This window comes from Polymorphobacter sp. PAMC 29334 (assembly GCF_019431245.1).
GTDB classification, from domain to species: domain Bacteria; phylum Pseudomonadota; class Alphaproteobacteria; order Sphingomonadales; family Sphingomonadaceae; genus Polymorphobacter_B; species Polymorphobacter_B megasporae.
This window is the reverse complement of the sequence record NZ_CP080243.1, coordinates 2,684,517-2,741,377: the sequence shown is the minus strand read 5'-3', so window position 1 is coordinate 2,741,377 and position 56,861 is coordinate 2,684,517. Positions and strand designations below refer to the sequence as shown.

General features: G+C 66.4%; 51 protein-coding genes, 1 tRNA gene and 1 riboswitch (2 of these 53 cut by a window edge). Of the genes, 33 read left to right on the top strand and 19 right to left on the bottom strand.

The window, feature by feature from the left end:
• Together KZX46_RS16715 and KZX46_RS16710 are read left to right on the top strand one after the other, a co-directional pair.
• Positions 1-1,032 carry the 3' portion of a ribonucleotide-diphosphate reductase subunit beta gene (locus tag KZX46_RS16715; protein WP_219774916.1) on the top strand. The gene continues 24 nt to the left of window position 1, outside the view, so 1,032 of the gene's 1,056 nt are visible here — the last part of the coding sequence; its start codon lies beyond the left edge, outside the window; the stop codon is at positions 1,030-1,032.
• A gap of 152 nt (positions 1,033-1,184) precedes the next feature.
• Positions 1,185-2,468: a DNA sulfur modification protein DndB gene (locus KZX46_RS16710; RefSeq protein ID WP_219774915.1), complete on the top strand. Its 1,284-nt coding sequence runs from the start codon at positions 1,185-1,187 to the stop codon at positions 2,466-2,468.
• A gap of 64 nt (positions 2,469-2,532) precedes the next feature.
• Here KZX46_RS16710 and KZX46_RS23515 read toward each other — a convergent pair whose 3' ends face one another.
• Together KZX46_RS23515 and KZX46_RS16700 are read right to left on the bottom strand one after the other, a co-directional pair.
• Complete coding sequence (locus KZX46_RS23515; RefSeq protein WP_370647557.1) at positions 2,533-2,775, bottom strand: type II toxin-antitoxin system RelE/ParE family toxin; 243 nt, start codon at positions 2,773-2,775, stop codon at positions 2,533-2,535.
• Positions 2,776-2,815: 40 nt separating this feature from the next.
• Positions 2,816-3,058: a type II toxin-antitoxin system ParD family antitoxin gene (locus KZX46_RS16700; RefSeq protein ID WP_219774914.1), complete on the bottom strand. Its 243-nt coding sequence runs from the start codon at positions 3,056-3,058 to the stop codon at positions 2,816-2,818.
• A 460-nt stretch (positions 3,059-3,518) separates the two neighbouring features.
• Between KZX46_RS16700 and KZX46_RS16695 the strand changes: the two genes are divergently transcribed.
• Together KZX46_RS16695 and KZX46_RS16690 are read left to right on the top strand one after the other, a co-directional pair.
• Positions 3,519-4,442, top strand: coding sequence for a DUF808 family protein (locus KZX46_RS16695; protein ID WP_219774913.1), 924 nt, complete (start codon positions 3,519-3,521; stop codon positions 4,440-4,442).
• Positions 4,418-4,792 carry a ribose-phosphate pyrophosphokinase gene (locus KZX46_RS16690; protein WP_226896007.1) on the top strand — a complete coding sequence of 125 codons (375 nt, stop codon included), beginning with the start codon at positions 4,418-4,420 and terminating at the stop codon, positions 4,790-4,792. The genes KZX46_RS16695 and KZX46_RS16690 overlap by 25 nt, the downstream gene beginning before the upstream one ends.
• Here KZX46_RS16690 and KZX46_RS16685 read toward each other — a convergent pair whose 3' ends face one another.
• Positions 4,793-5,752 (bottom strand): neutral zinc metallopeptidase, encoded by a 960-nt coding sequence (locus tag KZX46_RS16685; protein WP_219774912.1) that lies wholly within the window; start codon positions 5,750-5,752, stop codon positions 4,793-4,795.
• A gap of 111 nt (positions 5,753-5,863) precedes the next feature.
• On the opposite strand from KZX46_RS16685, the gene KZX46_RS16680 reads away from it, so the two are divergent.
• The 5 genes from KZX46_RS16680 to KZX46_RS16660 all read left to right on the top strand — a co-directional run bounded on the left by KZX46_RS16680 (position 5,864) and on the right by KZX46_RS16660 (position 11,201).
• A complete protein-coding gene (locus KZX46_RS16680; RefSeq protein ID WP_219774911.1) occupies positions 5,864-6,976 on the top strand; it encodes a DUF3089 domain-containing protein in 1,113 nt (370 codons plus the stop codon).
• A complete protein-coding gene (gene ruvX / locus KZX46_RS16675; RefSeq protein WP_219774910.1) occupies positions 6,973-7,446 on the top strand; it encodes a Holliday junction resolvase RuvX in 474 nt (157 codons plus the stop codon). Before KZX46_RS16680 ends, ruvX begins: the two co-directional genes overlap by 4 nt.
• A 79-nt stretch (positions 7,447-7,525) precedes the next feature.
• The gene (locus KZX46_RS16670) at positions 7,526-8,509 is read left to right on the top strand and encodes an aspartate carbamoyltransferase catalytic subunit (RefSeq protein WP_219774909.1); all 984 of its coding nucleotides are present in this window, start codon (positions 7,526-7,528) and stop codon (positions 8,507-8,509) included.
• Positions 8,461-9,729, top strand: a complete 1,269-nt coding sequence (locus KZX46_RS16665; protein ID WP_226896006.1) for a dihydroorotase — start codon at positions 8,461-8,463, stop codon at positions 9,727-9,729. Before KZX46_RS16670 ends, KZX46_RS16665 begins: the two co-directional genes overlap by 49 nt.
• The gene (locus tag KZX46_RS16660; protein ID WP_219774908.1) at positions 9,717-11,201 is read left to right on the top strand and encodes an SPOR domain-containing protein; all 1,485 of its coding nucleotides are present in this window, start codon (positions 9,717-9,719) and stop codon (positions 11,199-11,201) included. The genes KZX46_RS16665 and KZX46_RS16660 overlap by 13 nt, the downstream gene beginning before the upstream one ends.
• Before the next feature lie 215 nt (positions 11,202-11,416).
• Here the strand turns inward: KZX46_RS16660 and KZX46_RS16655 are convergent, their stop codons facing one another.
• Both KZX46_RS16655 and KZX46_RS16650 read right to left on the bottom strand, forming a co-directional pair.
• On the bottom strand, positions 11,417-14,857 hold the full coding sequence (locus KZX46_RS16655; RefSeq protein ID WP_219774907.1) for an indolepyruvate ferredoxin oxidoreductase family protein: 3,441 nt from the start codon (positions 14,855-14,857) through the stop codon (positions 11,417-11,419).
• 59 nt (positions 14,858-14,916) lie between these two features.
• Positions 14,917-15,726, bottom strand: a complete 810-nt coding sequence (locus tag KZX46_RS16650) for a transporter (RefSeq protein ID WP_219774906.1) — start codon at positions 15,724-15,726, stop codon at positions 14,917-14,919.
• Between the two features lie 214 nt (positions 15,727-15,940).
• Between KZX46_RS16650 and KZX46_RS16645 the strand changes: the two genes are divergently transcribed.
• The 7 genes from KZX46_RS16645 (at position 15,941) to clpX (ending at position 22,530) form a co-directional block, all read left to right on the top strand.
• Entirely contained in the window at positions 15,941-17,374 is a 1,434-nt protein-coding gene (locus KZX46_RS16645) for a cytochrome ubiquinol oxidase subunit I (RefSeq protein ID WP_219774905.1), read from the top strand.
• Positions 17,375-17,378: 4 nt separating this feature from the next.
• Positions 17,379-18,383, top strand: coding sequence for a cytochrome d ubiquinol oxidase subunit II (gene cydB / locus KZX46_RS16640; RefSeq protein ID WP_219774904.1), 1,005 nt, complete (start codon positions 17,379-17,381; stop codon positions 18,381-18,383).
• Entirely contained in the window at positions 18,380-18,499 is a 120-nt protein-coding gene (locus tag KZX46_RS16635) for a DUF2474 family protein (protein ID WP_219774903.1), read from the top strand. The genes cydB and KZX46_RS16635 overlap by 4 nt, the downstream gene beginning before the upstream one ends.
• A 43-nt stretch (positions 18,500-18,542) precedes the next feature.
• Positions 18,543-18,627: transfer RNA gene (locus tag KZX46_RS16630), tRNA-Leu, on the top strand.
• A 28-nt stretch (positions 18,628-18,655) separates the two neighbouring features.
• Positions 18,656-20,341, top strand: coding sequence for a trigger factor (gene tig / locus KZX46_RS16625; protein ID WP_219774902.1), 1,686 nt, complete (start codon positions 18,656-18,658; stop codon positions 20,339-20,341).
• Between the two features lie 179 nt (positions 20,342-20,520).
• Positions 20,521-21,162, top strand: a complete 642-nt coding sequence (gene clpP / locus KZX46_RS16620) for an ATP-dependent Clp endopeptidase proteolytic subunit ClpP (protein ID WP_216707904.1) — start codon at positions 20,521-20,523, stop codon at positions 21,160-21,162.
• Positions 21,163-21,276: 114 nt separating this feature from the next.
• Complete coding sequence (gene clpX, locus KZX46_RS16615; RefSeq protein ID WP_216707903.1) at positions 21,277-22,530, top strand: ATP-dependent Clp protease ATP-binding subunit ClpX; 1,254 nt, start codon at positions 21,277-21,279, stop codon at positions 22,528-22,530.
• Positions 22,531-22,654: 124 nt separating this feature from the next.
• Here the strand turns inward: clpX and KZX46_RS16610 are convergent, their stop codons facing one another.
• Both KZX46_RS16610 and KZX46_RS16605 read right to left on the bottom strand, forming a co-directional pair.
• Positions 22,655-23,866: an autotransporter outer membrane beta-barrel domain-containing protein gene (locus KZX46_RS16610; protein ID WP_219774901.1), complete on the bottom strand. Its 1,212-nt coding sequence runs from the start codon at positions 23,864-23,866 to the stop codon at positions 22,655-22,657.
• 330 nt (positions 23,867-24,196) lie between these two features.
• On the bottom strand, positions 24,197-25,429 hold the full coding sequence (locus KZX46_RS16605; protein WP_219774900.1) for a hypothetical protein: 1,233 nt from the start codon (positions 25,427-25,429) through the stop codon (positions 24,197-24,199).
• A 160-nt stretch (positions 25,430-25,589) separates the two neighbouring features.
• Between KZX46_RS16605 and KZX46_RS16600 the strand changes: the two genes are divergently transcribed.
• The 3 genes from KZX46_RS16600 to KZX46_RS16590 are packed head-to-tail and all read left to right on the top strand — an operon-like array spanning position 25,590 to position 26,715.
• Positions 25,590-26,156 carry a type II toxin-antitoxin system ParD family antitoxin gene (locus KZX46_RS16600; RefSeq protein ID WP_219774899.1) on the top strand — a complete coding sequence of 189 codons (567 nt, stop codon included), beginning with the start codon at positions 25,590-25,592 and terminating at the stop codon, positions 26,154-26,156.
• Between the two features lie 41 nt (positions 26,157-26,197).
• A complete protein-coding gene (locus tag KZX46_RS16595) occupies positions 26,198-26,452 on the top strand; it encodes a type II toxin-antitoxin system Phd/YefM family antitoxin (RefSeq protein ID WP_219774898.1) in 255 nt (84 codons plus the stop codon).
• Complete coding sequence (locus KZX46_RS16590) at positions 26,449-26,715, top strand: Txe/YoeB family addiction module toxin (RefSeq protein WP_219774897.1); 267 nt, start codon at positions 26,449-26,451, stop codon at positions 26,713-26,715. Before KZX46_RS16595 ends, KZX46_RS16590 begins: the two co-directional genes overlap by 4 nt.
• Before the next feature lie 50 nt (positions 26,716-26,765).
• On the opposite strand, the gene KZX46_RS16585 is transcribed toward KZX46_RS16590, so the two are convergent.
• From KZX46_RS16585 to KZX46_RS16575, 3 genes are all read right to left on the bottom strand, one after another.
• The gene (locus KZX46_RS16585; protein WP_226896005.1) at positions 26,766-27,533 is read right to left on the bottom strand and encodes a DUF4145 domain-containing protein; all 768 of its coding nucleotides are present in this window, start codon (positions 27,531-27,533) and stop codon (positions 26,766-26,768) included.
• Between the two features lie 36 nt (positions 27,534-27,569).
• A complete protein-coding gene (gene thiC / locus KZX46_RS16580) occupies positions 27,570-29,432 on the bottom strand; it encodes a phosphomethylpyrimidine synthase ThiC (protein WP_219774896.1) in 1,863 nt (620 codons plus the stop codon).
• Between the two features lie 32 nt (positions 29,433-29,464).
• Positions 29,465-29,573: riboswitch (TPP riboswitch) on the bottom strand.
• Positions 29,574-29,624: 51 nt separating this feature from the next.
• Complete coding sequence (locus tag KZX46_RS16575; RefSeq protein WP_219774895.1) at positions 29,625-30,383, bottom strand: sterol desaturase family protein; 759 nt, start codon at positions 30,381-30,383, stop codon at positions 29,625-29,627.
• Positions 30,384-30,571: 188 nt separating this feature from the next.
• Between KZX46_RS16575 and KZX46_RS16570 the strand changes: the two genes are divergently transcribed.
• Positions 30,572-30,820 (top strand): hypothetical protein, encoded by a 249-nt coding sequence (locus tag KZX46_RS16570; protein WP_219774894.1) that lies wholly within the window; start codon positions 30,572-30,574, stop codon positions 30,818-30,820.
• Between the two features lie 101 nt (positions 30,821-30,921).
• Here the strand turns inward: KZX46_RS16570 and KZX46_RS16565 are convergent, their stop codons facing one another.
• Both KZX46_RS16565 and KZX46_RS16560 read right to left on the bottom strand, forming a co-directional pair.
• The gene (locus KZX46_RS16565; protein WP_219774893.1) at positions 30,922-31,461 is read right to left on the bottom strand and encodes a hypothetical protein; all 540 of its coding nucleotides are present in this window, start codon (positions 31,459-31,461) and stop codon (positions 30,922-30,924) included.
• Positions 31,458-31,820: a hypothetical protein gene (locus tag KZX46_RS16560; protein ID WP_219774892.1), complete on the bottom strand. Its 363-nt coding sequence runs from the start codon at positions 31,818-31,820 to the stop codon at positions 31,458-31,460. Before KZX46_RS16560 ends, KZX46_RS16565 begins: the two co-directional genes overlap by 4 nt.
• A 216-nt stretch (positions 31,821-32,036) precedes the next feature.
• On the opposite strand from KZX46_RS16560, the gene crtY reads away from it, so the two are divergent.
• Genes crtY through KZX46_RS16545 form a run of 3 tightly spaced genes read left to right on the top strand, consistent with a single transcriptional unit; the run spans position 32,037 to position 35,883 of the window.
• Positions 32,037-33,188 carry a lycopene beta-cyclase CrtY gene (gene crtY, locus KZX46_RS16555; RefSeq protein WP_219774891.1) on the top strand — a complete coding sequence of 384 codons (1,152 nt, stop codon included), beginning with the start codon at positions 32,037-32,039 and terminating at the stop codon, positions 33,186-33,188.
• 29 nt (positions 33,189-33,217) lie between these two features.
• Positions 33,218-34,771 (top strand): phytoene desaturase, encoded by a 1,554-nt coding sequence (locus KZX46_RS16550; RefSeq protein ID WP_219774890.1) that lies wholly within the window; start codon positions 33,218-33,220, stop codon positions 34,769-34,771.
• Positions 34,768-35,883, top strand: a complete 1,116-nt coding sequence (locus KZX46_RS16545; protein ID WP_219774889.1) for a phytoene/squalene synthase family protein — start codon at positions 34,768-34,770, stop codon at positions 35,881-35,883. Before KZX46_RS16550 ends, KZX46_RS16545 begins: the two co-directional genes overlap by 4 nt.
• Here KZX46_RS16545 and KZX46_RS16540 read toward each other — a convergent pair.
• Complete coding sequence (locus KZX46_RS16540; RefSeq protein ID WP_216707888.1) at positions 35,804-36,373, bottom strand: sterol desaturase family protein; 570 nt, start codon at positions 36,371-36,373, stop codon at positions 35,804-35,806. The two genes, KZX46_RS16545 and KZX46_RS16540, sit on opposite strands and share 80 nt — an antisense overlap.
• An 83-nt stretch (positions 36,374-36,456) precedes the next feature.
• Here KZX46_RS16540 and KZX46_RS16535 point away from each other — a divergent pair, with 83 nt between their 5' ends.
• Both KZX46_RS16535 and KZX46_RS16530 read left to right on the top strand, forming a co-directional pair.
• Positions 36,457-37,200 carry a fatty acid desaturase gene (locus KZX46_RS16535; RefSeq protein WP_226896004.1) on the top strand — a complete coding sequence of 248 codons (744 nt, stop codon included), beginning with the start codon at positions 36,457-36,459 and terminating at the stop codon, positions 37,198-37,200.
• Entirely contained in the window at positions 37,197-37,490 is a 294-nt protein-coding gene (locus tag KZX46_RS16530) for a hypothetical protein (RefSeq protein ID WP_216707887.1), read from the top strand. The genes KZX46_RS16535 and KZX46_RS16530 overlap by 4 nt, the downstream gene beginning before the upstream one ends.
• 86 nt (positions 37,491-37,576) lie before the next feature.
• Here the strand turns inward: KZX46_RS16530 and KZX46_RS16525 are convergent, their stop codons facing one another.
• The 4 genes from KZX46_RS16525 to KZX46_RS16510 all read right to left on the bottom strand — a co-directional run bounded on the left by KZX46_RS16525 (position 37,577) and on the right by KZX46_RS16510 (position 43,655).
• The gene (locus KZX46_RS16525; RefSeq protein WP_219774888.1) at positions 37,577-37,969 is read right to left on the bottom strand and encodes a DUF3592 domain-containing protein; all 393 of its coding nucleotides are present in this window, start codon (positions 37,967-37,969) and stop codon (positions 37,577-37,579) included.
• A 43-nt stretch (positions 37,970-38,012) separates the two neighbouring features.
• Entirely contained in the window at positions 38,013-39,797 is a 1,785-nt protein-coding gene (locus KZX46_RS16520) for an ABC transporter transmembrane domain-containing protein (protein ID WP_216707885.1), read from the bottom strand.
• Positions 39,798-39,800: 3 nt separating this feature from the next.
• Positions 39,801-41,996 carry a DPP IV N-terminal domain-containing protein gene (locus KZX46_RS16515; RefSeq protein ID WP_219774887.1) on the bottom strand — a complete coding sequence of 732 codons (2,196 nt, stop codon included), beginning with the start codon at positions 41,994-41,996 and terminating at the stop codon, positions 39,801-39,803.
• Positions 41,997-42,062: 66 nt separating this feature from the next.
• Positions 42,063-43,655, bottom strand: a complete 1,593-nt coding sequence (locus KZX46_RS16510; protein WP_219774886.1) for a sulfotransferase — start codon at positions 43,653-43,655, stop codon at positions 42,063-42,065.
• Between the two features lie 95 nt (positions 43,656-43,750).
• Here KZX46_RS16510 and KZX46_RS16505 point away from each other — a divergent pair, with 95 nt between their 5' ends.
• Entirely contained in the window at positions 43,751-45,058 is a 1,308-nt protein-coding gene (locus tag KZX46_RS16505) for a polyhydroxyalkanoate depolymerase (RefSeq protein ID WP_219774885.1), read from the top strand.
• 24 nt (positions 45,059-45,082) lie between these two features.
• Here the strand turns inward: KZX46_RS16505 and KZX46_RS16500 are convergent, their stop codons facing one another.
• The gene (locus KZX46_RS16500) at positions 45,083-45,814 is read right to left on the bottom strand and encodes an arginyltransferase (protein ID WP_216707881.1); all 732 of its coding nucleotides are present in this window, start codon (positions 45,812-45,814) and stop codon (positions 45,083-45,085) included.
• Positions 45,815-45,851: 37 nt separating this feature from the next.
• Complete coding sequence (locus KZX46_RS16495) at positions 45,852-47,093, bottom strand: threonine ammonia-lyase (RefSeq protein WP_219774884.1); 1,242 nt, start codon at positions 47,091-47,093, stop codon at positions 45,852-45,854.
• 156 nt (positions 47,094-47,249) lie between these two features.
• Between KZX46_RS16495 and KZX46_RS16490 the strand changes: the two genes are divergently transcribed.
• The 7 genes from KZX46_RS16490 to KZX46_RS16460 form a co-directional block, all read left to right on the top strand.
• Entirely contained in the window at positions 47,250-49,403 is a 2,154-nt protein-coding gene (locus tag KZX46_RS16490) for an alkaline phosphatase family protein (protein WP_226896002.1), read from the top strand.
• An 18-nt stretch (positions 49,404-49,421) separates the two neighbouring features.
• A complete protein-coding gene (locus KZX46_RS16485) occupies positions 49,422-50,063 on the top strand; it encodes a hypothetical protein (RefSeq protein ID WP_219774883.1) in 642 nt (213 codons plus the stop codon).
• Positions 50,064-50,110: 47 nt separating this feature from the next.
• Positions 50,111-50,971 carry an NAD(P)-dependent oxidoreductase gene (locus KZX46_RS16480; protein ID WP_219774882.1) on the top strand — a complete coding sequence of 287 codons (861 nt, stop codon included), beginning with the start codon at positions 50,111-50,113 and terminating at the stop codon, positions 50,969-50,971.
• Between the two features lie 216 nt (positions 50,972-51,187).
• The gene (locus KZX46_RS16475) at positions 51,188-51,535 is read left to right on the top strand and encodes a UrcA family protein (RefSeq protein ID WP_219774881.1); all 348 of its coding nucleotides are present in this window, start codon (positions 51,188-51,190) and stop codon (positions 51,533-51,535) included.
• Between the two features lie 105 nt (positions 51,536-51,640).
• A complete protein-coding gene (locus KZX46_RS16470; protein ID WP_219774880.1) occupies positions 51,641-54,406 on the top strand; it encodes a hypothetical protein in 2,766 nt (921 codons plus the stop codon).
• A gap of 132 nt (positions 54,407-54,538) precedes the next feature.
• Entirely contained in the window at positions 54,539-56,386 is a 1,848-nt protein-coding gene (locus tag KZX46_RS16465) for a caspase family protein (protein ID WP_219774879.1), read from the top strand.
• Between the two features lie 14 nt (positions 56,387-56,400).
• A protein-coding gene (locus tag KZX46_RS16460) for a hypothetical protein (RefSeq protein ID WP_219774878.1) crosses the window boundary here: on the top strand, positions 56,401-56,861 show its 5' end (the start). It continues 577 nt past the right edge of the window; the window shows 461 of its 1,038 coding nt (coding positions 1-461); it begins with the start codon at positions 56,401-56,403; its stop codon lies beyond the right edge, outside the window.

The window sequence follows — 56,861 nt, the reverse complement described above, 5'->3', positions numbered from 1 at the left end:
ACCTACAAGCCGTTCGAATACCCGTGGGCGTTCGACTTCTGGAAGCGCCAGCAGCAGATCCACTGGATGCCCGAGGAGGTGCCGCTGGGGGAGGATTGCCGCGACTGGGCGCAGAAGCTGACCGAGCACGAGCGCAACCTGCTCACCCAGATCTTCCGCTTCTTCACCCAAGCCGACGTCGAGGTGCAGGATTGCTACCACGAGAAATACGGCCGCGTGTTCAAGCCGACCGAGGTCAAGATGATGCTGACCGCGTTCAGCAACATGGAGACGGTCCACATCGCAGCGTACAGCCACCTGCTCGACACGATCGGCATGCCCGAAAGCGAATACAGCGCCTTCCTCAACTATAAGGAAATGCGCGACAAACACGATTACATGGGCACCTTCGGGGTCGATAACGACGGCGACATCGCGCGCACGCTGGCGATGTTCGGCGGCTTTACCGAGGGGCTCCAGCTGTTCGCCAGCTTCGCCATGCTGATGAACTTCCCGCGCTTCAACAAGATGAAGGGCATGGGCCAGATCGTGACGTGGAGCGTCCGCGACGAAAGCCTCCACTGCGAAGGCATCATCAAGCTGTTCCACGCCTTCTGCGCCGAGACCGGCGTGATGACGTCGAAGCTGCGCGACGACATCGCCGACGTCTGCATGCGGACCGTCCGGCTCGAGGACGCGTTCATCGACCTCGCCTTCGAAATGGGCCCGGTCACCGGCATGACCCCGAAGGAGATCAAGCAGTACGTCCGCTTCACCGCCGACTGGCGTTTGAAGCAGCTCGGCATGAAGCCGATCTACATGATCGACGAACACCCCCTGCCGTGGCTGTCCCCGCTGCTCAACGGCGTCGAACACGCGAACTTCTTCGAAGCCCGCGCGACGGAATATTCGAAGGCCGCGACCAAGGGCAACTGGAACGAAGTCTGGGACGCCTTCGACCGCCGCAAGGGCGCGCAAGCGGCGACCGTGGGCGCGGCGAACGAGGGGGATGACGGGGCGCAGGGCGGGTTGCTCGGCGTGGCAGCGGAGTAAATTACGGGGAAAGGCGAATTCGGCATCGCAAACCGCATTCCCCGCAGAAAATTGTGCGGGGAGGCTTGACCACCAGATTGTTTCGGGTATGAAAAGAATGCCGGCGAGGTTCAGCTCGCCGGCATTCACTGAAACTGCTCATGGAGAGCCCGATGTCTCAGACCTTCGCCTATATCAAAACCGACGCGTCGTCGGAAGGCCCATTGTTCCAAGCTGTTCGCTCACGTCAAACATATCCCGCGATGGTAGGGCTGCACGGTCCACGCCTCGCTACATATGCTACGCAGATCAATCCATTCGATATCGTACCGTTGTTGGGCCATGACCCGCGCAGCGATCGTCGGCGACTGCTTAATGATCAGAAAATAGTCGAACTGTACGAGTATATGCAGCGCAAGACGTCTGGAAATAGGCGTGACGCTATCCGCAATTACATTGAAGACAGGATGTTTCCAGAATCTATACTTGTCGGCGGGTTCCCCGCGATCTGTATTGCTGTAGAATATCCTATCGAATATGTGGATATTGCCGGTGCACCAGGTGTCGTAAATATGTCTATCGATACTGGAGTTCACAATAAACGCGTCGCGCTTGATGGATTAGGCAGAATTAGCGGTGCGCTCGCGCTAGTTGATACTATGCTGGGAGCCGATATTAGCGATGACGATAAGGCGTATCTTAAGCAAGCTTTGTCAGAAATTTCTCTTCCTTGTGTATTCTATTCGCCTCGTAAGGGGCAAGCTCCGCTCTCGCAAGTCGAGATCGGACAGCTATTTCACGACTTTAACTTTAAGGTGACGCCGGTATCGGCAAAGGATGCAATTGCGCTGGATAATAGCGATCCTTACATCCGCGCGACATATTTTCTGGCGGCGAATGTCGAAAACATTAAGAAGTTTGGAATGGACACTAAAGCGGCTTCGCTTGGATCAAAGTCGAAGGCGGTAGTGGTTCAGCCCGTGTTGCTCCGTTTTGTTCGTGCCGCGCTAGAAGGCGCTCGTTACGTGGAAGGGGCTCGAAACGTTGCGGTTGCAGATGCTCACCTGACAAGTAAAGACGCCTCTACGGTTCTGGGAGCGCTTTCCGAGTTTCTCGACGTATTCGCTGACGCGATGGGTCCGACGTGGACGCAGCGTGATAGTGTTCATCTAAGTTCAGCCGGCTGGCAAGCAATTGGCCTTATATATTACGATATTGCATTTGTTCTACAGAATATCGACCGGGCGGAGTTCGCGCGCGCCTTGGCGTCAAAAGTCGACTGGAATCGTAATGCGTCGATCTGGTCGGAGCTTGTCACGGAAAAGTCCGCTAAAGATGGGTCGGCAACGCTGGCGTTTCTTGGAGCAGGTGCATCTACGCGTCGTGCGATCGCCACTATTCTGCGTTGTGAAATGGGCATCTCAGACATGGTTCCGGCGCTGAGCGAAGCGGCATAATTGCCTAGCGACGCTTCACAGTTATGTGGAGCGTCGCGAAGCTTCAAAGTACCCGCTGGTATGCTCAAAAATGTTTCGCAGGCGCCATTCGCCTATGAAGTATGCGTGCGATCGTGACGGCGTCGCGTTCGCTTCTGAAGTACGTTATGTGACTGCCGAGCGACAGGCTCCTGACACCGTCGCCTACATCCGGGCGGAGCGTTCCGAGAAAAGGAAATTCGGCGAGGCGGGTGAATTGGTCGTCGAATATCGCGAGATAGGCGACGGCACGATCAATTCCCCAATGCGCTGCGCCATAATCGAGGATGGCATCGAGATCGCGATCAGCATCTTCGCTGATACGGACTTCAATTATTCGCGTGTCGGATACGTCCGTCGCGGATGATGTCTTTGAGCGACCGCTTGCTGATGCCGCTGGCGAGGCCCTGCGCCACCGCCGCGCGGAGGGCCGTCAGCTTCTCCGCCTCCGCGCGCTCGCGCTCGACGAGGGCGGCGACATAGGCGTCGGCGTTGGGATAGCCGTCGTCGCGGACGCGATCGTCGACCCATTGCGCGGCGGGTTCGGCGAGGGTGATGGTTCTTGTCGGCATCGTAGCCTCCTGCTCGACTAGCCTAACATGCGGCGCGATCCCGACCAACCGCGCGCCCTCCGAGATATCGCTGTCCTACACCCTCGCCGATGCGGTAATTTGGCGGGTCGAGTCGAAAGCGGGAGGATGGAATTGGTGACGGTGAATTTGGCGGCGAGCGTTTCGGGACGGGGTTGCGGGGCGGCGGGCGGTGGCTGGCCAAGCGGGGGCAGTGTTTCGATCCGGCGTGGCGTCAACTTCGTCAACTTTGACAAGCTGGCTTGACACTTTGGATGCTCCGGAAGCTTGAAAAAACCCGTCTTCTGCACGTCGTGGACTTCCGCGGGTCGCGGCGCTGCGCAGCACCGGTCGGGCGGATATCCGAGGGGTCGACTTGCCGGGGAAGGGCAAACGCAAAACACGTGCTTTTGTGTGAACTTATTTTGAACTTAGGCTCTTCCACACCGGCAAGGGCCGCCTGATGGCGACCGGGTTGATCGCGTTGCTCGACGATGTCGCGGCGCTGGCGAAGGTCGCGGCGGCGACGCTCGACGATACCGCCGGGCTCACCGCGAAGGCGGCGGTCAAGGCGGCGGGGGTGGTGATCGACGATGCGGCGGTGACGCCGACCTATGTCGTCGGCTTTGCGGCGGCGCGTGAGTTGCCGATCGTCTGGCGCATCGCAATGGGAAGCCTACGCAACAAGCTGTTGTATTTACTGCCGGCCGCACTGGCGCTGAGTGCGCTCGCGCCGTGGGCGATCACGCCGCTGCTGATGGCGGGGGGCGCGTATCTGTGCGTCGAGGGGGTCGAGAAGCTCGTCGCGGCGTTCGGCGTCGGCGGCGAGCACGGCGCGGCGGCTGAGGTGCGCGACGAGGCGACGCTGGTCGCCGGGGCGATCCGCACCGACCTCGTTTTGTCGGCCGAGATCATGGCGATCACGCTCGGCACCGTCGCCGCCGAAAGCTTCTTGAACCGCGCGATCGTCCTCGCCGTCGTCGGGGTCGGCATCACCGTGCTCGTCTATGGCGCGGTCGCGCTGATCGTGAAGGCCGACGACGCCGGGGTTGCGCTGGCACGGCTGCGCGGGGGGGCGGCGGCTCCGTTGCGCGTGTTCGGGCGCGCGCTGGTGTCGGGAATGCCGGGGTTGCTCAAGGGGTTGGCGGCGGTCGGGACGGCGGCGATGCTGTGGGTCGGCGGCGGGATCGTGCTCCACGGGCTTGCCGAATACGGCGTCGCTGGGCCGGGCGATGTCGTCCACCATCTCGCGGTCTTGGCGGGAGGACTGGCCGGGCCGGTCGCCGAATGGGTCGCCGGGGCGCTCGGTGCGGGGGTTGCCGGGGTCGTCATCGGCGGGGTGATCGTCGGCGGGCTGCACGCGTGGCAGGCGCGGCGGAGGCATTGATCGACCCCGATCACGTCGCGGCGCTGCTCCACGCGCGCGCGCGGGCGGGGGAGAGCGTGACGTATTCGGAGGTGCTTGGCGCGCTCGGCTACGCCTTCAGCCGCCCCAAGATGCGGGCGTTGTGCGTGGTGCTGATGGACGTCGACGCCGCCGAGCGCGGGGCGGGGCGGCCCGACCTCGCGGTGCTGGTGGTCCGCCAGAGCGACCGGCTGCCGGGGCAGGGATGGTGGATTGGGCGAAGCGATTACAAGGGGTTGTTCGTCGGGGCTGAGGCGGCGGCGTATGTTGCGCGGGAGCAGCGGGGGGTGTTTGCGTGGTGGCGCGAACACCCCCGGGCAGGGCCGGCCTAGCTAGACCGCCCCGTCCTTGAATGTGTTGCAGCCGGCGATCGTCCCGTCGGTCAGGCCTTGCTGGAGCCAGTGGACGCGCTGGGCGCTGCTGCCGTGGGTGAAGCTGTCGGGGACGACGGTGCCCTGCGCTGCCTGCTGGAGCCGGTCGTCGCCGATCGCGGTCGCCGCCTTGAGCGCCTCCTCGACGTCGCCGGGGCTGAGCAGGTCGGGGTTGGCGTGCGCCCAGACCCCGGCGAAGCAGTCGGCCTGGAGCTCGAGGCGGACCGAGACGGCGTTGCGCTGGCGCGCCGAGCCGCGCGACATCGCCGCCTCGGCCTGGTCGGAGATGCCGAGCAGGTTCTGCACGTGGTGGCCGATTTCATGGGCGATGACATAGGCTTGGGCGAAGTCTCCCGGGGCGCCGAAGCGGCTCGACAGCTCGTCGAAGAAGCTCGTGTCGAGGTAGACCTTGCGGTCGGCGGGGCAGTAGAACGGCCCCGATGCCGAGGATGCGCCGCCGCAGCCCGATTGGGTCCGGCCGGTGTAAAGGACGAGCTTGGGGTCGACGTAGCGCACATTGGCCTGTGCCGGCAGCAGCTTGGCCCAGGTGTCCTCGGTCGAGGCGAGGACCTTGCGGACGAAACGCTTGCTTGAGTCCTCCTGGCCGGTGGCGGCGGTCGGGCCGGGGGCGGCGACGTCGTCCTGCGGTTGGCCGATCTGCTGGGTCGGGGCATTACCGCCAACGCCAAGCCCGCCGACGAGACTGCCGAGATTGCCGAAGCCGCCGAAGATCAGCACGATGATGCCGAGGACGACAACCCCGCCGCAGCCGAAGCGGCTGAGGACGAAGCCGAACAGCATCGGCACGAGCCCGCCGCCGAAGCCGCCGCCACCGCCGCCACCGAAGCCGAACCCGCCGCCGCCGCCCTGGCCGCGGTCGTCCTCGACATTGCTGCTCTCGCGTTCGTCATCCAGCCGCATGCCCGCGCTCCTTCGTTGCCGCGGCATAACGTGCCGCAGCCGTATCTGTTGCCGGACCCATATCTCGGATCGATATCGTCATGCTATGGCCCGGCACGGAGAGTTAAAGCCATGCTCGCACGCCGCTTCCTGTGGATCATCGCCGCCGTCATCGTGCTCGTCGTGGGGGCTGCGCTGGCGTACCGCCTGTTCGGCGCGCGGTTGATCGCGGCGGCACTAGTGCCGTCGGTGCGCTTCGCCGACAGCCGGGTTGCGCCGCCGCCCGACTATGCGCTGCCAACGGCGTGGGCCGCGAACCCGGTGCTGGCGACCGACCCGGCGCGCTGGGCTCCGCCGGGATACGCCGCCGCGCCGCACCCGCGGGTCGCTGTGTTCTTCATCACCCCGACCGCCGATCTCGGTCGCGACCACTGGAACATGGCGGTCGGCGATACGGCGGTAGAGCCTCGGATTGCCGGGTCGTTGCGGTCGGACGCGAGCGTGTTCAACGGCATCGGCGCGGTCTGGGCCCCGAAGTACCGGCAGGCGGTATTCGGGGCTTCGCTGGTCGCGTCGCCCGATGCAACCAAGGCGCTCGACCTCGCCTATGGCGACGTGCAGCGGGCGTTCGATGCCTTCGTCGCCGCCGCGCCGAAGGAGGCGCCGATCGTGCTGGCCGGGCACGGGCAGGGGGCGCTTCACCTGCTGCGGCTGCTACACGACCGCGTCGCCGGGCAGCCGATCGCGCAGCGGATCGTCGCGGTCTATGCGGTCGGCACACCGGTCTCGGTCGCCGACCTGCCCGCGCTGGGCGTCGAGCCGTGTACGACCCCCGAGGCGACGCACTGCCTGCTGACGTGGCAGAGCTTTGCCGAGCCCGCCGACATCGCTGCAAGCCGCGCGGTGTTCGACGCGACCCCGGGACTAACCGCGCGGAGCCGCAAGGGAACGCGCGTCGTCTGCGTCAATCCGCTGCTTGGCGTGGCGACGGCGAAGATGGCGGCTCCGGCGGCGAACATCGGCTCGCTGGTCCCCGGCGCGACGCCCGAGGCCGCGACGATCGTCGCGGGTGGGATCGGCGCGCGATGCCTGCCGTCGGGCATCGTCTCGATCGGCGATCCGCCGGGGGCGTTGGACAAGTATGTCCTGCCGGGCAACGACTATCAGGTATATGATTACAACCTGTTCTGGGCGAACATTCGTGCCGATTTCGAGCGTCGCGTCGACGCGTTCATTCCCGGATGATCGTCGACCCGGGCGGGTTCAAGGCCGAGCTGCCGCAGGGCGGTCGCCTCGCGGGCCTCGACGTGGGCACGCGCACGATCGGTATCGCGACTTGTGACGCGGGATGGAGCTTTGCCACCGCGTTGATCACAATCCAGCGGACCAAGTTCACCCCTGACCTCGCGATACTGAAGCAACTGCTCGAGAAGGAGCGGATCGTCGGGCTGATCGTCGGCCTGCCATTGAGCATGGACGGCAGCGATTCGCCGCGGACCCAGTCGGTCCGCCAGTTCGCCAAGTCGATCGAGATTCCGCTCGAACGCCCGATCCTGCTGTGGGACGAGCGCTGGTCGACGCAGGCGGTCGAGCGCGCGCTGATCGATGCCGACCTCAGCCGGGCAAAGCGGCATGCGATGATCGACAAGCTCGCCGCCGCGTACATCCTCCAGGGGGCGATCGATGGGCTGATGGCGGGAACGCTCCTAGGTTAGCCCGGGCTCGGTTGAGCCGTGCCGCTGCCGCGTCGGCTCGCCCTTCCAGAATGTTGTCATAGCGGCTAGACGAAGCGCGATGACGCCACCCCCCCTGCAGAGCGTGCTGCCCGAAGGCGTCCACCCTTTTCCCCATCGCCATCTGCTCGGCATTGCCGAGTTGAAGCCGTGGGAGATCACCTGGCTGCTCGATCAGGCCGAGGGCTGGATCGAGGTCAACCGAGGCCTGCGCAAGCGCGACGACCGGCTGGCGGGGCTGACGCTGATCAACGCCTTCTTCGAGAACTCGACCCGAACGCTGCTCAGCTTCGAGATCGCCGGCAAGCGGCTCGGGGCCGATGTCGTCAACATGACCGTCGCGGCGTCGTCGGTGAAGAAGGGCGAGACCCTGCTCGACACCGCGCTGACCCTCAACGCGATGCATCCCGACATCATCGTCATCCGCCACGGCGAGTCGGGGGCGGTCCAGCTGATCGCCGAAAAGGTCGACTGCCCGGTCTTGAATGCCGGCGACGGGCGTCACGAGCATCCGACGCAGGCGCTGCTCGACGCGTTGACCATCCGGCGGCGCAAGGGGCGTATCGAGGGGCTGACCGTCGCGATCTGCGGCGATATCCTGCACAGCCGGGTGGCGCGGTCGAACTTCCAGCTCCTCGGCAGCCTCGGGGCGAAGGTCCGCGCGGTCGCCCCCCCAACGCTGGTCGGGGCCGACGTCGACCGGCTCGGGGTCGACGTCTACACCGACATGGATGCGGGGCTCGACGGCGCCGACGTGGTGATGATGCTTCGCCTCCAGCGCGAGCGGATGAGTGGGGCGTACGTTCCCTCGACCCGCGAATACTTCCACTTCTACGGCTTGACCGCAGCGCGGCTCGCGGCGGCCAAGCCCGACGTGCTGGTCATGCATCCGGGGCCGATGAACCGGGGGGTCGAGATCGACACCGCGGTCGCCGACGACATCGCCCGCTCGGCGATAAGCGAGCAGGTCGAGATGGGCGTCGCGGTCCGGATGGCGTGCCTCGACGTGCTGACGCGGCGGTCGCGGGGCGTCCCGGGGTGGTGATCGCCTTCACCAACGCCCGTGTGATCGACCCGGCGAGCGGTCGCGACGCGCTTGGCTCGGTCGTCGTCCGCGACCGGGTGATCGAGTCGATCGACGGGGCGATCCCAGCCGATGCCCGTGTCATCGACTGCGGCGAGCGGATCGTCGCCCCTGGGCTGATCGACGCTGGGGTCTTCGCCGCCGACGCTCCGGCATGTTTAGCCGGGGGGATCACCCGCGTCGTCCTGATGCCCGACCGCAGCCCGCCGCTCGACGATCCGGCGCTGATCGAGTTCGCCCAGCGGATCGGAAAGCCACATGTCTGGGTCCACCCGCTCGCAGCGGGTACGCAGGGGCTTGCGGGGGTCGAGCTCGCCGAGATCGGGCTGTGCCAGGAAGCTGGAGCCGTGGGCGTCGCAACCGGGCGCGGGGCGATCGCCGACGCCGGGGTCATGCTCCGGCTGCTCCAATATGCCAGCGGCTTCGACCTCGTCGTCGTCACCCATGCCGAGAACGCCGCGCTAACCGTCGGCGCGGTGGCGACCGCGGGTGAGTTCGCCACCCGGCTCGGCCTCCCCGCTGCGCCGGCCTTTGCCGAGGCGATTGCGGTCGCCCGCGACCTGCGCCTCGCGGCAGCGACCGGCGCGCGGCTCCATATCCGGCAGGTCACGACCGCCGAGAGCATCGACCTCGTCCGCGCCGCTAAGGCCGCGGGCACTCGCGTGACGTGCGGGGTCACCCCGGGCCATTTCCTGTTGGGCGAGCAATCGGTTAGCGGCTACCGCAGCTTCGCCCGCCTGTCGCCGCCGCTGCGCCATGACGACGACCGGCGCGCGGTCCTCGCCGGGATCGCCGACGGCACGATCGACGTCGTCGCCAGCGGCCATGACCCGCGAACGCAGGAGGACAAGCGCTTGCCGTTCGCCGATGCCGCCCCGGGCATGGTCGGGGCGGAGACGCTGCTCGCGCTCGCGGGGACGCTGGTCCGCGACCATGATATGTCGTGGCCGGCGCTGCTGGCGACGATGACGAGCGCCCCGGCGGCGCTGTTCGGGCTGCCCGGCGGACGGCTCGAGGCAGGTGCCCCGGCCGACCTGATCGTATTCGACCCCGGCGCGCCGTGGCGGATCGATGCCCAGACGATGGCGGCGGCGGCAGGAAACACCCCGTTCGACGGCCTGCCGATGCAGGGCCGGGTAACGATGACGGTCAAAGGAGGCGAGATCGCATGGACGCTGTAAAGGTCGCGCTCGCAAGTGCCGCGCTGCTGCTGGTTGCGGCGAAGCGGGTCCCGGTTCCGGTGACTGCCGCGCCCGCCGCGGCCCCGGGACCGAGCATCAAGCAGGGGGTCGAGCTGTGGCGCGCCGGGGACTACCCGGGGGCCGTGGCGATGTGGCAACCCTTTGCCAACGCTGGCGATCCCGACGCGATGTTCAATATCGGGCAGGCGTACAAGCTCGGGCGCGGGGTGCCGATCGACGCCGCCGTGGCACGTGACTGGTACCGCAAGGCGGCGGTGAAGGGGCATCTCCCGGCGCAGGCCAACCTCGGCATCGCGCTGTTCCAGGCGGGCGAGAAGCCCGAGAGCATCAAGTGGCTACGGACCGCCGCGGACCGTGGCGAGGCGCGCGCGCAATACGTCCTCGGTATCGCGGCGTTTAACGGTGATGGTCTGCCGCGTTCACAATCATTGGGTTACGCCTATCTGTTGAGGGCGCAGGCAAGCGGCCTACCACAAGCCGTAACCGCGCTCGGCAGTATTACGCCCGGCCTGTCTCCGGCCGACCGGACCGCGGGCGAGGCGGTCGCCGCCAGTCTCGCCGCCGGGGCCGGAGTGCCCCCCGCACTTGCCGCGGCGACCGGGCCGCGGATGGTCGCGCCGATCAGGACCCCGCCAACCGCAGCCGAGATCGCGGCGATGCGCGCCACTTCGGCCCCCACTCAGCCGCCCGCACAAGTGTCCGCACAGGCCCGCACGCCGATTGTCACGCCGCCGAACCCCGTGCCGACAGTAGGCACGGCCGGCGTGGCGACAGCGTCCAATATTCCGATGTCTTCCGCGCAGTCGAGAACCGCGTCGGTCGACACCTCGCGCACCACGACGGTGACGCGGACGACGACCCCGCCCGTCCGTGCGACCCCGCCAGAAGTCATTGCCGCGCGGCCGATCCCGCAGCCGACCCCGGCGCAAGCCGATGCGGCGGCAGCGGCACGCGTCACGAACCCTGCGTTCCAGGCCGCGCCGGCACATGCGCTCCCGACCAATCCGGCAACTGCGCCGTCGGCGATCGCGACGACCGACGTGCCCGCATCGAAACCGGTGGCGCTCGCGCCTGCGCGGACGGCGTTGGCCGATCCGCTCGCGACCGCGCCCGCGAGGACGGTCACGACACTATCGACAAAGGCGGCGACTGCGACGCCAGCAAAGCCGGTGCAGACTGCCACGCTGAAGCCGTTCGAGACGATCGACAAGCCGGTGACTCATAAGCCCGACGGCTGGCGGGTCCAGCTTGGGGCGTTCTCAGCGCGGAAGCTTGCCGACAATGCATGGGCAAGCGTCAAGGAAAGCGCGGCGCCGGCCAAGCCCATCTTTGCGACCGACGGCCCGGTGGTGAAGCTTCAGATGGGGCCGTATGCAACGCGCGATGCGGCGAAGGCGGCGTGCGCCAAGCTGACCGAGGTGGGCAAGGCTTGCTTTGTTACGACGGGTTAGAAATCTGAGTTTGCGCCTAACTTGCCCGAGGTAACTCTGATCCCGTCTTGGATCGTGCGCGGAACGCTCGCGTCTTAAACAATGCAGGTCCGCGTTCGTATTAGAATTGCGCATGCGGCGTACTCGGTGGCACCCATCCCGATCCCCGGTTTTCGGCGGGACGGCGATCTTGCAGTGAAGATTTCGGGATGGTCCAACCTGACTATGCCCTCGACTCACGCCGCCGCCCGGATCGCCTCGCCCGGCCACTTCGCCCAAAGCGCCGCTTCCTCGCCTGCGACCTTGAGCGCCGCCGCCGCCTTGACCGGGCCGAAGCCGCGGACCGCGAGGGGAAGAGCCGCGATCTCGATCGCGAGGCTGCGGTTGTCGGGGGTCAACCCGGCGAGCAGGCGATCGACCTTCGCAGCATAGTCGCCGAACGCGGCGCGTTCGTGGCGGCGTTCTTCGCTATAGCCGAACGGGTCGAATACGGTGCCGCGTAGCCCTTTAAGCTTCGCGAGCACGCCGAACGCCGAAAAGATCCAAGGGCCAAAGCTGTACTTCTTCGGGCGGCCGGTTGCGGGATCGGTCCGTGCAAAGATCGGCGGCGACAGCTGGACACGCGCAGGCTTGCCACCCTCGAACTGCGCGGCAAACGAGGCACGGAAACGCCCGTCGCTGTACAGCCGCCCGACCTCATACTCGTCCTTATACGCGAGCAGCTTGTACGCCGAGCGCGCCACCGCCTCGGTCAGCCGATCGTCGCCGTGCGTGGCAACGCGCGCGACCAAGTCACTGAACTTGCTCGCATAGGCGGCGTCCTGATACGCGGTCAGGTCGGCGATGCGGCGCTCGATTAGCTCGGGGAGGGTGGTCGACGGCGGCGCGGCGACCGGGCCGCGCGCGGCCTCGACCATCGCCGTCACCGTCTGCGGCGAATGCGCGAGCAAACGGCCCAAGGCGAACGCCCGCTTGTTGAACGGGATCGCGACGCCGTTCAATTCGATTGCGCCGTCGATGCTCGCGAGGCTCAGCGGGATCAGCCCCGACTGCCATGCATAGCCCATCAGCAGGATGTTCGCGCCGATCGCATCGCCGAGCAACGCAGTAGCGATCGTGTCGGCGGCGATGAAGCTCGTCGCGTTCGGGTTCGCCGCCTTGCGGATCGCCTTTTCAACGAGATGCGAGCGGAAGTCGATGTCGCGGTTGCGGACGAAGTCGCTCGTCGGGGCGATATCGCCGTTGGCGACGACGGCAGTCCGCGTCGGCACCATCAGCGTCTGCGTCGCCTTGTCGGCGGCGACGACGGCGTCGCACGCCAGCACGAGGTCGGCGCCGCCGGCGATGATGCGGGGCGAGGTCAGGTCGTCGTTCGACGCTGCGAGCCGGACCGCCGAGTAAACCGCGCCGCCCTTTTGCGCCATCCCCGCCATGTCTGCGGTCGTTGCGGCGAGGCCTTCAAGGTGCCCGGCGGTGCCAAGCAATGCCGACACCGTCAGCACGCCGGTCCCGCCGATGCCGGTGACCATGATGTTGTACCCGTGTCCCGGCGCGGGAAGGACCGGCTCGGGGACGCCTGACAGGTCGAGGTCGCTTGTCGCCTTGGCCTTCTTGATCGTCGCGCCCTCGACGGTGACGAACGACGGGCAGAAGCCCTTGAGGCAGCTATAGTCCTTATTGCAGCTCGACTGATTGATCCGGCGCTTGCGGCCGAATTCGGTCTCGACCGGCTCGATCGAGACGCAGTTCGACTGGACCGAGCAGTCGCCGCAGCCCTCGCAGACCGCAGCGTTTATGAAGACGCGCTGCTCGGGATCGACGAGCTGCTTGCGCTTGCGGCGGCGGCGCTTCTCGGCGGCGCAGGTCTGGTCGAAGATAATGACGGTGCAACCAGGGGTCGCCGCCATCTCGTCCTGAATCGCGGGCAGCGCGCTGCGGTCCAACAAACGGACTGAAGACGGCAGCGTAACGCCTTCATAACGCGACAGGTCCTCGGTCAGGACGACGGTCTTCACCGCATGCTCGGCGACCATCTGCGCGGCGATCGAGGGAACGTCGAGCTCGCCGTCGTGGGTCTGGCCGCCGGTCATCGCGACCGCATCGTTGAACAGGATCTTGTAGGTGATGTTGACCTTCGCCGCGATCGACTGGCGGATCGCGAGCAGCCCTGAGTGGAAGTAGGTCCCGTCGCCGAGGTTGGCGAAGACGTGCTTCTCGGAGGTGAACGGCGCCTCGCCGACCCACGTCACGCCCTCGCCGCCCATCTGGGTGAAGGTCTCGGCGCGGTCCATCCACAGCGCCATGATGTGGCAGCCGATGCCGGCGAGCGTCCGCGCGCCGTCGGGGGCCTTGGTCGAGGTGTTGTGCGGGCAGCCCGAGCAGAAATATGGGGTGCGCTTGATCGGCGTCTCGTAGGCAGCGGCCTTGCGGTCCTGGTCGTTGAAGAACGCCAGCCGTCCGCGGATCGCGTCGGTATCGTAGTAGCGCTGGATGCGCGCGGCGATGACGTGGGCGATCGTGCCGGGGGTCAGCTCGTTGTCGGGTGACAGAAGCCAGTCGCCGTTCTCGTCGTGCTTGCCGACGACGCGCGGACGGACGGCTTCGCGCCAGTTGTAGAGCTGCCAGCGGAGCTGATGCTCGATAAACTCGCGCTTTTCCTCGATGACGAGGACTTCCTCGAGGCCTTCGGCGAAAGCACGGATGCCGTCGGGCTCCAATGGCCACGGCATCCCAACCTTGTAGACGCGCAGGCCGATCTGGCTCGCGATGTGTGCGTCGATGCCGAGCTCGGAAAGCGCCTCCATCGTGTCGGCGAACGCCTTGCCGGTGGTGACGATGCCGAAGCGCGGGTTGGGGGTCTCCCAGACGATGCGGTCGATGCCGTTCGCCTTGGCGAAGGCCATCGCGGCGAAGCCCTTGTAGCGCTGGAGGCGGGTGTCCTCCTCGCGCCAGATGTCGCCGCCGCGGATGTGGATGCCGCCCTCGGGGAAGTCGAACGGCGGCAGGATGATCCGGCGCTGCTCGATGGCGAGGTCGATCGTCGCGGAGGTCTCGACGGTGTCGGCGGTCGCCTTGAAGCCGACCCACGTCCCGGCGAAGCGCGACATGGCGATCCCGAGCAGCCCGTATTCGACGAACTCGTGGACGCTCGCGGGGGACAGGAACGGGACGAACGCCGCCTGGAAGTTGTGGTCGGACTGATGGGGCAGGGTGCTCGATTTCGCGCCATGGTCGTCGCCGACGATCGCCAGGACGCCGCCGTGTGGGGTCGTGCCCGCGGCGTTGGCGTGCTTGATGACGTCCATCGCGCGGTCGAGCCCGGGGCCCTTGCCGTACCAGATCCCGAAGACGCCATCGACGGTCGCGCCCGGACGCATCCCGACATGCTGGGTGCCCCACACCGCGGTCGCGCCGAGTTCCTCGTTGATGCCGGGGACGAAGACGATGTTCTCAGCGGCAAGGAGCTTTTTCGCGCGCCACAATTCCTGATCGTAGCCGCCGAGAGGCGAGCCGCGATACCCCGAGATAAAGCCGCCGGTGTTGAGCCCTGCGGCCCTGTCGCGGGCGCGCTGAACCAACGGCAGGCGGACCAGCGCCTGCGTGCCGGACATAAAGACGCGGCCGTCGGTGAAACGGTACTTGTCGTCGAGCGAGACGGGCGGAAGGCCAGCTACCATGATCAACTTCCCCAAGTGATTAGGTCAATGATACTGACCTTTTAACGAAAGTTCAAGGGTCAGAAGCGTTTCGAGACACCAATATACGCCTCGACGTCGGGGGTATCGCGGTTGAGCCCGACATAGGTCGCGACGTCGAACTGAACCGACGGCAGCGACTTCGGGATCCATGCGGCGAAGAAGTCGGCGGTCGCCTTGGTCGTCCGCCCGGTCGGGTCGTTGTCCTGCGTCGCGGCGAGCTCGACCCCGGGGGTGACCGCCCCGAAGGCGCGGCTCAACCCGCCGATCATCGTGTAGCTGGCGTGGTGGCCGCGGTCGCCGCTGTTGGGCAGGCGGTCGAATTCGGGCGACAGGCCAAGCGAGAAATCGGCGGGCAACGGGATCGTGACTGCGACGACAAGGCCCTGCGTCGACGATCCTGCACCGATCGCCGACTTTGCCGTCGGGATCGTGACGAACGGCGCGAGCGCGATCGATACGCCCTTGCCGTCCGGATTGAGCAGCGATTGCTTCAGACCGAGCAGCACGTCGCCTACGCCGCGGTCGGCGGTCGCACCGCCGCCGCGCATCCGGTCGCGAACGCTGACGTACGGGCTCCACTCGGCGACTGCCTCAAGGTGGCTGGTGACGCCGTAGCGGAGCGTCGTCGATGCGATCGTCAGCGTGTCGGTAATGTCGCTTTCGGTCGCGTCGTGGATGAAGTCGACCGCGCCGGTTTCGACTTGGAGGTGGCCGGCGTCGACGATGCACGCCGGGGTCAAGCGGCCGGGGCGATCGGGACACAGGTCGCGCAGGTCGGCGGCAGAGGCTGGAGCAGCCGCGGACGCCATCCCAAGTATGGCGGCAAACACAGCAGAGCGTACGATCATGGCTGTTCCTTTGTGCGGTAGTCGGTCATAACGCATCGGCGTGGGGCGGGCATCTTTCGATAGACTGTTTCCTAGGGGAGCGGCGTCGTGTCCAGCGGGTCCCGCGCCGGGATAGCCGTTCCTGCCGGCGAGGCTTCGGTACGGTTGCGTGCGACGATCCGCGCGCGGCATCACTGACGGCGCATTATTATATGCGTCGGGAAGGACCGGACCGATGTTTGACCATGCCTCCGCCGTCGATCTTGCCCGTGCGCAGTTCGGCTTCACCATCTCGTTCCACTTCATCTTCCCGGCGTTCTCGATCGGGCTGGCCAGCTTTCTCCTTGTCCTCGAAGCGCTATGGCTGAAGACGGGCAACGATACCTACCTCGTCCTGTTCAAATACTGGTTGAAGATCTTCGCGATCGCGTTCGGCATGGGCGTGGTGTCGGGCATCGTCATGGCGTACCAGTTCGGTACCAACTGGGCGGTGTTCTCCGACAAGGCCGGGCCCGTCGTCGGCCCGCTGATGGCGTACGAGGTGCTCACTGCGTTCTTCCTCGAGGCCGGCTTCCTCGGCGTAATGCTGTTCGGTCTCGAGCGCGTCGGCAAGAAACTCCACTTCACCGCGACGTTCGCGGTGGCGGCGGGGACGTTCATCTCGGCGTTCTGGATCATCGTCGTCAATTCGTGGATGCAGACGCCGCAGGGCTACGCGATCAACCCGCAGGGGCAGTTCGTCCCCGCCGACTGGTTGGCGATCATCTTCAACCCGAGCATGCCGTACCGGCTCGTCCACACCGTACTGGGCGCGTATCTGACGACCGCGTTCGTCGTCGGCGGGGTCGGCGGCTGGCACCTCCTCCGCGAGCGCAGCCACAAGGAAGGGCCGAGCGAGGGCACCCGCGTGATGTTCTCGATGGCGATGTGGATGGCGGCGATCGTCGCGCCGATCCAGATCCTCGCTGGGCATGAGCAGGGAACGAACACGCTCGCCTACCAGCCCGCCAAGATCGCGGCGATGGAGGGCAATTTCACCTCGCACCCCAACGGTGCGCCGCTGACCGTCGTCGGTATTCCGGACCAGAAGGCCGGGGTGATGCGCCACGCGATCGAGATTCCGAAGCTCGGCTCGCTCGTTCTCAAGGGCAGCATGAATGCGCCGATCGACGGGCTTGACAAGTTTCCGCGCGCCGACTGGCCGCAGGTGTACATCCTGTTCTGGACTTTCCGCGTCATGGTCGGGATCGGCGTCGGCATGTTCGGCCTTGGCCTGTGGAGCCTCGTCGCGCGCGCCAGTGGCAAGCTGTATGGCTGGCCGTGGCTGCACCGCGCGGCGGTGGTGATGGGGCCGACCGGGTTCGTCGCGGTGATCGCCGGCTGGATGACGACCGAGGTCGGGCGCCAGCCGTTTACCGTCTATCATCTCCTCCGCACCGCCCAGTCGGTCTCGCCGCTCCAGGCCCCCGCGGTGGCGGCGTCGCTTATCGCCTTCATCGTCGTCTATTTCTTCGTCTTCGGCGCCGGGACATTGTTCATCCTCCGGCTGATGGGCCACTCGCCGCATCCGGGAGAAAAGGGGCCCGACGAGGATCAGGTGACGCGGACGGCGGGTCTCACCCCGGTCCACCAGACGCACGGCGATGCCGTCATGAACCCGGCGGAATAGGGACATGGGCATCAGCTTCGATCTCACCGTCGTCTGGGCTGGCATCATCGCTTTCGCGGTATTCGCCTATGTCGCGATGGACGGCTTCGACCTCGGCATCGGCATCCTGTTCCCCGCGCTGACCAAGGGCAACGACCGCAATTCAGCGATGAATTCGATTGCGCCTGTGTGGGACGGCAACGAAACGTGGCTGATCCTCGGCGGCGGTGGACTGCTCGCGGCGTTCCCGCTCGCGTATGCGGTGATCATGCCGGCGGTCTATGTGCCCGTCATCCTCATGCTGCTCGGATTGGTCTTCCGCGGTGTGGCGTTCGAGTTTCGCGGACGGACGACCCACCCGTGGCGGTGGGATGTCGCGTTTTTCGGCGGCTCGATCACCGCCGCCTTCGCACAGGGGGTGATCCTCGGGGCGATCCTGCAGGGCATCGCCGTCACCGGGCGCGGCTATGGCGGCGGCTGGTGGGACTGGCTGAGCCCATTCACCTGTCTCACCGGCGCGGCGGTCGTTATCGGCTATGCGCTGCTCGGCGCATGCTGGTTGATCTGGCGCGCCGAGGGCGACCTCCAGGCGCGGGCGTATCGGCTGGCGTGGCTTGCCGGCATCGGCACGATCGTCGCAGTCGTCGCCGTCAGCGCGGCGACGCCGTTCCTCAAGACCGCATATTACCATCGCTGGCTGACCGCACCGGGCATCTATTATGCCGCGCCGGTGCCGATCCTCGCCGGCATCACCGGGTTGCTGTTCTTCCGGGCGATCGCGCGGAAGGCCGAGCTGATGCCGTTCCTGCTGACGCTCACATTGTTCGCGCTCAGCTACGTCGGTCTGGCGATCAGCATGTTCCCGTATCTCGTCCCCGGGCAGATCACGATCTATCAGGCGGCGGCGCCGGCATCGAGCCAGATCTTCATGCTCGTCGGGGTGGCGATCATGGTGCCGATCATCCTCGCTTACACCGGCTACGCCTATTGGCTCTTCCGCGGCAAGGTCGGGCACGAGGGCTATCATTGAGCGCCCCCGAGCCGTCGACCGCAAAGCGGCTGGCGTGGTTCGTCGGCTTGTGGGCGGCAGGAGTCGCTACGGTCGCCGCCGTCGGGCTGGTGATCCGCCTGTGGCTCCACAGCTAACTTGCACCGACCCGCGTCACTGGTATAAGCCCGCGCTTCCCTCGCGGGCGTGGCGGAATTGGTAGACGCGCTTGGTTTAGGTCCAAGTATCGTGAGATGTGGGGGTTCGAGTCCCTTCGCCCGCACCACGGCCTTATTGAAAGACGGACACTTAAAATGCGTATTGCCGAGACGTTGAACGAAGGCCTCAAGCGCGAATACAGCGTCTCGATCCCGGCCGCCGACATCGAAGCCAAGGTCGATGCGCAGCTCGGCAAGGTCGCGTCGCAGGTCCGCATGCCCGGCTTCCGCCCCGGCAAGGTGCCGCTCAACCTCGTCCGCAAGATGCACGGCGCGCAGCTCCGCTCCGACGCGCTACAGGAAGCGGTCAACGAGGGGATGCAGCAGCTCATCGCCGAACACGCGCTGCGCCCCGCGATGCAGCCGCAGATCGATCTCGCCGCGCCGCCGGCCGAGGGCCAGGACGTCGACTTCACCGTCGCCGTCGAAGTCCTGCCGGTGATCGACGCGCCGAAGATCGACGGCATCGCGCTCGAGAAGCTCGTCGTCGAACCCGGTGACGACGAACTCGATGCTGCCGTCCAGCGGCTCGCCGACCAGCAGAAGTCGTTCGAGCCCGCACCCGCCGACCATGCCGCCGCGACCGGCGACACCGTCGTCGTCGACTTCGCCGGCAGCGTCGACGGCGAGCCGTTCGACGGTGGCAAGGGCGAGGGGATGAAGATTCTGATCGGCTCGGGCCAGCTGATCCCCGGCTTCGAGAACCAGTTGATCGGTGCCAAGGCCGGCGAGGCGCGCACCGTCAAGGTGACCTTCCCGACCGATTATAACGTCGCCTATCTGACCGGGCGCGACGCCGAGTTCGCTGTCACTGTCACCGGCGTCGAAGTCGCCGCCCCGGTCGCGCTCGACGATGCCTTTGCCAAGGGCTTCGGCATCGACAGCATCGAGGCGCTGCGTGAAATCCTCAAGGACCAGGTTACCGCCGAGCTCGGCGCGATGACCCGCACGCACATGAAGCGCAAGCTGCTCGACACGCTGGCGTCGGCGCATGATTTCGCCGTGCCGCAGTCGATGGTCGACGCCGAGTTTGACCAGATCTGGCGTCAGGTCGAAGCCGAGGGCGAAGATTCAGGCGACGATGCCAAGAAGGCCGACGACCGCGCCGAATATCGCCGGATCGCCGAGCGGCGTGTTCGCCTTGGTCTGCTACTGTCGGAGATCGGGCAGGGGAACGGCGTCACCGTCACCCAGGCAGAGATGAACCGTCTGATCGGGCAGGAGGCGACCAAGTACGACCGCGCCGAACAGCCGCAGGTGGTCAAGTACTTCCAGGAGAATGCAATGGCGGCGGCCCAGCTCCGCGCTCCGCTCTACGAAGACAAGGTCGTCGACTTCCTGATCGGCAAGGCCGACGTCACCGAGCGCGTCGTGTCGCGCGAGGCGTTGCAGGCCGAGATCGAGAGCGACGATGAGACCCCCGGCGCACACGTCCACGGGCCGGATTGCGGTCACGACCACGGGCATGACCATGCGGGCCATGACCACGCTGGGCATGATCACGCTGGGCACGATCATGCTCCGGCTCCCAAGGTGAAGAAGGCGAAGGCCAAGCCAGCTGCGGCTGAGCCCGTAGCTGCCGAGGCCGAAGCTGCACCCGCCGTCGCCGAAGCTGAGCCTGCCGCCGTTGAAGCGCAGACCAATGCGGCCAAGCCGAAGAAGGCCAAGCCGGTCGAGACCGACCCCGTCGCCGCGATCGAACCGCAGGCTGCGGTCGAGCCGGGCGCCGAGCCTGCTGCTGCCGCCAAGCCGAAGCGCGCGAAGAAGACTGCGGCGGAGTAACGCCCTCGTCGTCACCCCGACTTGCGCCGGGGTGACGCGCGGTCTTCCTTCTATCCGCTCACGTTTGCTCCGGAGTGGCGGGGTGCAGAAAGTGCCGCGACCCAAGGGGGCTTGAAGCCCGCGCCGTTCGAGCCGATGTTGGCAATACGCAATCCTCGCCCGAACCCCACGGAGCCACCATGCCCGACCACGCCGACATCATCGGGGGCCTCGTCCCCATCGTCATCGAACAGTCGAACCGCGGCGAGCGGTCCTTCGACATCTTCTCGCGCCTGCTGCGCGAGCGGATTATCTTCGTCACCGCGCAGGTCGAGGACCACATGGCCTCGCTCATCGTCGCGCAGCTGCTCTTCCTCGAGTCAGAGAACCCGAAGAAGGACATTTACATGTACATCAACTCGCCGGGCGGCGTGATCACCGCCGGCATGGCGATCTATGACACGATGCAATATATCCGCCCCAAGGTTGGGACAGTATGCATCGGCCAGGCCGCGTCGATGGGCAGTTTCCTCCTCGCCGCTGGTGAGCCGGGGATGCGCGTCGCGCTCAAGAACTCGCGGATCATGATCCATCAGCCGTCGGGCGGCGCGCAGGGCCAGGCGACCGACATCGAGATCCAGGCCAAGGAAATTCTCCGCGTCCGGCATGCGATGAACGAGCTATACGTCAAGCACACCGGCCAGACCCTCGACGTCATCGAGCGGGCGATGGAGCGCGACAAGTTCCTGTCGGCCGAGGAAGCGAAGGTCTTTGGGTTGATCGACGAAGTCACCGACAAGCGCCCGACACCGCTCGAAGGCGAGGCACTGAAGGCTGCGTGAGGCGTCGAAATATCCGACGCTTTGTGACTTTATCGTGACGGCAAGCATAATCACGGGTTGCCGCGCCGCAGCGACACCCGCTAGACTGAACCGCGTTCGCGCGAAAGGATACCCATGACCAAATTGACTGGCGGGGACTCGAAGAACACGCTGTACTGCTCGTTCTGCGGCAAGTCCCAGCACGAAGTCCGCAAGCTCATTGCCGGACCGACGGTGTTCATCTGCGACGAATGCGTCGAGCTTTGCAACGACATCATCCGCGAGGAAACCAAGACCGCTTTGGTGAAGACCAAGGACGGCGTGCCGACTCCGCGCGAGATCTGCAAGGTGCTCGACGATTATGTGATCGGCCAAAACCACGCCAAGCGAGTGCTGTCGGTCGCGGTCCACAACCACTACAAGCGGCTCAACCACGGTGCCAAGGGTGCCGAAGTCGAGCTCGCCAAGTCGAACATCCTGCTCGTTGGGCCGACCGGTTGCGGCAAGACCTTGCTTGCCCAGACGCTCGCCCGCATCCTCGACGTGCCGTTCACGATGGCCGACGCGACGACGCTGACAGAGGCGGGTTATGTCGGTGAGGATGTCGAGAACATCATTCTCAAGCTGCTCCAGGCGTCCGACTATAACGTCGAGCGGGCGCAGCGCGGGATCGTCTACATCGACGAGATCGACAAGATCAGCCGCAAGGCTGACAACCCCTCGATCACCCGCGACGTCAGCGGCGAGGGCGTCCAGCAGGCGCTGCTCAAGATCATGGAGGGCACCACCGCGAGCGTTCCCCCGCAGGGCGGGCGCAAGCATCCGCAGCAGGAGTTCCTCCAGGTCGACACGACCAACATCCTGTTCATCTGTGGCGGCGCGTTCAACGGGCTCGAGCGGATCATCGGCGACCGGCTCCAGGGCAAGTCGATCGGCTTCGGCGCGCATGTCGCCGGTCCCGACGAGCGCCGGACCGGGGCGATGCTCCGCCAGTGCGAGCCCGAGGACCTGCTCAAGTTCGGCCTGATCCCCGAGTTCATCGGGCGTCTCCCGGTCATCGCCACGCTCGAGGATCTCGACGAGGGCGCGCTGATCAAGATCCTAACTGAGCCGAAGAACGCGCTGAGCAAGCAGTATGCCCGGCTGTTCGAGATGGAGGGGGTCAAGCTGTCGTTCACCACCGATGCGCTCGCGGCGATCTCGAAGCGTGCGATCGAGCGCCGCACCGGTGCGCGCGGGCTGCGGTCGATCATGGAGTCGATCCTTCTCGACACGATGTTCGAGCTTCCCGGGATGGACGGGGTCGACGAGGTCGTCGTCGACAAGGACGTCGTCGGCGGCACCAAGGAACCGGTTCGCGTCTTCGCCAAGGAAGTCGCGAGCGCCTAGGCGATCGGCCTCTCCACCAACGATAAGGGCGCCGGTCAGATCTGACCGGCGCCCTTTTTCGTGTCTTACCAACGTCTTGGCGGCTTGGGGCGAGGACGGGGTGACCGTCCTCCCCCCGGAGCCATTAGAACGTCAGGCGGAAGCCGCCGGTCAGGCCGTTGATCGTGCGATCGCGGGCGAACGTGCCGTCATAGTCGAGCACGATCGAGAACGGGCTGTGCGCACTGCTCAGCGTCAGGCCTGCACCGGCCTTGGCGTAGTCGCGGGCCAGAGGCGTCGGCGAGAACGCGACGGTGCTCAGGCCGCCCGTGCCGCCGCCGAAGCCGACGTCGAAGCCGCGCGAGCCGTAGTGCTCGAACTCGTGACGGTATTCGCCGCGAACTTCCGGACGCAGCGAGACGCCGTCACCGAGCGGGATCGCCGCGCCGATGCGAAGTCCGGCGGTGCCGAGAACCGACTCGTACTTCTCGCGGCCGACCGAAAGCGCGCCGATGTCGGTGCCGTCGGTGAAGCCGTTGATCCGCACGTTGGTGTAGCGGCCGCCGACGAAGGGCTCGAACTCGAAACCGAACTCGTTGAAGCTCAGCCCGGTGGTCGCGCCGCCGACGATGATCCGGCTACGGGTGTTCGCCGAATAGTTCAGGTCGGTCGGGGTGACGGTGTTTCCGCCGAAGTTGACCGAGCGGCGCAGGTCGTACTTGCCTTCGCCGTAGGTGCCGAACAGGTCGACATACAGCGGGCCGACGCCGAGCGTACCGTAACCGCCGCCGAACCAATTGCCGATGCGGCTGTTCCGGCTGCCCGGATCGAGACGCGCGTCGACGTTCGAGTAGCCGCCGGTGATGCCGATCAGCGACTTCTCACCGAAGCGAAGGTCCATGCCGCCGATCACGTTCTGCGAGCCATAGTCGGTCCGGCTGCGATCGCCATTGGCGTCGAAGTGGCCGGTCTGGCCGTTGGCAACGAGGAACGAGCCGTACTTGCGCTCACCGGGAGCAGCCTGGCCGGCAACGCCCTGGACGCCGGTGCCGCCAGCGCGGAAGTCGCGCAGGTAACGGCGGATGACGCTTTCCTGGAAGTCGGCGGTCTGCATCGACAGGTCGCCGAGCAGGGAATAGCTGCCGGGGGTGAACTGCGAATACGCGGCGGCGAGGGCGCTGGTGGGCACGCCGGCGAGCGACGTCTGGACGGCGACGGTCGCGGCGGTCGGCGTGCCGACGGGCGTGGTGATCGCGGCGGCGACGTTCGCTTGGTTGGGCGAGAGCTGCGCGTTGGCAGTGGTGGCGAGACCCGCCAGTGCGGCGGCGGAAAGCAACTTGGATACGCGAGATGACATAACTGCTCCATCGGGTAGTGGTTAAACCCCGGCGGCAGAACGTCATCAGGGCAGGATGGTCGCACCGGTCGATCCGGTTTTGACAGAGTGTTGCTCCGTTGCATCCGCCATTTCGCCGACGTATTTAATGTCTGCAGCATGAACGCATAACATCATGGCGTACAGACTCACGCTGTAGCAGTTTTAGTACATCGCAGAGTCTCCGATCCAATCATTTGTTTCAGATTTATGATTTACGGGTCGAAATGTGCCGACAACGGAACTTTGCCTGATTATCCATATCGTCGACTTTAATTGCGACGAACGCCGCGGGAACGACAGCAGCCACCATCAACGAATCCGCTCCGCCCAGTACGGCGGGCCGTACCCCTGCCTCGGCGGCGCCGCGGTGACGATGCGGTAACCGGCGGCGATGATCGCCGCCGTATCCCACTTGCCGCCGGACGCGGGCGCGGGCCCCCCTGTACGCGACGGCGTCGAAGATGGCGGCGGCGGCGCATCGCCGGAAGTTGACGAACCTGACGCCACGTCGCGATGAAACGCAGCGTCCCCGCCGGATTCCGTAGCACCGTCCGGCGAGCCTTCAGCGACCGCCAAGCCCGCCGCCGTGCCGGTTGCGGTGCGGCTCCCGTCCGTCGCGCGAGCGTCCTGCACCTCCGCTGCGTCGTACCGCTGCCAGCGCTCGATCGCGCCCCCGTCATTCGGCGCACAGGGCAAGTCCGTCGCGGTCGCCGCAATCTCGCCCGCAATGTCTGCCGCCTCGGCCGCACCCTCGGATGCTTCGGGCGCGAGCGCATCCTCAACGCCGCCCGCCGCGAGCGCGGCTGCACAGTGCTCGTCCGCCGCCGGATGTGGTGCCGCTTGCGCCGCGTTGGCCGCGCTCTCTTCGGCGGCTGCCGTGGCCGCCGCCGCAATGGCAGCCGCCTCCGCCGCCGCCGCCTTCGCCGCGTCCTCGGCGCGAAGATACGCCTGATACGCGGCTTCGCGGCGCGCCTCGAGGATCTTCAGGTCGTCCTCCTTGTCCGCCGCCGCCTGTTCCGCGCGGTGGTTCGCCTCGCAATATTTCCGCGATTCGTCGCCGAGGATGCAGTCGATGCCGACCGCGAGGTTTTCGGAGCGCACCTCCGGATGGATGTCGTTGACGTTCTGCCGGTCGCGGCTCCGGGCGTAGATCACCGGGTCGCGGTAGCGCAAAATGAACATCGTCAGGGTTTCGTTGTAGCGCCGGTGCTCGCCGACGACTTCGCCCTTGTAATAATGCGGCACCGCGACGCCGTGGATCGCCCGGCTGAGCGCCGCGTCGGCAAGGCGATGCACCGCATAGTCGAGCGCGAGGTCCCACGACATGCGAAAGTCGATCGCGTCGTAGCGCCGCCGCAAGGCATAGGCGCTCTCGGTCGACATGCCGACGGCGCGGCACGCATCGGTGACGCACCCGGTTTCGGCGAGCGCATTGATGAAGCCGACCTGCTTCTGCTTCGTCCACCCGTCGTGCCGGTTGCGGGTGAACACCGGGGTGAAAGTCCGGGTCCAGGTCGAGCGCGAGGGGGCTGGGTTTGTCATCGACGAGTCTATGCTCGCGGGGGCGGGGTGTAGGACAGGGTTTGTTACGGCGACGGCGTGGTTTGTCGGTGTAGGATGCCCGGTGGCAACAGCGTGCGGCGCTGGCAGCTTGAACCCGGCGCACGCAACATGGTATGACCAATTGCTACCGGAGGCACACATGGGTTCAGTCCAGAAGATCAGTATCGCGCTTACCGATGAACTCGCGACCGACGTCCAGCATGCGGTCGCCTCGGGCGACTATGCGACGACGAGCGAGGTCATCCGTGACGCATTGCGCCATTGGAAGCACGCGCGCGAGATCCGCGCGGCAAAGCTGGCGGACCTTCGCGCGGCGTGGGCCGAGGGGATTGCGAGCGGCGGCCTCGAGCCGCTCGACCCGGAGAAGATCAAGGCGGCAGGGCGGGCGCGAATGAACAAAGAGACGACGATCGCAATTCCGGCTGATCCCGACGATCTCGGAGATTTTGATGTCAGCGTCGCCAGTGTCGAACGCGGGCACGTTGCGCGTGCGCTGCGGATGCTTCGCGCCCGCCTCGGCCTGACGAAGGATGACTTTGCCGCGCGCTATGCGATGCCGGCGGAGGAATACGCAGGCTACGAGTCAGGCTTCGAGCGACCGCCGGAGGCGGTGCTGGCGTATCTTCGGGTGATCGTAGCGGAGCCGGAGATGACGGCGGGGGTGGCAGAGCGGGCTGCGGAATGGGTTGCGGAACGAGCGACTTAATCCCCGTTGTCTTTTGTACAACGTATGGTACAACTCATCCCATGTACGCCCTCAGCTTTTCCGAGACCCGCGCCAACCTCAAGGCGGTGATGGACCGCGTCGTTGCCGACCGCGCGCCGGTGGTGATCACCCGTCAGCGCGGCGAAAGCGTCGTCATGGTTGCGCAAAGCGACTGGGAGGCGATGGAGGAAACGTTGTACCTGCTGTCGTCCCCGGCGAACGCGAAGCACTTGATGGACGGCATCGCCCGGCTCGATGCCGGGCTCGGTGAGGGGCACGAGCTCATCGAGCCGTGAAGGTTACATTCGACGCCGACGCCTGGACCGAATACCTGACGTGGATCGACGAGGATCGGAAAGTCCTCGCCCGGATCAACGCGCTGATCGCCGAATGCCGCCGCGATCCGTTTCGCGGTACCGGCAAGCCTGAACCGCTAAAGCGCAACCTGACCGGCTGGTGGTCGCGCCGGATCACGACGGAGCATCGGCTGGTGTACCGGGTGCGCGGGACGGGGGAGGGGCAGGCGCTAGAGGTGCTGTCGTGCCGGTATCATTATTGAGGCTTACAGCATGAATATCCGGCAACGACTAAGATACTACGAGATCGAGTTTAAGCACCTTCAGGAGACGGAAGAGCAAGAGCGCTTGCACCTCTACCATCTGCTATTGCTTTTTTCTTAGCGGTCGCAATCTCAGAAATACGTTCAAGGTTCTTTTGACGCTTTCGTCTTGAAACGTACCATTCCTCAAAAAGAAGTTCGATCAGCTCGATAAGCGCCTGAGCTTCATCCGGCTCAACGTTGATGATAAGATTTATATCACGCTCCATATGGGCGCCGATATTACCAATCCCGCGAACCTGATCGATGGCTAGAATTGATTCCGCACTTACACCGAGCGGTGATGTGCCGTTAGAAAGCATTGTATCAAGAGCCTTGATTTCTTGATCCAACGTACTCTTGGCTATCCCGCAAAAATCGCGAATCATTCCCTGCAAACAACGACGCGCTAACGTGGCAGCTGCTTTAGGACTGTCATCCTTGATCTTACAAGCTTCAATATAATCTTCCCTAAGTGCGGCAGGGATATACTCTGGCTGAGGCTTAGACGTTCCATTCGGAAGAACACGCTTTGCAAATAATGGTGCAGAAGCAGGTATATAATACCCGTTTGGCGTCGCCTTATCTAACAGAACAAAAAATGATATAGTGACTTTTCTACATTCATTATTAGCGCATCCAACAGCCCAGACGCGAAAAGAAAGACTGCCTTCTGCTAGTCCACTTATCTCGATATGACTGGTATTGTCATCAAACTTTTGCGGACCAACCACTTGGGCATAGTTACAATGAGGGCATATCCAATTAAAATTTGCCACCGAACTAATTCCCCAAAAATGATCCCCTATCAGTCCTTATATAGCAGGCAGATAAATCTCGCTGCCCTTCTCTTTGAACAGCTCGCTCATCTCTGCCATCCCGGCCTCGGCGACATCGCCCGCCGCGACCATCTCCCCCGTATTCATCCCCGCCGCATATTCCCGCACTTCGCGCGTGATCTTCATGCTGCAGAACTTCGGGCCGCACATGCTGCAGAAGTGCGCGGTCTTGGCGCCTTCGGCGGGGAGAGTCTCGTCGTGGTATTTGAGCGCGGTTTCGGGGTCGAGGCTGAGGTTGAACTGGTCGCGCCAGCGGAAGTCGAAGCGGCTGCGGCTGAGCGCGTCGTCGCGGAGCCGCGCGGCGGGGTGGCCCTTCGCCAGGTCGGCGGCGTGGGCGGCGATTTTGTAGGTGATGACGCCGACCTTGACGTCGTCGCGGTCGGGCAGGCCGAGGTGCTCCTTGGGGGTGACGTAGCAGAGCATCGCGCAGCCGAACCAGCCGATCATCGCCGCGCCGATCCCGCTGGTGATATGGTCGTAGCCGGGCGCGATGTCGGTCGTCAGCGGCCCGAGGGTGTAGAACGGGGCCTCGCCGCAGACTTCGAGCTGCTTTTCCATGTTGACCTTGATCTTGTGCATGGGGACGTGCCCCGGGCCCTCGATCATCACCTGGCAGTCGCGCGCCCATGCGACCTTGGTCAGCTCGCCGAGCGTCTCGAGCTCGGCGAACTGGGCGCGGTCGTTGGCGTCGGCGATGCTGCCGGGGCGCAGGCCGTCACCGAGGCTGAACGAGATGTCATAGGCGCGGGCGATCTCGCAGATCTCGTCGAAGTGGGTGTAGGTGAAGTTCTCCTTGTGGTGCGCGAGGCACCATTTGGCGTGGATCGAGCCGCCGCGGCTGACGATCCCGGTGACGCGCGCCGCGGTCAGATGGATGTAGGCGAGGCGGACGCCGGCGTGGATGGTAAAGTAATCGACGCCCTGCTCGGCCTGCTCGATCAGCGTGTCGCGGTAGATTTCCCACGTCAGGTCTTCGGCGATGCCGCCGACCTTTTCGAGCGCCTGGTAGATCGGCACGGTGCCGATCGGGACCGGCGAGTTGCGGATGATCCATTCGCGGGTGGTGTGGATGTTGCGCCCGGTCGACAGGTCCATGACGGTGTCGGCCCCCCAGCGGGTCGACCAAACGAGCTTCTCGACCTCCTCCGCGACGCTGCTGGCGACGGCGGAGTTGCCGATGTTGGCGTTGATCTTGACGAGGAAGTTGCGCCCGATCGCCATCGGCTCGGCTTCGGGGTGGTTGATGTTCGACGGGATGATCGCGCGGCCGCGGGCGATCTCGTCGCGGACGAATTCGGGGGTGACGTAGTCGGGGATGGAGGCACCGAAGTCTTCGCCGTCGCGGATGCCAGCGAGGTTGGCGCGGCCGATATTCTCGCGGATCGCGACATATTCCATCTCGGGGGTGATGATGCCGCGGCGGGCGTAGGCGATCTGGGTGACGGCGTGCCCGGCGCGCGCCCGCAGCGGCGAGCGCTGGACGTGGGGGAAGGCTTCGGAATTGGCGCGGGCGTCGAGGGTGGCGCGCCCGGTCAGGCCGTTGTCCTCGGGCTTCACTTCGCGACCCAGGTAGCGCTCGACGTCGCCGCGCGCCTCGATCCACGGGCGGCGGAGTTCAGGCAGGCCCTGGTGGATGTCGATGATGGCGGCGGCGTCGGTGTACGGGCCGCTTGGGTCGTAGATGCGGACCGGCGGCTCGTTCGCGGTCGCCTCGAGGACGACTTCGCGCATCGCGACGCGCAGGTCGGGGAACAGCTGTCCGGCGACGTGGATCTTGCGCGACCCCGGCAGCGGGCCGGTGGTGACGGGCATTTCGATCGGGGAGTTGATGTCGGCCATGCGTCGCGCTCCAATTAAGGAGAACGCGCGGGGTGCTGCCGCGACGCCCTCCCTCCGCCGGAATCAACCGGATCAGGTTCAGCGGGTCGCAGTCGTCAACTGCCTCTCAGCCGGTACGAACCGGCCCCCCGGGGACGACGTGGTTGTACGCCGATGGCGGCGGGGGTCAATGCGTCAGGCGGCCTTGCGGCCTTAGTGCGTCAGGATGGCGTCGCGGTCCGGCAGCAACTCTGCCGCCCACCCGCGATCAGTGCCGCAGACCTTGTCCCAGAAGCGGAAATACAGGCCGTAGTTGCAGCGGTAGTGGCGGTGGTGGAGGTGGTGGTGCGAGGCGGTGATCATCACCCGGCCCCATGCTCCGGCGACCCAGCTCGGCGGGTAGATCTCCCAGCCGATGTGGTTCGACACGCCGTTGAAGGTCATGATCGTCAGCACCAGCATCAGCGCTCCGATATGGATCGGCACGACGAAGACCAGCGCCGGGATCAGCAGCGCTCCCGACAGCGCCTCCCACGGATGGAACGACATCGCCGCCCACGCGGTCGGCGGGCGGCTGGCGTGGTGGGTGGCGTGGACCGCCGCGAACACCCTCGGGCGGTGCATCCAGCGATGGGTCCAGTAGAAATACGTGTCGTGGACGAACAAATAAATCAGCACCGATAGCGGCACGTAGAGCCAGCCCGCCAACGATGGCGCCCCGCTGTAGATCGCGGTCAGCCCATAATCGTGCCACGCGACCCCCGCGAGCCCCGCCGGCACGCCGTAGATCGCCGCCGACACCAGCGACCAGCCGATCTCCCGCCGCACCTGGGCCCCGCGCTTCGCCGCCACCGGCCCGGCATCGGGGTGGAGGCGAAGGGTCAGCGCCGCGAACGCGCCCGACACCGCGAAATAGCGGACCGCGACGATCGCGGTCATGCCGAGCGCGGCGAGGAGGAGGGTGGCGATCACGGAGCGAGGATAGCGCGGGCGGGCGGCGGCGTCACGCGGGAGCGGCGAGGGGCAGTGTCGCAGCAGTTAGTTCCCCGGCAGCGGACGAAGATGAACGCACCCGAACGATCACGTTCAACCGCGTTTCATCCCGCTACGCCCAAAGCGCATCACCGGTCGATCCCGACCGGACAAACAGGAGGATGCCAATGAAGCTCGTTCTTTTCGCCCTTGCCGCGACGATCGCCGTGCCTGCGACGGCGCAGACGACGACCAGCTCGACGACCGTGACCAACCACGAATCGACCAGCGAAACGACGCCTGCGGTGGTCGTCCATCACCATCCCAAGCGCCACAAGGTCGTCCACCATCGCGCCCCGGCGACGTCGGTGATCTCGTCGACGGTCAAAACCCCGACCAACGCCACGACGACCACAACCGTCACGACGCCGCAGTAGCGCCACTCCCGCCGTTCGCCGCGCGTCGCGGCGGACGGCAACGCGGGTCTAGGCCGGCCAGCACTGCCGGATCATGCCGCCGAAGCCGCGATCGCCAACGATCAATGTCCCGGGGCGGCCGAGCCGGGTGCGACAGGCGGCTTCAAAACCGCATAGAAGTCGTTGCCCTGGGCGGACCCGGCGAGGACGTAGTTCGGCCCGGGCGACGACGAGTCCCTGGTTTTCCAGGCGACCACGTTTGCCGGGATACGCGCCTCGGGCGGCGGCGACGCTTCGGTCGCCGCCAGAATCGCGTTGTTGACGAAGGTGATATAGTCTTTCGACCGGCGGTCATGCGGGGCGTTGGCGATGCCGACCGATTCGGCAATGTTCTTCGCGATGTGCGGCGGCAACTTGGGATAGTCGCCGAACCCTGCGAATTGCGATCCGACGGAGATAACGTCGATTTCCGACTTTGCCCCGCGCGGCGCGCCGTACTGGTGGCCGAAACGCAACCTGTTCTCGATTACCTGTCGCATGAAGCGCATCGCCTTCAGGCTCTGTTCGGGATCGTAGCTCGCTGCAGATGGTGACGCAGTCTCGGCAAGCAGTACCCGTTCAAGTGCGCCGGCAACGCTGGTTTCGGGATCGAGCTTGATCATCTGCCCTGCCGTCGAATGCTGACGTGTTCACCGTGGGCGCGGCATTGTGCCTCGACATCGCGGACCCACGACAGCGTGACTTTATACGTGCTCAACTGATCCGACGGCGAACGGACGATGTCGCGGCGAAGGTCGAGCGGGGTGTGATGCAGCAGGGTCGCGTCGCTGATGGCCGTGTCCCTGGTTGCCTGCCAGCGATAGAGGAGGTGCTGGCGTGGCCAAATCGCATAAGCGATTGGATCATGGTCACCGCTGTCGCGCAGCACGATGCAGAATTCGGCGATTCTGTCGTGGCCGCGATCGGCGACGATGTGCTGCAATTCGCGGCGTAGCCCGGGGAAACCGGGCGTATCGCCCACCCTTCGCCACTCCCCTGCTGCCGCATAAGCCGTCGCAGTGCCGAGCGACGACGCGATGACGATCAGGCAACAGAACTTGAACACACCGTATCGCATGGGCACTCCACCAAGCGGTCGCAGACGGTTAGCAGCTTTGCATCCGCCGGGCGAGGGCGCTCGTCCGCGACGACTGCACAGGCTCGCCCCCGCGTCGCGGTTGCGCTACTCCGTCTGGCAATGGACTTCGACCTCATCCTCGCCGGCGGCGGCCTCGCCAACGGGCTGATCGCATTGCGGTTGGCGAAGCTGCGGCCCGAACTGCGCGTCGCGATCGTCGAAGCCGGCGCGAGCATCGGCGGGAACCATACCTGGTCGTCGTTCGAGGCCGATATCACCCCCGAACAGGTCGCGTGGACCGCGCCGCTGATGGCGCATCGCTGGGACCGCTACAGCATCCGTTTTCCGGCGCACTCGCGGACGTTGGTGTCGGGGTATCGCAGCGCGACGAGCGAGCGGGTGGCCGACGCGATCGCGGCCACGCCGGCGACGGTGTTGACGAGCAGCTCGATCGCGGCGCTGACGCCGACGTCGGTGACGCTCAGCGACGGGCGCGTGTTGACCGCAGGGGCGGTGATCGACGGGCGCGGGCAGGGGGCGCAGCGCGGGGCGACCCCGGCGCTCGACCTGCGCTCGCAGAAATTCCTTGGGATCGAGGTCGAGCTGACCGCGCCGCATGGGCTCGACGGACCGGTGATCATGGACGCGACGGTGCCGCAGCACGACGGCTACCGCTTCGTCTACACGCTGCCGTTCGGGCCGAAGACGGTGCTCGTCGAGGACACGTATTACAGCGACGGCGCCGACCTTGCCCCCGACATCCTTCGCAGCCGCGTGTTCGACTATATTGCCGCGCAGGGCTGGACCGTCGCGCGCGTACTGCGCGAGGAGGTCGGCGTCCTGCCGATCGCGCTCGACGGCAACATCGGCGCGTTCTGGGACTCGGGCGACGCGGGAGTGCCGGTTGTCGGCCTGCGCGCGGCGCTGTTCAATCCGATTACCGGCTATAGTTTTCCCGATGCCGTCCGGGTTGCGGACCTCGTCGCCGGGCTGCCCGAACTGACTCCGGGTGCGCTATATGCCGCGCTGCGACACCACAGCGAATCGACGTGGGGCGCACGGAAATTCTACAGGTTCCTCAACCGGATGCTGTTCGACGCGGCCGAGCCCGCCGAGCGTTACCGCGTGCTCCAGCGTTTCTACCGGCTTGACGCCGCGCTGGTCCGCCGGTTCTACGCGGGGCGGTCGACGACGTGGGATATGCTGCGGACATTGATCGGGCGGCCGCCGGTGCCGCTCGGGCGCGCGCTCGGCGTGCTGCTCAAGTCTTGAAGGGCGATTGCGTGAAGGCGACGAATTCCATGACGACAGGGCCGAAGACGGCAGCGGTGATCGGCAGCGGTTTCGGCGGGCTCGCGCTCGCGATCCGGCTCCAGTCGGCGGGGGTCCAGACGACGCTGATCGAGCAGCGCGACAAGCCCGGCGGCCGCGCCTACGTCTTCGAGGACAAGGGCTTCGTCTTCGATGCCGGGCCGACCGTCATCACCGACCCGTCGTGCCTCGAGGAGCTGTGGGGCCTGTCGGGGCGCAAGCTGTCGGACTATGTCGAGCTGATGCCCGTCACGCCGTTCTACCGGCTGATGTGGGAGGACGGCTACGTCTTCGATTATTCGAACGACGACGAGACGCTGTTCGCGCAGATCAAGGCGAAGAACCCGAAGGACGTCGCCGGGTACAAGAGGTTTCTCGAATATTCGGAGAACGTCTTCCGCGAAGGCTATGAAAAGCTTGGCCACGAGGCGTTCCTCGACTTCGGCACGATGATGAAGGCCGCGCCGCAGCTGATGCGCTACGAGGCGTTCCGCTCGGTCTATGCGATGGTCAGCCGCTACATCGAAGACCCGCAGCTGCGCGAGGCGTTCAGCTTCCACTCGCTGCTGGTGGGCGGCAATCCGTTCAAGACGAGCGCGATCTATGCGCTGATCCATGCGCTCGAAAAGAAGTGGGGCGTGTGGTTCCCGCGCGGCGGCACCGGGGCGTTGGTCAAGGGCATGGTCAAGCTGTTCGAGGACCTCGGCGGCACGGTCATGATGGGCAACGGCGTCAAGGCGATCCGCGCCGAGGGGGCGAAGGTCACCGGCGTCACCACCGCCGACGGCTGGTCGGGCGACTTCGATGCGGTCGCGTCGAACGGCGACATCGTCCACACCTATCGCGACCTGCTCGGCGATCACCCGCGCGGCAAGCAGGCGGCGGGGATGATGAAGTGGAAAAGCTTCTCGCCGTCGCTGTTCGTCGTCTATTTCGGCCTCAAGCGGAAGCATCCTGAGATCCGTCACCACACGATCGCCTTCGGCAATCGGTATCGCGAGCTGCTTGACGACATCTACAAGAACGGCGTCGTCGCCGACGATTTCTCGCTCTATCTCCACCACCCGACCGCGACCGACCCGGCGATGGCGCCCGAGGGGTGCAGCGCGTTCTATGTCCTGTCGCCGGTCCCGCACATGGGCAAGTACAAGGGCGACTGGGAGGTCGAAGGCAAGCTGTACGCCGACCGCATCCTCGACACGCTCGAGGCGACGATGATCCCGGGACTGCGCGACGATCTCGTCACGATGCGGACCTTCACTCCGAAGGACTTCGCGGTCGAACTGAACGCGCACCTCGGGTCGGCGTTCAGCCTCGAGCCGGTGTTGTGGCAGAGCGCGTTCTTCCGCACCCACAACCGCGACGACGTGTTGTCGAACCTGTATTTCGTCGGCGCGGGGACGCACCCGGGGGCGGGCATCCCGGGGGTCGTCGGCTCGGCCAAGGCGACCGCGAAGCTGATGATCGCCGACCTCGGCGCGCGCCAGCCGGGCGTCGGGCATAACAGCGTGTCGCTGAAGAGTCCGGCGCTGGCGGCGGAATGACCGACGCGCTCGTCGCGGCGAGCCGGGCATCGATCGAGAAGGGGTCGAAGAGCTTCGCGCTCGCGTCGCGGCTATTCGAGCCGGTGCTGCGCGACCGGGCGACGCTGCTGTACGCGTGGTGCCGGTATGCGGATGATGTCATCGACGGGCAGGACGCGGGGTATGGGCGCGTCGAGTATGCGGGAACTCCGGCGGAACGGCTGGCGGCGTTAGAGGCGGGGACGCGACTTGCTCTGAGCGCGGGCCGGGATTCAAGCACTCACTCCCTAATTCGTCATCCCGGCGAAGGCCGGGACCCACCGTCGAGCGCAACGCGAAATTCGGAGCTTGCCACCACCGTGGGTCCCGGCCTTCGCCGGGATGACGATCAAGGGGTCGAGCGAGAAACACGGGATGACGATCAAGGGGTAGGGGAAGCCACGAACCTTCCCTTCGCCGCACTCGCCCGCGTCGCTGCCGACACCGCGATGCCTGAACGCTACCCGCTCGACCTGATCGAGGGCTTCCGCTCCGACGTCGAGGAGCGCGCGTTCATCACCTTCGACGACACGCTGACCTATTGCTACCACGTCGCCGGGTGCGTCGGGGTGATGATGGCGATCGTGATGGGTGTGCCCCCCGGAGACCGGGCGACGCTCGACCGCGCGTGCGACCTCGGCATGGCGTTCCAGCTCAACAATATCGCGCGCGATGTCGTCGAGGATGCGGCGAACGGGAGGTGTTATTTGCCTGCGATCTGGCTCGCCGAGGCGGGGCTGACGCAAGCGACCTACGCAAGCCCCGAATATCGCGCCGCCCTCGCCACCGTCGTTGCCCGCCTCGTCGACGAGGCCGAGCGGTATGAGGCGTCGTCGCGCTTCGGCACCCCCGCGCTGACCCGACGCGCGGCCTGGGCGGTGCTCGCCGCCGCCGACATCTACGGCGGCATCGGGCGGAAGGTGCGGGCGGAGGGAGCTGCGGCGCTCGACCACCGGGTGACGACGTCGCGCGCCGAGAAATTATGGGCGGTGGCGCGGACGCTGCCGCTGTCGTTCAGCCGTGCCCGCCGCTGGCCGGCTCCGGGGCCATCTCGCGCCGGACTTTGGACCCGGCCTTACCCTGCGACGACCTGAGCCGCCCGCCGCCGTTGGCCTCGAGCTTGGCCAGCAAGTCACGGACCGGCGGCGCGTAGATAAAGCCGAACGACACCGTCCCCGCCCGCGTCTCGACGACATGGTGGAGCCGGTGCGCCTGGACGATGCGCTTCATGTAGCGGCTGCGCGGCACCCACGACACCGGCACGCGGCGATGGACGATGATGTCGTGAAAACCGAAATAGATCACGCCATAGCCGGTGATCCCGACCCCAAGCCACATCAGCGCGCTGCCGAAGCCGAGGACGGTGCCGGCAAAGATCAGGGCGATCGCAGGAGCTGCCCCCATTACCGCGAACCAGTCGTTCGCCTCGAGCAACCCCGACCGCGGCTCGTGATGCGATCGGTGCAGCCCCCACATGAAGCCGTGCATCACCCAGCGGTGCGCGACGTATGCAACCGCCTCCATCGCCGCGAGCGCCGCGAGTGCGACGGCGACACCCTCGCCCGTTGTAACGTTGAGGTTCATGTCAGCGTCTATAAAAGGTCGCAGGGGGGTTTGCATCCCCCACGTTTCGACGCAGGGATATCGCGTCAGGAGTTTATCACGCAGTGTCAGCCGTCGCGACCGTCCTTCGATCCGATCACCGCGCGGGCACCGGCCACGCGATCGCCGCGGGCATTGCCGGGGCGTGGCTGGCGATTCACTTCGGCGGCATCTTCGCGTTTCCGCTGACGACGGCGAGCCTCGTCTTGGTTGTGCCGCTCGTGCTCGTTCAGACATGGCTGTCGACCGGGCTGTTCATCGTCGCCCACGACTGCATGCACGGCTCGTTTGCGCCCGGGCGGGCTGCGGTCAACCGCACCGTCGGGCGGCTGGCGCTGATGTTCTATGCGGGGCTCGACTACGACAAGATGCTGCCGAACCATTTTGCGCATCACCGCCATGTCGGGACCGAGGCCGACCCCGATTTCGACGCGGCAAACCCGACGCGGCCGGTCAAGTGGCTCGCGCGGTTCTTCGGGACGTATTATTCGCACTGGCAGATCGTGCGGATCGTCGTCGTTCTCGGATTTTACCAGCTGGTCGGCGCGTCGCTGATCAACATCATCGTCTTCTGGGCGATTCCGGCGCTGCTCGCGCTGCTCCAGTTGTTCTGGTTCGGGACGTTCCTGCCGCATCGCCACGCGCACGATGTCTTTCCCGACCGCCATAATGCACGGAGCTCGCGCTTCGGGCCATGGCTGTCGGTGCTGACGTGCTTCAACTTCGGCGGTTATCACCACGAGCATCACCTCCACCCGCACGTCGCGTGGTGGCGTCTGCCGGCGACGCGGACCGAGGGGAAGGCGTGAAGCGATTCGCCGTCATCGCGCTGGCGCTGCTCGCAAGCTGCGCGACCCCCGCCGAGCGGATCGCCGGCAAGCTCGAGTCGGTCGGCGTGCCGCCACCGCAGGCGCGCTGCATGGGGAGCAAGCTCGCGTCGCGATTGAGCTATGGCCAGCTCGAGGAGCTCAACCGCGTCGTCAAGGACAGCGGCGGCGACCATCTGACGTTGAACAAATTGGCTCGCCGACTGGGCAACGCCGATCCGGTCATCGCAGCGCGGCTGGTCGAGACGGGGTTGACCTGCGCCTTGGGGTAGATTTGGCCGTCGCGGCGACAAGCTGATTGAACGTCGCGCGCCGTCAATTTTGCTGCGGCTATCTCCCGCGCGAATTGCCTGAGCGGCTAATAACGTCCGGGTCGGAGTCCGACGACGGCACCGAGTAAGCCGAGAACGATTGCCCCGATTGCCGGAATAAGCGGCAGGATTACCTGCGACCACGTCGACCAGAACGTCGCAACGATCGCGGTCCCGCGCGGGTCGGCAGCGAGATAGCGCAGGGGCATATGGCTGCCGATCCGTTGCGATCCCATGCCGTTTTGGTTGTATCGCACCGTCTGACCGTCCGCCGTCGCGAATTCGATGAGCGGGTGCGGTTCCGACATGACGTCATGCTCCCCACCGCGGTCGGCCACGACTGTCGCTGTCGTCGAGATCGCCTGCCGGTTGAATTCGATCACCTGCCACGCCTGCCAGGCGGCGAATGCGAGCAACGTAATGCCGATCACCAGCAACACGATTCGGCTCGTGCGACCGCTCAATTCCCCGCTCACGGCCTGTCTACGCCGCATCCTCGAACTGCAACCGCGCCAGTTTCGCATACAGCCCGCCCTGCGCGATCAGCCGGTCGTGCGTGCCCTGCGCGACGATGTGCCCGCCGTCCATTACGATGATCCGGTCGGCGTTGCGGACGGTTGCCAGACGGTGCGCGATGACGAGGGTCGTGCGGCCCTCCATCAATTTCTCGAGCGCGCGCTGGACGAGGCGCTCGGACTCGGCGTCGAGCGCGCTCGTTGCCTCGTCGAGCAACAATAGTGGCGCGTCGCGGAGGATCGCGCGGGCGATCGCCATGCGCTGGCGTTGGCCGCCCGACAGCCGCGACCCCGCCTCGCCGAGGAAGGTGTGGATCCCCTGCGGCAACGCGCGGAGGAAGTCGTCGGCGTGTGCGGCCTCGGCGGCGGCCCAGACCTCGGCTTCGGTCGCGTCGGGGCGGCCGTAGAGGATATTCTCGTAGGCGCTGGTGGCGAAGACGACGGTCTCCTGCGGCACCACAGCGATGCGCGAGCGGACGTCGATCGGGTCGGCTTCGGGCAGCGCAACGCCGTCGAGGCGGATGACCCCCGACTGCGGGTCGTAGAAGCGCTGGACGAGCGCGAACAACGTCGACTTGCCCGCGCCCGACGGCCCGACGACCGCGACCGTCTCGCCGGGCGCGATGTCGAGGGTGAAGTCGATCACCGCCGGGGCGTCGGGCTTGGTCGCGTAGTTGAAATTGACGTGGTCGAGCGTCAGCCGTCCCATCGCGGGCAGCGGCAGCGCGACCGGATGCGCGGGAGCGCGTATGTCGGGGGTCGCGGCGAGCAATTCCTCGATCCGCCCAGATGCTCCGGCGGCGCGCATGAAGTCGCCGTAGGTCTCGGTCAGCGCGCCGAACGCGCCCGCGACGATCGCGGCGGTGAACAGGAAGGCGGTGATCGTGCCCCCGGTCATCCGCCCGGCGACGACGTCGGCGGCGCCCTCCCACAGCACGAGGGTGATCGCGCCGAAGATCAGGAAGATGACGATGCCGGTCATCATCGCGCGGACTCGGATGCGGCGCTTGGCGGCGTCGAAGGTCGCCTCGACCGCCTCGCCGAAGCGCGCCGCCTCGCGGACCTCCTGGGTGAAGGCCTGGACCACTTTGATCGCGCCGAGGACCTCGGCGATGATCGTGCCGATGCTGGCGATGCGGTCCTGGCTCGACCGCGACAGATCGCGGACGCGACGGCCGAGGACGATGATCGGGATGATCACCATCGGGATGACGAGGAGCATCAGCCCGGCGAGCTTGGGGCTGAGCGCGATCATGTAGACCAGCCCGCCGATACCCATGAAGGCGTTGCGCAGCGCGACCGACGCCGAGGTCGACACGACCTGCTCGATAACCGCAGTGTCCGAGGTCAGCCGCGACGCGATCTCCGACGGGCGGTTCTCCTCGAAGAAACCGGGGTCGAGCGACAGCAGGTGGCGCTGGACGGTGCGGCGGAGGTCGGCGACGACGCGCTCGCCGATCCAGCTGACGTAATAAAAGCGGACTGCGGTGGCGATGCCCTGGACCGCGACGACCCCGAGCAGCGCCCAGAAGTACGGCGCGATGACCGCCGGGTCGGCCCCCGCGTGGAAGCCCTTGTCGACCACGAGCTGCAGGCCCTTCGGCACCGCGAGCGTCGATCCGGCCGCGACCGCGAGCGCGACGAGCGCCATCGCGAGGTGGCCGGGGTAGACCTTTACGAAGCGCCACAGGATGATGAGCTTCGACAGCTTCCGCGACGGCGGCGCCGCGTCCTTGGTGGTGGCGATAGCCATGCGTTAGTATCCTGTCGAAGCGACGGTGCGCCCCATGAAGCGGAGCCGCGTCAGCCAGACGTGGACGTCGAGCCCGGCGGCGGCGTGGGTCGCGCCGGGGTAGACCATCAGTTCGAACGGCTTGTTCGCCTTTTGCAACTTGGCCATCAACGCGGTCGAGTTCTCGAACACGACATTATCGTCCGCCATGCCGTGGATGAGCAGGAGCGGGCGCTCGATATCGGTCGCGGACGTCAGCGCATCGTTCGATGAATACGCCTTCGGGTCGGCCTGCGGGGTGCCGAGATATCGTTCGGTATAGGCGGTGTCGTACAACTCCCACCGCGTTACCGGCGCTCCAGCGATCCCGGCGGCGAACGCGGCCGGGGCGGCGGCGAGCAGTTTCAAGGTCATGTAGCCGCCATAGCTCCAGCCGTTGACGACGACCTTGTCGGGGGCCGCCCATGCCTGTTGCTTGACCCACGCCAGTGCGGCGAGCTGGTCGTCGACCTCGGTCTTGCCCATCGCGTGATACAGGACGTCCTCGAATTTCTTGCCGCGGTGGGTCGATCCGCGATTGTCGACCTGGAACACCGCCCAGCCGTGCTGGACAAGATATTCGTTGATCGGCGCGGGCCACGCGTGATTGATCGACTGGACTCCCGGGCCGCCATAGACGGTAAAATAAACGGGGTGCGGCCCGGGCGTCGTCGGTTTGAACAGGCGGTAATGCAGCGGGGTGCCGTCGGCAGCGGCGATCGTGCCGAACTCGGGCGTGACATGCGCAGCGAGGAACGGCGCGTACGGGTGCGCCGCGTTCAGCGCATTCTCCTCGATCCATGCGCGGCGATTGCCGGCGGCGTCGGCGAGCCACGTTTGTGCGGGCTGGGTCGGGGTCGAGCGGGTGATCAGCGCGGCGGTCCCGCCCTTGTCCATTGCAACTTCATGCCAGCCGCCGGGCGCGGTGATCCGCACCGGCGCTCCGGGCGCGAGGTAGTCGACGACGTACAGGTGCTTTTCGAGGACGGTGTCGGCGTAGCCGGTGAAGAAGACCTTGTGCGCCTTCTGGTCGATCCCGATGACATCGTCGACGACCCAGTCGCCGTGCGTCAGCGCGGTCAGCTTGTTGCCCGCGCGGCGGTAGAGATGCGCGAAGCCGGTGCGCTCCGACCCGATGATCTGCGAGCCGTCGTCGAGCGCGGTGAAGTCGTCGTTGAGGTTGACCCACGTCTTCGACGTATCGGTCAGGACGACGTGCGCCGCCCCGGTCGCGGGGTCGACCTGGAGGATATCGAGCCGCTTCTGGTCGCGCGACAGGCGTTGCACGAACAGCGACTTGCCGTCCGCCGCCCAGTCGACGCGGGCGAGATAGATGTCGAGATCCGGGCCAAGGTCGGCCTTGACCCGCGCGCCGCCGTCGGGCGCCATCAGCCACAGCTCGACGTGCGCATTCGGCGTCCCCGCGGCGGGATAGCGTTGCGCATAGACGCGCGTACCATCGGCGCCGATCGCGGCGCGCTGGACGACCTGCACCCCCGATTCGTCGACGCGCTCGACCGCGACCCGGTCGTCGGCGGGCGACCACCATGTCCCGGTGAAGCGGTGGAGCTCCTCTTGCGCGATGAATTCGGCGGCGCCCCAGCCGATCGTGTCCGAGCCGTCCTTGGTCAGCGCGGTCTCGGTCCCGGCGTTCAGGTCGAGGACAAAGAAATTGCGGTCGCGGACGAACGAGGCAAAACGGCCCTTCGGCGAAAGCTGCGCGTCGGTTTCGGTGGCGGCGGTCTTGGTCAGTTGCTTGACCGACCCGTCGAGTCCAGCGAGCCACAGGTCGCCGTCGATCGGCACGAGTAAATGCTGCGAATCGGGTGCCCAGCTATAACTGGCGATTCCCTTGATGCTGGCGATCCGCTGGCGCTCGCGGTTCATCCGCTCGGTTTCCGACAATGCCGCGCCGGTCCCGAACTTGGTCGAATCGACGAGCATCCGCGACGTCCCGGTAGCGACGTCGACCGCCCATAGGTCGTAGCGATCCTTGTCGTCGGGGCGCGGCTTGAGCAGCGTCGCGTATTTGCCGTCGGGCGATAGCTTGAGGACGCGCGGGGCGGGGCCGCTGAGCGACGGCGACGCGAAGACGCGTTCGAGCGTGAGGTCGGCTGCGGATGATGCTGTCGCGATGGTCATCGCCGCCAGCCCGATAAGTCCCGCCAAAAACGCCCGCATCCGGTTGACCCTGCCCGTCTCACCGCGGTGTCCTACGCGGCTACGGGGGTAAGGGCAAACGGGTGGTTAAAGGTCATAGCTGAACCGCTCGATCCACGGCGCGAGGATCGGCATCACCGGCGCGAGCTGGTCGGCATACCGCCGCCATTGGCCGCTGCCGTCGTAAAGCGGACGATTGACCTGCCCAGCACTCGCGGTCGACACGCCGCGCCGCGTGGCGGTGCGGTCGAAGCGCCGCAGGTCGGGCGACCAGTCGATGCCGGTGAAGGTGCATAGGCTCCGCGTCGTCGTGTCGAAGTCGGCAACCAGATCCTCGTAGCGCAGGTCGTGGACCGCGAGCGGCAGCCGTTCGCGGCAGAGCGCGGTCAGTCGCATCAGTGCGGCATAATGTTCCGCCACGCCCTCGATCGTGGTGAATGCGTAGGCGGCAGCGGTGATCGCGAAGTTCTGGCGGAAGCAGCTCAGGACGACGTCGCGCGGGTCGCGGCGCATGACGACGACACCGGCATCGGGAAACAGCCGGGCGATGAGCGGCAATTTGATCCCCTTGAGCGGGTCCATATCGACGAAAGTCGTCGCGGGATCGACGCCGGCGTCGGCGACGCGCTGCCAGTAGCGATCGCCGAAGCCTGTCGCCGTCGCAGCATCGATTGCAGCGAGGCGGGCAATGCCGCCGGGGTCGGTCAGGAATTCGCGGTCGGCGTCGATCAAGGTCGGCCGTTCCTCGAGCGCCTCGACCCCGGCAGCGCTGGCGAGGATGTTCTCGACGAGTGTCGTCCCCGATCGCGGATAGCCGAGGAGAAAGACGTGGCCGCGTCGTCCCGGGGGAGCGACGCGCGCATGCCACGCCGCCGGGACGAAAGCTTCAACCGCGGTCGCGACTCCGTCGATGAAATCGCGCTGCGGCGGCTCGGCCAGCGCGGCGAAGCGCGGTGCGTGGAGCTGGGCGAACATCGCCTTGCCCGCCGCATAAGCTGCGAAAGCGTCGGCGGGGGTATCGAGCCGGTCGAGCGCATCGCCGAGCAGCGTCAGCGCCGCGATCCGGTCGGCGACGGCCATGTGGCGTTCAAGCACGCCGCGAAGGCGCGCGGCGGCGCGCGCGGGGTCGCTAGCAAGCTCGCTCCGTGCCAGCGCCATCGTCGCGGTCGCGTCGTGCGGGTCGATTGCGAGCGCGCGCGCGGCCAATTCGGCGACGGGCTGCCCGAGCCGAGCCGCCGCCGCTGCCGCCCCCGCCCCCGCCGGTGCCAATGCCGGATCGAGCGCGGCGGCGCGCTGGTAACTGGACAGCGCGGCGATCGCGTCGTTCGCGACATCGAGCGCATAGCCGCGTTCGAGCCACGGCACCGCAAAGCCCGGCTCGATCGCCGACGCGCGGTCGAACATCGCCAGCGCCGCGCCGATCCGGCCTTCCTTGCGAAGTGCGCGGCCCGCCGCGGTGATGATCGTCGCATCGTGCGGGGCGAGCGCCATCGCCTCGCCGAGCGCATGGTGCGCCGCGGCGAAGTCGCCCGCTTCCTCCGCACGCCATGCGACGAGATTGAACAGCATCGGGTCGCGCGCCCCGGCGGCGAGCGCGGCGGCGGCGAGCGTCACTGCAAGACCGATCTGGCGGTTGCCGAGTGCGGTCTCGATTGCCGTCCGCGTCGCTAAATCGAGCATTCGCCTCCCCGCGGCACCGTTGTTACACTTTATGCTGCGGATGCGTTATGCCACAAGTCATGCGCGCCATCCGGGTCGCGGATCGAGGACGATAGATGCTTTACGACGCGTATGAGATGCAGAAGTCGATGCTCGCTGGCATGGGGGCCGCGTCGAAGCTGACCTCGGACTGGCTGCTCAGCCCGGCAAACCCGTTCGCTTACGTCGGCACTTCGCCGGTCATCGCGCGGGCGCTCGAAGTCTTCGCCCATGCCGCAGCGCCGCGCGGCAAGCCCGACTTCGGCCTTGCCGCGACAATCGTCGACGGCGTCTCGGTCGCGGTCAGCGAGGAGATCGTCCTGCGCAAGCCGTTCGGCCAGCTCAAGCATTTCGTCCGCGCGGTATCGGGGCGCAACGACCCCAAGCTGCTGATCGTCGCGCCGATGTCGGGGCATTTCGCGACGCTGCTCCGCGGCACCGTCGAGCGGATGCTGCCGGGGCACGACGTCTATGTCACCGACTGGCGTGACGCAAAGTACGTCCCGCTGAGCGACGGCACTTTCGATTTCAACGACTATATCGACTATCTGATCGAATTCATGGGCGTCGTCGGCCCGGGCGCGCACATGCTCGCGGTGTGCCAGCCCGCCGTCCCGGCTTATGCCGCAGTGTCGATCATGTCGGTCAAGAACGATCCCAATCTGCCTCTCACGCTGACGATGATGGGTGGCCCGATCGACACGCGCGAGGCCCCGACCTCGGTCGACGACCTCGCGACCGAGCGGCCGTACGCATGGTTCGTCAATAACGTCGTCGCCACCGTGCCCGCGAGCTATCCCGGATCGGGGCGCAAGGTCTATCCCGGGTTTCTCCAGCTATCGGGCTTCCTGTCGATGAACCTCGCGAGCCACATGAAGTCGCACTGGGAAATGTTCAAACACCTCGTTGCCGGCGACGACACCTCGGCCGATGCAACCAAGGCATTCTACGACGAATACCGCTCGGTGTCGGACATGACCGCAGAATTCTACCTCCAGACGATCGACGTCGTCTTTCAGAAGCAGTCGATCGCCAAGGGCGAGTTCGATCACCGCGGGGTCCGCGTCGATGCTGCGAACATCACCAAGACGGCGCTGCTGGCGATCGAGGGCGAGCGCGACGATATCTCGGGGCTCGGCCAGACCAAGGTCGCGCTGACGCTGGCGACGAACCTGCCTGACGACAAGAAGAAGTACTACATGGCCGAGCAGGTCGGTCACTACGGCATCTTCAACGGCCGCCGCTGGCGCGAGATCATCGCCCCCGTCGTCGAGGACTTCATTCGTGCCAACGATCCGGCGCAGAGCGGGCGGGCTCCGCGCGCGCCCGCTCCGGCGGCGATCGAGATGAAGGCAGGCGAGGTCTCGGCGGTCGCGCACGCCTGACCGGTTGGTGTTGAAACGGCGCGGCTAGACCCCGCGCCAGCCCCCCGGGCCAAGGCGTTCCACCGGCGCGAAGCGGGTCTTGTAGTCCATTCGCTCGCACCCTTCGATCCAGTAGCCGAGGTAAACGTACGGCAGCCCAGCGCGGCCGGCGCGGACGATGTGATCGAGAATGATGAACGTCCCAAGCCCCTGTCGTGCCGGATCCTCGGTCGCGAAGAAGCTGTAGACCATCGACAGGCCGTCGGTCTGCTTGTCGGTCAGGCACGCGCCGACCAGCCGCCCGGGACGTCCGTCGACCGATGGCTCGCGATATTCGACGACGACGGTGTCGACCGGGGTCTGCTCGACCATGTCGGCGAAGTCGTACGCATCCATCGCCGCCATGCCGCCGTCGGGGTGGCGCGAGCCGAGGTAGCGCTGGAGCAGGTCGAACTGTTCCTCGGTGCTCCACGGCTCGCACGCGCTGACATCAAGGTCGGCGTGGCGCTTCAGCAGGCGCTTCTGCGATGCGCTCGGGGTGAACTTCCCCGCGACGACGCGGACCGAAACGCACGCCGAACAGCCGTCGCAGCTCGGCCGGTAGACGACGTTCTGGCTGCGGCGGAAGCCGATCCGGCTCAATGCCTCGTTCATGCCCGCGGCGTCGGAGCCCTTGAGTTCGGTGAATACCTTCCGCTCGACGCGCCCCGGGATGTAGGGGCACGGCGACGGCGCCGTCACGAAGAAGCGCGGAAAGCGGAAGCTCTGGTCGGTCACGCCTTAATATGCGGCACGCAGCGGCAAATCGGTAGCGCTAATCCAGTTCGACTTGTCGCACATCATAACCCGACGCGCGCAGTGCTTCGATCAGCCGGTCGAGATGGTCGCGGTCGCGGGTCTCGCATTCGATCTCGGTGATCAGGCCCTTGGCGGGGAGGGTGGTGAACACCCGCTGGTGATAGACTTCGAGAATGTTGACCTGGAGTCGGTCGAACACCCGCGCAACTTCGAACAACTGCCCCGGGCGGTCCTTGAGTCGGATCCGCAGCCGCGCCAACCGCCCCGACCGCGCGAGGTCGCGGAGGAGGACGTTCGCCAGCAGCCGCGTGTCGATGTTGCCGCCGCACAGCACCAGCCCGACCTTGCGCCCGCGGAACGCCTGGCCGTGCGCGAGCAATGCTGCCAGCCCCGCCGCACCGGCACCCTCGACAACGGTCTTCTCGATCGTCAGCAACAGCGATACCGCGCGTTCGAGGTCGCGCTCGCCGACCAGCAAAACGTCGTCGACCAGCGCCTGCACGACGCGGAAGGTCAGTTCGCCCGGCACCTTGACCGCGATGCCCTCGGCGAGCGTGTCGCCATCGCACGGCATCGTCTGGCCGCGAAGTTTGGCGTACATCGACGGGTATAATTCGGCCTCGACGCCGACGACCATCATTTCGGGCTTCACCGCCTTGGCGACGGTGGCCATGCCGGAGATCAGCCCGCCGCCGCCGATCGGGACGATCAGCGTGTCGAGCTGCGGCACGTCCTCGAGCATTTCGAGCGCGACGGTTCCTTGGCCGGCCATGATCAACGCGTCGTCGAACGGCGGGACATAGGTCAGGTCGCGCTCGACGGTGAGCTTGTGCGCGTGCGCGGCGGCGTCGTCAAAGCTTTCGCCGTGGAGGATAACGGTGGCGCCGTGCCCCTCGGTCTGGCGGACCTTAACCGCCGGGGCGTGGCGCGGCATGACGATCGTCGTCGGGATGCCGAGGCGCTTGGCGTGGTAGGCCAACCCCTGCGCGTGGTTGCCCGCCGACGCCGCGATGACGCCGCGCAAACGCTGGTCCTCGGTCAGCGACAGCAATTTGTTGAGCGCGCCGCGCTCCTTGTAGGCGGCGGTGAACTGGAGATTCTCGAACTTGAGCCAGACGTCGGCCCCGGTCATCTCCGACAGCGTCCGGCTGTACAGACACGGCGTGCGGATCACCGCGTCGCCGATCGCCACGCGTGCGGCGAGCACGTCGGCATAATCGATCGGCAGGGGGAGGGCGGTTTCGGCGAGTGCGTTCATCCGCCGCGCTTAGCGAGGAAGACGGGATTTTGCCAGCCGTGCCGCGTCATCGTCACCAATCTCCGCGTCATCACACCGTCACACGCCGTCCCTAAAGCCCGCCAGATCGAGTCGTCGGGTTTGCGCCCGAGGCATTGCTTAGGGGGCTTCCAGACCGTGAAACTGATCCAAGCCATCGTTGCTCTGGTTGCCGCGGGCAGCCTGGTCGCGGGTTGTAACGACAACTCGTCGCCGACCACCGTGGCACCGACCGGCCCGACGCCGCTCGCTGCGACGCGGACGATCATCATGGTCTGGGACGGCCTCCGCCCCGACGACGTCAACACCACCGACACGCCGAACCTCGCCGCGCTGAAGGCGGCTGGCGCAGCGTTCAACGACAACCACTCGACGTATCCGACCTTCACGATGATGAACTCGTCGTCGTTCGCGACCGGATCGTTCCCGAAGACCTCGGGCTTCTACGGCAACACCTTCTGGACGCCGCCGCAGGGGACCGGCAACACGATCCCGGTCGGGCTCGCCGCCGGTGGCACCGCGCAGGACTATGTCGACCCGGTCTTCACCGAAGATTACCAGGTCCTGACGACGCTCAACACCTATTACAGCGGCCAGCTGCTGCTGGTGAAGAACCTGTTCGCCGCTGCACAGGGCGCCGGTCTGGTCACCGCGACGATCGGCAAGAGCGGCGCGGCGTATCTCCAGGATCTTGGTAAGGGCGGCTATTTCCTCGACGAGAACACCGTCAAGCCGCGTCTCCTCGTGACCGAACTGCAGAACGCGAACATCGCGCTGCCGCTCAACGTCACCAAGGATTATACCGGCACCGACCTCGTCACGCTGTCGGCGACGAACGGCAACCCGACCGCGCGGGCCGGCTACATCACCTTCAACACGACGGCGTACGACCCCGCCGGTGCGCTGACGGTCCCCGCCCGCGATTCAACCGACACGACACAGGGCGCCCCCGAGGACGCGGCGAACAAGTACATGATGTCGGTGTTCGCCAATTATATCCTGCCGAACAAGAAGCCGATGCTATCGCTGATCTGGTTCCGGACCCCCGACAACGTCGAGCACGGCTATGGTCCGGGCACGGCCAACGTCAAGGCGGGCCTGCGCTCGCAGGATGCGCGCCTCGGCGAACTGATGGCGGCGCTCAAGGCGCAGGGTATCGACAAGACGACCAACATCATCGTCGTCTCCGACCACGGCCACTCGACCGTCTCGGGTCCGCTGGCGCTCTATCCGCTGCGGGCGATCACGCCGTCGGCGACCGCGCCGAACGGCGCGGCAGTCAACGGTTCGACAAGCGGCACCAGCGCTGCGGCGCTCGGTGCGGCGTCGAGCACCGGCTTCTCCTTCTCGGGCGACGTCCGCTCGGCCGACCTGCTGACGTATCGCGGTTTCGCCGCGTATGACGGCAGCGGCTGCGTGACGAGCGCGATGTACGGCCTGAGCGCGACGGGCGCGGCAACGGTGCCGGTCAAGAACGACGCGAGCGGTGCCCTGTGTGGCGCGGCGAACACCAAGTACCAGTCGATCAGCGCGACGCTGCCGACGCCGATCGCCAGCTTCAAGGTACCCGCACCAGGTAGCCTGCCGGCCGGCGGCATCGTCGTCGCGGCAAATGGCGGGTCGGACTACTTCTACGTCCCCGGCCATGATCCGGCGGTCATCCAGCGCCTCGTCAAGACGCTCCAGCAGCGTGAGGAATACGGCGCGATCTTCGTCGACAGCCGCTATGGGGCGATCCCGGGCACGCTGACGATGGCGCAGGTCAACCTCGAGAACGGCACCCGCCAGAACAACGGCCAGCCCGACGTCGTCGTCTCCTTCGCGTGGGACGACACCGTCAGCGTCCAGGGCAAGCCCGGGATCGAGTTCGAGAGCACCGGCGGCCAGCGCGGCATGCACGGCAGCTTCGGCACCACCGACGTCCACAACACGCTGATCGCCAACGGTCCGTCGTTCACGGCCGGGGCGGTGACCAACCCGTCGGGTAACGTCGACGTCGCCCCGACCGTCGCCTACCTGCTCGGCGTCTCGCTGCCGAACGCCGATGGGCGCATCCTTAATGAGGCGCTGGTCACGCCGCTGAGCGGGACGAAGCCGACCGTGACGCCGACGACGGTTGCCGCGTCGACCGCGACGGGGCTGGCGTTCGAGCTGCCAACCGATCCGACCGGCGCAACGCGCGACACGACACGGACTGCCGGGACGTACTCGATCAACCTCGCGGTCAAGGACCTCGCGGTCGACGGCAAGACCTACCGCTACTTCGACTCGGCGGCGGCGGTTCGCAAGTAAAACAGGTCAGTAAAGAGTATGCGTTTGTACCTATTGCTCGCCGCCGTCGCCCTGACGGCGGCGGCGGCACCGCACCCCGCGCCGAGCCAGAAGTTCGAGACGGTCTTCGCCACTGGCGGGGAGCCCGCGATGCTCCACTTCCACACCGACTATGGCACCGGCCTCGCGGTCCATCACCTCGAAGTCTGGCGCGACCGCGACAAGCAGCTCAAGCGCGTCACCGACGGCCTGGTCGAAACTTATGTCGCGCACGCCGCCGACGGCATCGATTTCCGCATGATCATCGTCGACAACCGCAAGCGGATCGTGACGACGATCGACCGCGCCAACCTCTATCGCCTCGGCAATTTCACCGACTGGTTCGACCTCGGGCACGGCCTGCGGCATCCCAAGGGCGCGTATATGCTCGGCCCCGGCAAGGCCCCGGCGGGCGCGCCGAAGCCGTTCGCTGCGTGCCGCTGGTACGACCTCGTCGAGGGGCCACGGACGACGCGCGTCTGCTGGAGCACCGAATACCACTTGCCGCTGGTCATCGCTCCCGGCGGCGGCGCGATCTGGCGCGTGACGTCGATCGACACCGTCGTGCCCAAGACCGCCTTCCGCATCGTCGACAAGGGCTATGTCCGGATGAACGCCAACCGCGACATCGAGCCCGACTGACCTGAAAGCAGGTGCAGGACGCCGCGCGCTCGGTTAACAGCCGTCGCATGAGCAAAATCGCATTCATCGGCCTTGGCGTCATGGGTTATCCGATGGCGGGGCATCTCGCCGCCGCCGGGCACGACGTCACTGTCTATAACCGCACCGCCGCCAAGGCCGACGCGTGGGTCGCCGAGTACAAGGGCAAGTCGGCGGCGACGCCGGAGCTCGCGGCGGCGGGGGCCGATGCCGTGTTCACCTGCGTTGGCAACGACGACGATCTCCGCGAAGTCACGCTCGGCACCGACGGCGCGATCGCGGCAATGACTCCCGGCGCGCTCTACGTCGACCATACCACCGTGTCGGCGTCGATTGCCCGCGAACTGGCGGCAGCGCGTGGCGATATTCTTGTTCTCGATGCGCCGGTGTCGGGCGGGCAGGCGGGGGCGGTCAACGGCGCGCTGACGATCATGTGCGGTGGGAGTGCAGAAGCGTTCGCGGCCGCGGAGCCGGTGATGGCGGCGTACGCCAGGCGCTCCGGGCTGATGGGACCGGCGGGGAGCGGGCAGCTGACCAAGATGGTCAACCAGATCGCCATCGCCGGGGTCCTTGAGGGGCTCGCCGAGGCGATGCACTTCGCGCTGTCGGCGGGACTCGACGCACCCGCGGTTATCGACGTCATCGGCAAGGGCGCGGCACAAAGCTGGCAGATGGACAATCGCGCCGGCACGATGGCCAAAGGCGAGTTCGATTTCGGCTTCGCGGTCGACTGGATGCGCAAGGACCTCGGGCTGGTGCTCGACGAGGCGAAGCGGCTCGGCATCTCGCTCCCGACGACCGCGCTGGTCGATCAATTCTACGGCGACATCCAGGCGATGGGCGGGCGGCGGCAGGATACGAGTTCGCTGATCCGGCGTTTTCGCGGCTGAGCCGATCGGGTCGGCGGCGCGATAAATAGGATGTGCCAAATTCTGGTGGAACTTACCGAATACTGGTCTTCATTCATCGTGCGTTTTGCAAAGCGCAGCGGTGAGCCTGTCTAAGTCATTGAGAAGTTGAGTCACAAGTCACTTGGCACGGCCTGTGCAAAGCCCTTGGCATGGGACGCCGGATCATCGGTCGCCCCGGCAAAAGGGAGAAAGAAGATGTTCACCGCCTCCAACTCGATCATCGCTCGCACCGTCCTCGGCACCGTCGGCACCGCTCTTTGCGCCGGGCTCTGCCTCGTCGGAGCGACCGCCCCGGCCCATGCCGGCAGCATCTACGATACCGCGCGCAGCCAGAACGTCAGCTACGCCGACCTCAATCTCGGGAGCACCGAGGGTCGCAAAATCCTCGAGCGCCGGATCAAAACCGCCGCGCATGCGGTTTGCGTCACCGGCCGGTTTGACCTTCAGTCGATGAAGGAAGAGAACCGCTGTGTCCGCGTTGCGCTCGACTCGGCCAAGCCCAAGGTCGTCGCAGCCGCTTCGGATCGCCTCACCGTCGGCTGAGCCAAACCGTCACAGACGCGCAGTAATGCCGGTCGCTCGCGCGGCCGGCATTTCGCGTTTGGCGACGGTCGATTATGACTGCGACGATAATCGTAGGGGATGAGCATGCGGGCGGCTGGATCGATTGCGGTGTTGTTGATTGCCGCGGCCGCCGCCGCGCCCGGTGCCGCCCGCGATGCCGATGACGATGCGTCGCCGACGCCGAGCGGCTTCGCGATCACTCCGCTCGCTGCAAAGGGCGCGGTGCTGACGACGCTTGGGACGCTCGACGGGAAGCCGGGGTCGGTCGCGATTACCAACCCGGCGGCGTTGGCGGCATCACCCGACGGATCGCTCGTCGCGTTGCTGACGTCGGGGTTCAACGGGATGGCGCTGCCCGACGGCACGCCCGACAAGGCTCATTCGACAGAGCGGCTGATGATCTTTCGCCCCGGCCCCAAGGGCGCCCAGAAGATTGCCGAAGCCCCGCTGCCTGCGACCTTCGCCGGGCTGGCGTGGTCGCCCGACGGCAAGCGTATCGCCGCGACGCTGGGCGTCGCCGACGCGGTCGTGACCTTCGCGTGGGACGGCAAGGCGCTCGCTCCCGACGGTGCGCCGATTGCGCTCGGTCACGCCGAAGGACTGGGGCTGCGGGTCAAGCCCGCCGCCGCCGGGGTTGTCTGGGCGACCGCCGACCGGCTGCTGGTGACCAATTTCTTCAACGACTCGCTCAGCCTCGTCGACGCGACAAGGCGCAAGGTGATCGCCGAGATCGATCTCCGCCCCGGCAAGATCGACCCGGCCCAGCGCGGCGTTCCCGGCGGCACCTATCCGTTCCGCGTCGTGATGGCAGGGTCGAACCGCGCGGTGGTGTCGTCGCCGCGTGACCGTGAACTCGTGAGCATATCGGTCGATGGCGACCGGCTCGCCGTCGTTGCGCGCGCGAAAACGATCGCCGAGCCGACCGCGCTCCTCGCGCTTGTCGATGGCCGGGTCCTCGCGACCGGCGACAATGCCGACACACTGATCGCGCTCGCCGCCGCCGGCCGGTCGGTCGCCGAATATCCGTTGTCGGGGTTGCCTCACGCTGCGACCCGGCCGAAGGGACTCAACCCCAACGCGCTCGCGCTCGGCGGCGACGGGCGGCTGTGGGTGACGCTCGGCGGCTTCAACGCGGTCGCGGCGATCGATCTCAAGACCCTGCTCGCAAAGCCATCGGGCACTCCGGCAGCGTTCGCCGGAATGGTCCCGACCGGCTGGTATCCCGATGCGGTCGCAGTCGCGGGCGGGCGGCTGGCGGTGGCGAACTTCAAGGGGCTGCCGGGGCCGAACCCAGGGGCGTGCCGCGCGAGCTTCGCGACGACCCCGGCAGGCGAGGCGACGTGCCGCGCGTCGGGCCAGTATGTCCTCCAGCTCCAGACCGGGTCGCTGCTGACGCTCCCGCCACCCGCGAAGCCCGAGCTAGCCCGGCTAACCGCGCGCGTCACCGCCAACCTTTCTGCGCCGACCCCCGCCAAGGCCGCGCGCGCCGAGGCGGTGATGGCAGCGATGCGCGGGAAAATCCGTAACATCATCTACATCGTCAAGGAGAACCGGACCTACGACCAAGTGCTCGGCGACCTCCGCCCGGGCGACGGCGATGCGAAGCTTGCGCTGTTCCCGCAGGCGATCACACCGAACCACCACGGCCTCGCGCGCCAGTTCGTTACCTTCGACCGCTTCTTCGATTCGGGGGAGGTGTCGGGAACGGGGTGGAGCTGGTCGAGCCAGGCGCGGTCGCTCGACATGCTCGAACGCGTCACGCCCGTCGGCTATGCGGGCAAGGGGCTGGCATACGAGTCCGAGGGGACCAACCGCTTCGTCAATGTCGCTCTGCCGACCGAAGCGCGCCACGCGGCCAATCCCGATGTTCCTGCCGACCCCGATCTGCTCGCGGGAACCGCCGACCTGTCTGCCGCCGACGCGCCCGACGGCGAAGCCGGAGCGGGGACCCTGTGGGCGGCAGCGCTGAAGAAGGGGCTGAGCGTTCGTAATTACGGCTTTTACGGCGACCTGTCGCGCTACGACGAGAAGGCAGGGGCGAACCGCATCCCGCGCGAACGCGATCCGGCGGCAAAGAAGCTGCAGGTGATGTGGGCAGCGGATGCGCGGCTCGCGCCGGTCACCGACCCGTATTTCCGCAGCTTTGACCAAGGCTTCCCCGATTATTGGCTGGTCGACGAATGGAAGCGCGATTGGCTGCCGCGCGTCGCCGCCGGGCAGACCCCGCGGCTGACGCTGCTGCGTCTCGCGCACGACCATTTCGGCGACTTTGCCGAGGCGATCGACGGGGTCAACACGCCCGACCGCCAGATCGCCGACAACGACTATGCAATCGGGCGGGTCGTCGCGGCGGTCGCGGCCTCACCGGCGGCGAAGGACACGCTGATCGTCATTGTCGAGGACGACGCGCAGAACGGAGCCGACCATGTCGACGCGCACCGGTCGTTGGCGCTGCTGATCGGCCCCGGCATCCGGCGCGGCGCGGTGGTGTCGACGCGCTACACGACGGTCAATCTGCTCAAGACGATCGAACGGCTGCTCGACCTGCCCGCGCTTGGGTTGAACGACAGTCTCGCGCTGCCGATGGCCGATGCGTTCGATCCGGCGCTGACGTCGCCGTGGACTTATACCGCGCGCTGGCCGGCGACGCTCGATGCGACTGCCCTGCCAAAGCCGGCGACGCGCGTCGCGGCGGCGCGACCGGCAAGCCTCGCCCCCGAACGCAGCGCGGACTATTGGGCGAAGGCGATGGCCGGACAGGACTTTTCGGGCGAAGACAAGCTCGACACCGCCGCTTTCAACGCCGCGCTGTGGACCGGCATGAAAGGCACGCTGCCACCGTCGCGCTGACCACTATCGAAAGATCAATAAACCCTGCCAAATTGGTGGGGCTGATGCTATACGCGCGGTTCGTGTCCGGTAATTTTGCGTGTCCCTGATTTGCCGTCACCGCCGGGATCCCAATGACCGTACCGTCGCCGCATGCATAGACTGGGACTGCACCTGCTCGCGGCACTCGCCGCGATGCTGCTGTTCCCCATCGCGGCGTCGGCGGAAACACGCGTCGCGCTGATCATCGCCAACAGTCACTATAATGCCTTCGGCAAGCTGACGAACCCAGCTGCCGACGCAGGGCTGGTTGCGGCAGCGCTTAAAAAGGCCGGGTTCGACAAGGTCACGGTGCTCGAGGATCTCGGCCTCGTCGCGATGAACAAGGCGTTGCAGGACTTCGGCAACGAGGCCGACCACGCCGACGTCGCACTCGTCTATTACGCGGGCCACGGCGTCGAGGTCGACCACGTCAACTACATCGTGCCCGTCGACGTCGTCTTCGCCCACGACCGCGACGTCGATATCGAGGCGGTCAAGCTCGACCGGATGCTGTCGGTCACCGAGAACGCCAAGCGGCTGCGGATCGTCATCCTCGACGCCTGCCGCGACAACCCGTTCTTCGACAAGCTCAAGAAGACGATGGCGCAGGCAGGAGCGGTCAGCAAAGGCATGACCGCGGTCGAGCCGAGCAAGAACAGCCTCGTCATCTATAGCGCCAAGGCCGGCACCCTCGCGTCGGACGGGCGGGTCAACAGCCCGTTCGCCGCGGCGCTGGCACGGCGCATCGTCGAGCCCGGGCGCGAGATCAGCCTGCTCCTCCGCCAGGTTCGCGACGATGTGCTCACCCAGACCGGCGGCTCGCAGGAGCCGCTCACTTATGGCTCGCTGTCGAGCCAGGAGTTCTACTTCATCCCGCCAGTCGCGGTCGCAGTAGCGCCGCCGCCGCCGACGATCGACATCGAGGCGGAAAGCTGGACCTTGTGCAAAACCTCGCAGAGCCGCGGGCCGTGCGATGCGTATCTTGCGACCTACGCCAGCGGGCGCTACGTCGCGCTCGCGCAGACCCGCGTTGCCGACCTGACGCACACCGCGGCCGCCGCAGCGGAGAACCTCGCTGCCGCTGTCGCTGCCGCGAAGGCCGCCACCGTTGCCGCGAATAATGCCGCGAATGTCGCCGCCGCCAAGGCCGCGATGCTCGCCGCGAACAACGCCGCCAGCCTCGCCGCCGCTTATGCCTCGACGCTTGCAGCGGGCGGAGCGGTCGGCGGGGATGCGATCGCGGCGCGAAGCACGTCGCTCGGGACCACGGGCTCGGTAACGACAACCGCGCCGCTCAGCGTGCCAATGTTCGCTGCCACCGCTCCCCCGCCGACTGCCGCTGTAATCGTTGCGGCGACCCCGGCGCCAAGGCCGGTCCCGGTCACCGTTCCGCCGCCGAGCGCCGCTGTGGTCGCCGCCAGCCCTCCGGCGGTTGTTGTCAGCGGCCCGAGTGCCCCGGTCGTCGTGACGGCCAGCCATGCTGCCCCCGCTGCGGTCGCCGCGGTATCTCCTCCCCCCAGCGCGCCGGTCGTCGCGGCCAGTCAGCCGGTCGTCGTTCCCGTCAGTGCTCCGCCAGTCGTCGCGCCTCGCGCCGCCGCCGCGCCGACCGTGCTCGCGTCGCTCGGCCCGATGACCGGTGCCAACGGCGTCCCGCCCTTGGCTTCCGCCAACGCCAAGTCGCCCGCCGGCTTCGCCGCGGTTCGGATCAATGACCTCGGCATCACCGTCAGCTACGACCTCGCGACCAAGGCGATCCTCGTCGGGTCGATCGAGCGCAACGCGGTGGTGTCGGGCAAATTGTTCGCGGGCGACCTGATCACACGGATCGACACCGCCGCGCCCGACCTGACGCAGTCGCCCGACACCCAGCTCGCGGTAAGCTGGAAGACCGACGGGCGGTTGAAGCTGCTCGTCAAACGCGGCGACGCGACGTCGGTCGTCATCATTCGCAGCAACTGAAACGGGGTCGGTCGATGCGTTGGCGTCTAGTGTTGCTTGCTGTGTTCGTCATGGTCCCGTCGCTCGCGGCGGCCGATGTGCCGATCGAATATCAGGCCCGGATCGAGCCGCGTTTCCCGGGGGTCGCCGCGCTCGGCCCGCTCGCCATCGCGCCGTTCACCGGGGCCGACGGCAAGGAGTTCACCGCCGCCGTCCGCGGTGAATTGCAGGCCGCCGAAGTCGACGGCCGCGCCTTCTACACGATCCGCAATCTCGACGACGCGGCGAAGGTCGATACCCCCGCGGCGGCGGTCAAGGCGGGGCAGGCGGCGGGGGTCGCGGCGGTGCTCTACGGTAGCGTCGGCAAGGCGGTGATCGACAAGACCGACTATACCCAGGACCAGTCGCACTGCACCGAATCGGGCATTCTCCACTGCTCGAAGAGCGAGACGAAGCAGGTGCCGTGCACCAAATACGCCGGCAGCTACATCGTCAC

What these genes read in the sequence shown, in the direction of transcription:
- KZX46_RS16710 (WP_219774915.1), top strand. Translation starts at nt 1,185, where the DNA reads ATGTCTCAGACCTTCGCCTATATCAAAACCGACGCGTCGTCGGAAGGC.
- KZX46_RS16700 (WP_219774914.1), bottom strand. Translation starts at nt 3,058, where the DNA reads ATGCCGACAAGAACCATCACCCTCGCCGAACCCGCCGCGCAATGGGTC.
- KZX46_RS16695 (WP_219774913.1), top strand. Translation starts at nt 3,519, where the DNA reads ATGGCGACCGGGTTGATCGCGTTGCTCGACGATGTCGCGGCGCTGGCG.
- KZX46_RS16685 (WP_219774912.1), bottom strand. Translation starts at nt 5,752, where the DNA reads ATGCGGCTGGATGACGAACGCGAGAGCAGCAATGTCGAGGACGACCGC.
- KZX46_RS16680 (WP_219774911.1), top strand. Translation starts at nt 5,864, where the DNA reads ATGCTCGCACGCCGCTTCCTGTGGATCATCGCCGCCGTCATCGTGCTC.
- ruvX (WP_219774910.1), top strand. Translation starts at nt 6,973, where the DNA reads ATGATCGTCGACCCGGGCGGGTTCAAGGCCGAGCTGCCGCAGGGCGGT.
- KZX46_RS16670 (WP_219774909.1), top strand. Translation starts at nt 7,526, where the DNA reads ATGACGCCACCCCCCCTGCAGAGCGTGCTGCCCGAAGGCGTCCACCCT.
- KZX46_RS16660 (WP_219774908.1), top strand. Translation starts at nt 9,717, where the DNA reads ATGGACGCTGTAAAGGTCGCGCTCGCAAGTGCCGCGCTGCTGCTGGTT.
- KZX46_RS16655 (WP_219774907.1), bottom strand. Translation starts at nt 14,857, where the DNA reads ATGGTAGCTGGCCTTCCGCCCGTCTCGCTCGACGACAAGTACCGTTTC.
- KZX46_RS16650 (WP_219774906.1), bottom strand. Translation starts at nt 15,726, where the DNA reads ATGATCGTACGCTCTGCTGTGTTTGCCGCCATACTTGGGATGGCGTCC.
- KZX46_RS16645 (WP_219774905.1), top strand. Translation starts at nt 15,941, where the DNA reads ATGTTTGACCATGCCTCCGCCGTCGATCTTGCCCGTGCGCAGTTCGGC.
- cydB (WP_219774904.1), top strand. Translation starts at nt 17,379, where the DNA reads ATGGGCATCAGCTTCGATCTCACCGTCGTCTGGGCTGGCATCATCGCT.
- tig (WP_219774902.1), top strand. Translation starts at nt 18,656, where the DNA reads ATGCGTATTGCCGAGACGTTGAACGAAGGCCTCAAGCGCGAATACAGC.
- clpP (WP_216707904.1), top strand. Translation starts at nt 20,521, where the DNA reads ATGCCCGACCACGCCGACATCATCGGGGGCCTCGTCCCCATCGTCATC.
- clpX (WP_216707903.1), top strand. Translation starts at nt 21,277, where the DNA reads ATGACCAAATTGACTGGCGGGGACTCGAAGAACACGCTGTACTGCTCG.
- KZX46_RS16610 (WP_219774901.1), bottom strand. Translation starts at nt 23,866, where the DNA reads ATGTCATCTCGCGTATCCAAGTTGCTTTCCGCCGCCGCACTGGCGGGT.
- KZX46_RS16605 (WP_219774900.1), bottom strand. Translation starts at nt 25,429, where the DNA reads ATGACAAACCCAGCCCCCTCGCGCTCGACCTGGACCCGGACTTTCACC.
- KZX46_RS16600 (WP_219774899.1), top strand. Translation starts at nt 25,590, where the DNA reads ATGGGTTCAGTCCAGAAGATCAGTATCGCGCTTACCGATGAACTCGCG.
- KZX46_RS16595 (WP_219774898.1), top strand. Translation starts at nt 26,198, where the DNA reads ATGTACGCCCTCAGCTTTTCCGAGACCCGCGCCAACCTCAAGGCGGTG.
- thiC (WP_219774896.1), bottom strand. Translation starts at nt 29,432, where the DNA reads ATGGCCGACATCAACTCCCCGATCGAAATGCCCGTCACCACCGGCCCG.
- KZX46_RS16570 (WP_219774894.1), top strand. Translation starts at nt 30,572, where the DNA reads ATGAAGCTCGTTCTTTTCGCCCTTGCCGCGACGATCGCCGTGCCTGCG.
- KZX46_RS16565 (WP_219774893.1), bottom strand. Translation starts at nt 31,461, where the DNA reads ATGATCAAGCTCGATCCCGAAACCAGCGTTGCCGGCGCACTTGAACGG.
- crtY (WP_219774891.1), top strand. Translation starts at nt 32,037, where the DNA reads ATGGACTTCGACCTCATCCTCGCCGGCGGCGGCCTCGCCAACGGGCTG.
- KZX46_RS16550 (WP_219774890.1), top strand. Translation starts at nt 33,218, where the DNA reads ATGACGACAGGGCCGAAGACGGCAGCGGTGATCGGCAGCGGTTTCGGC.
- KZX46_RS16545 (WP_219774889.1), top strand. Translation starts at nt 34,768, where the DNA reads ATGACCGACGCGCTCGTCGCGGCGAGCCGGGCATCGATCGAGAAGGGG.
- KZX46_RS16540 (WP_216707888.1), bottom strand. Translation starts at nt 36,373, where the DNA reads ATGAACCTCAACGTTACAACGGGCGAGGGTGTCGCCGTCGCACTCGCG.
- KZX46_RS16520 (WP_216707885.1), bottom strand. Translation starts at nt 39,797, where the DNA reads ATGGCTATCGCCACCACCAAGGACGCGGCGCCGCCGTCGCGGAAGCTG.
- KZX46_RS16515 (WP_219774887.1), bottom strand. Translation starts at nt 41,996, where the DNA reads ATGCGGGCGTTTTTGGCGGGACTTATCGGGCTGGCGGCGATGACCATC.
- KZX46_RS16510 (WP_219774886.1), bottom strand. Translation starts at nt 43,655, where the DNA reads ATGCTCGATTTAGCGACGCGGACGGCAATCGAGACCGCACTCGGCAAC.
- KZX46_RS16505 (WP_219774885.1), top strand. Translation starts at nt 43,751, where the DNA reads ATGCTTTACGACGCGTATGAGATGCAGAAGTCGATGCTCGCTGGCATG.
- KZX46_RS16495 (WP_219774884.1), bottom strand. Translation starts at nt 47,093, where the DNA reads ATGAACGCACTCGCCGAAACCGCCCTCCCCCTGCCGATCGATTATGCC.
- KZX46_RS16485 (WP_219774883.1), top strand. Translation starts at nt 49,422, where the DNA reads ATGCGTTTGTACCTATTGCTCGCCGCCGTCGCCCTGACGGCGGCGGCG.
- KZX46_RS16480 (WP_219774882.1), top strand. Translation starts at nt 50,111, where the DNA reads ATGAGCAAAATCGCATTCATCGGCCTTGGCGTCATGGGTTATCCGATG.
- KZX46_RS16475 (WP_219774881.1), top strand. Translation starts at nt 51,188, where the DNA reads ATGTTCACCGCCTCCAACTCGATCATCGCTCGCACCGTCCTCGGCACC.
- KZX46_RS16470 (WP_219774880.1), top strand. Translation starts at nt 51,641, where the DNA reads ATGCGGGCGGCTGGATCGATTGCGGTGTTGTTGATTGCCGCGGCCGCC.
- KZX46_RS16465 (WP_219774879.1), top strand. Translation starts at nt 54,539, where the DNA reads ATGCATAGACTGGGACTGCACCTGCTCGCGGCACTCGCCGCGATGCTG.